This is a genomic window from Mesorhizobium sp. M1066 (genome assembly GCF_040318635.1).
In the GTDB taxonomy this organism is placed as follows: Bacteria; Pseudomonadota; Alphaproteobacteria; order Rhizobiales; family Rhizobiaceae; genus Mesorhizobium.
In genome coordinates, this window is sequence record NZ_JAMYMR010000022.1 from 55967 (window position 1) to 106728 (window position 50762).

Annotated in this window: 53 protein-coding genes (1 of these 53 cut by a window edge); 20 read left to right on the forward strand and 33 right to left on the reverse strand. The window is 63.3% G+C overall.

From position 1 onward, the window contains the following. The 8 genes from pheT to infC all read right to left on the reverse strand — a co-directional run. Positions 1-2087 carry the 5' portion of a phenylalanine--tRNA ligase subunit beta gene (gene pheT, locus NKH52_RS23565; RefSeq protein ID WP_352734309.1) on the reverse strand. Its footprint begins 322 nt before the window's first position, so 2087 of the gene's 2409 nt are visible here — the first part of the coding sequence; its start codon is at positions 2085-2087; the stop codon falls past the left edge of the window. Continuing rightward, a complete protein-coding gene (locus NKH52_RS23570) occupies positions 2084-2506 on the reverse strand; it encodes a GFA family protein (RefSeq protein WP_352734311.1) in 423 nt (140 codons plus the stop codon). The genes pheT and NKH52_RS23570 overlap by 4 nt, the downstream gene beginning before the upstream one ends. After that, positions 2503-3600 carry a phenylalanine--tRNA ligase subunit alpha gene (pheS, locus tag NKH52_RS23575; RefSeq protein ID WP_352734313.1) on the reverse strand — a complete coding sequence of 366 codons (1098 nt, stop codon included), beginning with the start codon at positions 3598-3600 and terminating at the stop codon, positions 2503-2505. Before pheS ends, NKH52_RS23570 begins: the two co-directional genes overlap by 4 nt. 141 nt (positions 3601-3741) lie before the next feature. Further along, on the reverse strand, positions 3742-4143 hold the full coding sequence (gene rplT, locus NKH52_RS23580; protein ID WP_013528310.1) for a 50S ribosomal protein L20: 402 nt from the start codon (positions 4141-4143) through the stop codon (positions 3742-3744). Positions 4144-4291: 148 nt separating this feature from the next. Further along, positions 4292-4495 (reverse strand): 50S ribosomal protein L35, encoded by a 204-nt coding sequence (gene rpmI / locus NKH52_RS23585; RefSeq protein ID WP_006201248.1) that lies wholly within the window; start codon positions 4493-4495, stop codon positions 4292-4294. A 182-nt stretch (positions 4496-4677) separates the two neighbouring features. Continuing rightward, entirely contained in the window at positions 4678-5322 is a 645-nt protein-coding gene (locus tag NKH52_RS23590; RefSeq protein WP_127289596.1) for a methyltransferase family protein, read from the reverse strand. Positions 5323-5463: 141 nt separating this feature from the next. Continuing rightward, the gene (locus NKH52_RS23595) at positions 5464-6090 is read right to left on the reverse strand and encodes a methyltransferase family protein (RefSeq protein WP_023810607.1); all 627 of its coding nucleotides are present in this window, start codon (positions 6088-6090) and stop codon (positions 5464-5466) included. Positions 6091-6208: 118 nt separating this feature from the next. Then, positions 6209-6745, reverse strand: coding sequence for a translation initiation factor IF-3 (gene infC, locus NKH52_RS23600; RefSeq protein WP_023810608.1), 537 nt, complete (start codon positions 6743-6745; stop codon positions 6209-6211). Between the two features lie 205 nt (positions 6746-6950). Between infC and NKH52_RS23605 the strand changes: the two genes are divergently transcribed. The 4 genes from NKH52_RS23605 (at position 6951) to NKH52_RS23620 (ending at position 10422) form a co-directional block, all read left to right on the forward strand. Beyond that, positions 6951-7721, forward strand: a complete 771-nt coding sequence (locus NKH52_RS23605) for an alpha/beta hydrolase (RefSeq protein WP_352734316.1) — start codon at positions 6951-6953, stop codon at positions 7719-7721. Further along, positions 7721-8863, forward strand: a complete 1143-nt coding sequence (locus NKH52_RS23610) for a benzoate/H(+) symporter BenE family transporter (protein ID WP_352734318.1) — start codon at positions 7721-7723, stop codon at positions 8861-8863. The genes NKH52_RS23605 and NKH52_RS23610 overlap by 1 nt, the downstream gene beginning before the upstream one ends. A gap of 117 nt (positions 8864-8980) precedes the next feature. Beyond that, positions 8981-9463, forward strand: a complete 483-nt coding sequence (locus NKH52_RS23615) for a DUF2852 domain-containing protein (protein WP_013528315.1) — start codon at positions 8981-8983, stop codon at positions 9461-9463. 200 nt (positions 9464-9663) lie between these two features. After that, a complete protein-coding gene (locus tag NKH52_RS23620; protein WP_352611041.1) occupies positions 9664-10422 on the forward strand; it encodes a M48 family metallopeptidase in 759 nt (252 codons plus the stop codon). 5 nt (positions 10423-10427) lie between these two features. On the opposite strand, the gene NKH52_RS23625 is transcribed toward NKH52_RS23620, so the two are convergent. After that, positions 10428-10646: a hypothetical protein gene (locus NKH52_RS23625; protein ID WP_352734320.1), complete on the reverse strand. Its 219-nt coding sequence runs from the start codon at positions 10644-10646 to the stop codon at positions 10428-10430. 114 nt (positions 10647-10760) lie between these two features. On the opposite strand from NKH52_RS23625, the gene NKH52_RS23630 reads away from it, so the two are divergent. From NKH52_RS23630 to NKH52_RS23655, 6 genes are all read left to right on the forward strand, one after another. Then, positions 10761-11420, forward strand: coding sequence for a phosphoribosylanthranilate isomerase (locus NKH52_RS23630; protein WP_352734322.1), 660 nt, complete (start codon positions 10761-10763; stop codon positions 11418-11420). Between the two features lie 92 nt (positions 11421-11512). Beyond that, on the forward strand, positions 11513-12763 hold the full coding sequence (gene trpB, locus NKH52_RS23635; protein WP_127289584.1) for a tryptophan synthase subunit beta: 1251 nt from the start codon (positions 11513-11515) through the stop codon (positions 12761-12763). Between the two features lie 2 nt (positions 12764-12765). Next, positions 12766-13605 carry a tryptophan synthase subunit alpha gene (gene trpA, locus NKH52_RS23640; protein ID WP_352734324.1) on the forward strand — a complete coding sequence of 280 codons (840 nt, stop codon included), beginning with the start codon at positions 12766-12768 and terminating at the stop codon, positions 13603-13605. A 98-nt stretch (positions 13606-13703) separates the two neighbouring features. Further along, positions 13704-14630, forward strand: a complete 927-nt coding sequence (gene accD, locus NKH52_RS23645; RefSeq protein ID WP_027039954.1) for an acetyl-CoA carboxylase, carboxyltransferase subunit beta — start codon at positions 13704-13706, stop codon at positions 14628-14630. Positions 14631-14749: 119 nt separating this feature from the next. Next, on the forward strand, positions 14750-16075 hold the full coding sequence (locus tag NKH52_RS23650; protein ID WP_352734326.1) for a bifunctional folylpolyglutamate synthase/dihydrofolate synthase: 1326 nt from the start codon (positions 14750-14752) through the stop codon (positions 16073-16075). 24 nt (positions 16076-16099) lie between these two features. Further along, on the forward strand, positions 16100-16519 hold the full coding sequence (locus tag NKH52_RS23655; protein ID WP_352734328.1) for a VOC family protein: 420 nt from the start codon (positions 16100-16102) through the stop codon (positions 16517-16519). Between the two features lie 136 nt (positions 16520-16655). On the opposite strand, the gene NKH52_RS23660 is transcribed toward NKH52_RS23655, so the two are convergent. From NKH52_RS23660 to NKH52_RS23730, 15 genes are all read right to left on the reverse strand, one after another. Further along, entirely contained in the window at positions 16656-17069 is a 414-nt protein-coding gene (locus NKH52_RS23660; protein WP_352734330.1) for a type II toxin-antitoxin system VapC family toxin, read from the reverse strand. Further along, the gene (locus NKH52_RS23665; protein WP_127289574.1) at positions 17066-17314 is read right to left on the reverse strand and encodes a plasmid stabilization protein; all 249 of its coding nucleotides are present in this window, start codon (positions 17312-17314) and stop codon (positions 17066-17068) included. Before NKH52_RS23665 ends, NKH52_RS23660 begins: the two co-directional genes overlap by 4 nt. A 72-nt stretch (positions 17315-17386) precedes the next feature. Beyond that, on the reverse strand, positions 17387-17668 hold the full coding sequence (locus NKH52_RS23670) for a cupin domain-containing protein (RefSeq protein ID WP_127289572.1): 282 nt from the start codon (positions 17666-17668) through the stop codon (positions 17387-17389). 132 nt (positions 17669-17800) lie between these two features. Continuing rightward, positions 17801-18127, reverse strand: coding sequence for a thioredoxin (gene trxA, locus NKH52_RS23675; protein WP_352734333.1), 327 nt, complete (start codon positions 18125-18127; stop codon positions 17801-17803). Between the two features lie 75 nt (positions 18128-18202). After that, on the reverse strand, positions 18203-21721 hold the full coding sequence (addA, locus tag NKH52_RS23680; protein WP_352734335.1) for a double-strand break repair helicase AddA: 3519 nt from the start codon (positions 21719-21721) through the stop codon (positions 18203-18205). After that, a complete protein-coding gene (gene addB, locus NKH52_RS23685) occupies positions 21718-24852 on the reverse strand; it encodes a double-strand break repair protein AddB (protein WP_352734337.1) in 3135 nt (1044 codons plus the stop codon). Before addB ends, addA begins: the two co-directional genes overlap by 4 nt. Next, complete coding sequence (locus NKH52_RS23690) at positions 24849-25577, reverse strand: nucleotidyltransferase family protein (RefSeq protein ID WP_352734339.1); 729 nt, start codon at positions 25575-25577, stop codon at positions 24849-24851. Before NKH52_RS23690 ends, addB begins: the two co-directional genes overlap by 4 nt. Next, positions 25574-27085, reverse strand: coding sequence for a tRNA (adenosine(37)-N6)-threonylcarbamoyltransferase complex ATPase subunit type 1 TsaE (tsaE, locus tag NKH52_RS23695; RefSeq protein WP_352734341.1), 1512 nt, complete (start codon positions 27083-27085; stop codon positions 25574-25576). Before tsaE ends, NKH52_RS23690 begins: the two co-directional genes overlap by 4 nt. Before the next feature lie 8 nt (positions 27086-27093). Then, entirely contained in the window at positions 27094-29649 is a 2556-nt protein-coding gene (locus NKH52_RS23700; RefSeq protein ID WP_352734343.1) for a sensor histidine kinase, read from the reverse strand. Between the two features lie 199 nt (positions 29650-29848). Continuing rightward, positions 29849-31249, reverse strand: a complete 1401-nt coding sequence (ahcY, locus tag NKH52_RS23705) for an adenosylhomocysteinase (RefSeq protein WP_352734345.1) — start codon at positions 31247-31249, stop codon at positions 29849-29851. A 181-nt stretch (positions 31250-31430) separates the two neighbouring features. Next, on the reverse strand, positions 31431-31727 hold the full coding sequence (locus NKH52_RS23710) for an HPr family phosphocarrier protein (RefSeq protein ID WP_352734347.1): 297 nt from the start codon (positions 31725-31727) through the stop codon (positions 31431-31433). Further along, positions 31724-32125, reverse strand: coding sequence for a PTS sugar transporter subunit IIA (locus NKH52_RS23715; protein WP_010912939.1), 402 nt, complete (start codon positions 32123-32125; stop codon positions 31724-31726). Before NKH52_RS23715 ends, NKH52_RS23710 begins: the two co-directional genes overlap by 4 nt. A gap of 164 nt (positions 32126-32289) precedes the next feature. Beyond that, on the reverse strand, positions 32290-32751 hold the full coding sequence (locus NKH52_RS23720) for an HPr kinase/phosphorylase (protein WP_352967936.1): 462 nt from the start codon (positions 32749-32751) through the stop codon (positions 32290-32292). 16 nt (positions 32752-32767) lie between these two features. Further along, positions 32768-34552 (reverse strand): sensor histidine kinase, encoded by a 1785-nt coding sequence (locus tag NKH52_RS23725; protein WP_013528336.1) that lies wholly within the window; start codon positions 34550-34552, stop codon positions 32768-32770. Positions 34553-34572: 20 nt separating this feature from the next. Continuing rightward, the gene (locus NKH52_RS23730; protein WP_013528337.1) at positions 34573-35274 is read right to left on the reverse strand and encodes a response regulator transcription factor; all 702 of its coding nucleotides are present in this window, start codon (positions 35272-35274) and stop codon (positions 34573-34575) included. A gap of 343 nt (positions 35275-35617) precedes the next feature. On the opposite strand from NKH52_RS23730, the gene NKH52_RS23735 reads away from it, so the two are divergent. The 4 genes from NKH52_RS23735 (at position 35618) to NKH52_RS23750 (ending at position 39061) form a co-directional block, all read left to right on the forward strand. Further along, a complete protein-coding gene (locus NKH52_RS23735; RefSeq protein ID WP_352734350.1) occupies positions 35618-37243 on the forward strand; it encodes a phosphoenolpyruvate carboxykinase in 1626 nt (541 codons plus the stop codon). An 84-nt stretch (positions 37244-37327) separates the two neighbouring features. Then, the gene (gene arfB / locus NKH52_RS23740; protein WP_023810634.1) at positions 37328-37765 is read left to right on the forward strand and encodes an alternative ribosome rescue aminoacyl-tRNA hydrolase ArfB; all 438 of its coding nucleotides are present in this window, start codon (positions 37328-37330) and stop codon (positions 37763-37765) included. A gap of 90 nt (positions 37766-37855) precedes the next feature. Then, on the forward strand, positions 37856-38329 hold the full coding sequence (lysM, locus tag NKH52_RS23745; RefSeq protein ID WP_013528340.1) for a peptidoglycan-binding protein LysM: 474 nt from the start codon (positions 37856-37858) through the stop codon (positions 38327-38329). Between the two features lie 102 nt (positions 38330-38431). Further along, positions 38432-39061: an alpha-ketoglutarate-dependent dioxygenase AlkB family protein gene (locus NKH52_RS23750; protein ID WP_127369979.1), complete on the forward strand. Its 630-nt coding sequence runs from the start codon at positions 38432-38434 to the stop codon at positions 39059-39061. Here the strand turns inward: NKH52_RS23750 and coaA are convergent. The 9 genes from coaA to hisB form a co-directional block, all read right to left on the reverse strand. Further along, positions 39048-40007 (reverse strand): type I pantothenate kinase, encoded by a 960-nt coding sequence (coaA, locus tag NKH52_RS23755; protein ID WP_013528342.1) that lies wholly within the window; start codon positions 40005-40007, stop codon positions 39048-39050. The two genes, NKH52_RS23750 and coaA, sit on opposite strands and share 14 nt — an antisense overlap. 24 nt (positions 40008-40031) lie before the next feature. Then, positions 40032-40355 carry a phosphoribosyl-ATP diphosphatase gene (locus NKH52_RS23760; RefSeq protein ID WP_063170995.1) on the reverse strand — a complete coding sequence of 108 codons (324 nt, stop codon included), beginning with the start codon at positions 40353-40355 and terminating at the stop codon, positions 40032-40034. A 70-nt stretch (positions 40356-40425) separates the two neighbouring features. After that, on the reverse strand, positions 40426-41220 hold the full coding sequence (gene hisF / locus NKH52_RS23765; protein ID WP_352734373.1) for an imidazole glycerol phosphate synthase subunit HisF: 795 nt from the start codon (positions 41218-41220) through the stop codon (positions 40426-40428). Then, positions 41217-42053: an arginase family protein gene (locus NKH52_RS23770; RefSeq protein WP_352734354.1), complete on the reverse strand. Its 837-nt coding sequence runs from the start codon at positions 42051-42053 to the stop codon at positions 41217-41219. The genes hisF and NKH52_RS23770 overlap by 4 nt, the downstream gene beginning before the upstream one ends. Then, positions 42050-42793 (reverse strand): 1-(5-phosphoribosyl)-5-[(5-phosphoribosylamino)methylideneamino]imidazole-4-carboxamide isomerase, encoded by a 744-nt coding sequence (hisA, locus tag NKH52_RS23775; protein WP_352734356.1) that lies wholly within the window; start codon positions 42791-42793, stop codon positions 42050-42052. Before hisA ends, NKH52_RS23770 begins: the two co-directional genes overlap by 4 nt. A gap of 4 nt (positions 42794-42797) precedes the next feature. Then, entirely contained in the window at positions 42798-43088 is a 291-nt protein-coding gene (locus NKH52_RS23780) for a DUF1330 domain-containing protein (protein WP_127289536.1), read from the reverse strand. Positions 43089-43094: 6 nt separating this feature from the next. After that, positions 43095-43745, reverse strand: a complete 651-nt coding sequence (hisH, locus tag NKH52_RS23785) for an imidazole glycerol phosphate synthase subunit HisH (protein WP_352734358.1) — start codon at positions 43743-43745, stop codon at positions 43095-43097. A 1-nt stretch (position 43746) separates the two neighbouring features. Further along, complete coding sequence (locus NKH52_RS23790; protein ID WP_027039976.1) at positions 43747-44223, reverse strand: DUF2628 domain-containing protein; 477 nt, start codon at positions 44221-44223, stop codon at positions 43747-43749. Between the two features lie 4 nt (positions 44224-44227). Next, positions 44228-44827: an imidazoleglycerol-phosphate dehydratase HisB gene (gene hisB, locus NKH52_RS23795; protein ID WP_352734360.1), complete on the reverse strand. Its 600-nt coding sequence runs from the start codon at positions 44825-44827 to the stop codon at positions 44228-44230. 242 nt (positions 44828-45069) lie between these two features. Here hisB and hslV point away from each other — a divergent pair, with 242 nt between their 5' ends. The 6 genes from hslV (at position 45070) to NKH52_RS23825 (ending at position 50523) form a co-directional block, all read left to right on the forward strand. Further along, positions 45070-45621, forward strand: coding sequence for an ATP-dependent protease subunit HslV (gene hslV, locus NKH52_RS23800; RefSeq protein ID WP_127289530.1), 552 nt, complete (start codon positions 45070-45072; stop codon positions 45619-45621). A 70-nt stretch (positions 45622-45691) separates the two neighbouring features. Further along, a complete protein-coding gene (locus tag NKH52_RS23805; RefSeq protein ID WP_352734363.1) occupies positions 45692-46204 on the forward strand; it encodes a GNAT family N-acetyltransferase in 513 nt (170 codons plus the stop codon). Continuing rightward, a complete protein-coding gene (locus NKH52_RS23810; RefSeq protein WP_352734365.1) occupies positions 46201-47361 on the forward strand; it encodes a hypothetical protein in 1161 nt (386 codons plus the stop codon). The genes NKH52_RS23805 and NKH52_RS23810 overlap by 4 nt, the downstream gene beginning before the upstream one ends. A 52-nt stretch (positions 47362-47413) precedes the next feature. Continuing rightward, positions 47414-48013: a DUF2585 domain-containing protein gene (locus NKH52_RS23815; RefSeq protein ID WP_352734367.1), complete on the forward strand. Its 600-nt coding sequence runs from the start codon at positions 47414-47416 to the stop codon at positions 48011-48013. Between the two features lie 4 nt (positions 48014-48017). Continuing rightward, positions 48018-49331, forward strand: a complete 1314-nt coding sequence (gene hslU / locus NKH52_RS23820) for an ATP-dependent protease ATPase subunit HslU (RefSeq protein ID WP_023810648.1) — start codon at positions 48018-48020, stop codon at positions 49329-49331. 232 nt (positions 49332-49563) lie between these two features. Next, positions 49564-50523: a DUF1402 family protein gene (locus NKH52_RS23825; RefSeq protein WP_352734369.1), complete on the forward strand. Its 960-nt coding sequence runs from the start codon at positions 49564-49566 to the stop codon at positions 50521-50523. Positions 50524-50762: the final 239 nt, after the last annotated feature.

A 50762-nucleotide genomic window follows, 5' to 3' on the forward strand; every position in this document is an offset into this window, starting at 1 on the left:
GCCTTCGGCTCGGGCACAGCATCGACAAACACTTCGAAGCCGCACAGCGGGCCGGAAACATCGAGGCCTTCCAGCGTCTTCGGGTGGAATTCGCCGTAGGTGCCGAGCACGGTTTTCGGACCGAGCTTGATCGTGCCGGAACGGCCGGGATGATACCAAGCCGGGCCGCCGGCCTCGATCTGCAGCCGGTCGACAGGCGCACCGCAGGCTTCCAGTGCGGCGATCGCGTCGGCCTTGGCGTCGAACACGCCGACCGCACCCGAATTGCCGGCCCAGTTGCGGCCTGAACCGTCGAGCTTGGCGGTGCCGCGGCGCACGCCGGCGGCGACGCGCCGCTGCTGGTCGGCGCCGTCGCCCTCATAGGTGCCCGACACTTCGAACAGCGCCACGTCGCCGATACCCTTGTCGGCGTTGCGCTGGGCAGCAGCGATCAGCCCGGGCAGCAGCGAGGGCCGCATGTCGGACATGTCGGCGGCGATCGGGTTGGCGAGCTTCAGCGCCGTCTGGCCACCGCCGAACAGCTCGGCATGCTTGGCCGGAATGAACGACCAGGTGACGGCTTCCATCATGCCGCGCACGGCAAGCGCGCGCTTGGCGGTGCGGGTACGGACCTGCAGCGTGGTCAGTATCCTTGCGTTGACCGCATCATGCGCACCGAGCGGCTGCGGCGCGATGTTGTCGACGCCGTGGATGCGCATGACTTCCTCGACCAGATCTGCCTTGCCATCGACGTCGGGGCGCCAGGACGGCACGGCGACATCGACGACATCGCCCGATCCCTTCGGCTTGAAGCCGAGGCGCGACAGGATGTCGAGGCTTTCCGCCCTGGGAACCTCGATGCCGGTCAGCCTCTTCACTTCCGAAAGCGGGAAGGAAACGATCTTCGGCTGATAGCCGGCATAACCGACGACTTCCATTTCGGTCGGCGTGCCGCCGCAGAAATCGAGCACCAGTTTCGTTGCCAACTCGACGCCGGGAACCATGAATTCGGGGTCCACGCCGCGCTCGAAGCGGTAGCGCGCGTCGGTGATGATGCCGAGCGTGCGGCCGGTGCGCGCCGTGGTGATCGGATCCCAAAGGGCGGATTCGATCAGCACGTCGGTCGTGTTCTCGTCGCAGCCCGAATGCTCGCCGCCCATGATGCCGGCGATGGACTCGACGCCATTGTCATCAGCGATGACACACATTTCCGGCGTGAGCGTGTATTCGCGGCCGTCGAGCGCCTGCACCTTCTCACCATCGCGCGCGCGGCGCACGACGAGATTGCCGGAAACCTTGCTGGCGTCGAACACATGCAGCGGGCGGCCGCGGTCGAAGGTGACGTAGTTGGTGATATCGACCAGCGCGCTGATCGGTCTCAGCCCAATAGCGATCAGCCGCTGCTGCAGCCATTTCGGCGACGGCCCATTCTTGACGCCCTTGACCAGGTTGAGCGCGAAGCCAGGGCAAAGCTCCGGCGCTTCGATCGTTACCTTGACCGGACACATGCCATTGCCGACATGCGGCATGATGGCGCCGCCGACGAGGCGGCCAAGCCCGCTCGCCGCCAGATCCCTGGCGATGCCGTAGACGCTGGTGGCATCCGGCCGGTTCGGCGTCAAATTGATCTCGATGACCGGATCGTCGATGTGCGCATAGGCGGCGAAGCTGGTGCCGACCGGCGCATCCTCGGGCAGGTCGATGATGCCGTTGTGTTCGTCTGACAGTTCCAACTCGCGCTCGGAACACATCATGCCGTGGCTTTCGACCCCCCTGATCTTGCCGACCGCCAGCGTCACGTCGATGCCGGGCACATAGGTGCCGGGCGCGGCAAAGGCGCCGATCAGGCCAGCGCGGGCGTTTGGCGCTCCGCAGACGACCTGCACGGGTGGCTTGCCGTCGCCCGTATCGACAGTCAGCACGCGCAGCCGGTCGGCATCGGGATGCTGGACCGCCGTCAGCACCCTGGCGATGACGAAGGGCTTCAGGCTCGACTTGTCGTTGACATGCTCGACTTCGAGGCCGATCGAGGTCAGTCGCTCGACGATCTCGTCGAGCGTGGCGTCGGTCTCTAGGTGGTCCTTGAGCCAGGAGAGGGTGAATTTCATGGGACTGTTCCGTCTGGTCTTTTGACGCTTGATTTCAGATGTCTCGGCAGGTCGTCGGACATATGCAGGTAGGGGAGCTGCTCGCCGACATAGGCATGCAGCGTCGGCTGGAAATCGGCCGGGATGTCCATGGCGCCGAGCATGAAGTAGATGTCATCCTCCAGTCGCTCATCGACATAGGCGATGGGCGAGCCGCAGGTGCCGCAGAAAGAGCGCGTCACCGGGCCGTTCTCATACATCTTCAGCGCCTTGCCGGTGAACGCAACCTGATCGACCAGGAAGCCGACAAAGGCCGACACCGGCGCGCCGCTGGCCCGCCGGCAATCGCCGCAATGGCAATAGCTGACGTGATGCGGTTCGACTGATGCCTCGAACCGCACGGCGCCGCAGCGGCAGCCGCCGGCGAAGGGCGCTGTCATGCGCTCAGGCCCCCAAACAGCGTCGGCATGTCGAGCGGCCTGAACCCGTAATGCGACAGCCAGCGCACGTCGGCATCGAAGAAGGCGCGCAGGTCCGGCATGCCGTATTTCAGCATGGCGATGCGGTCGATGCCCATGCCCCAGGCAAAGCCCTGATATTCGTCCGGATCAAGCCCGCCATGGCGCAGCACGTTGGGATGGACCATGCCGCAGCCGAGGATCTCCATCCAGTCAGAGCCTTCGCCGAAGCGCACTTCGCCGGGCCTGGAGCGGTCGCACTGGATGTCGACCTCGAGGCTCGGCTCGGTGAACGGGAAGAAGGACGGCCGGAAGCGCATCTTGACCTGCGGCACCTCGAAGAAAGCCTTGCAGAACTCCTCCAGCACCCACTTCATGTTGGCGACATTCGCCGTCTTGTCGATCACCAGCCCCTCGACCTGATGGAACATCGGCGAGTGAGTGGCGTCCGAATCCTGGCGGTAGGTCTTGCCCGGAATGACAATGCGGATCGGCGGCTTCTTCGTCTCCATGGTGCGGATCTGCACCGGCGAGGTGTGGGTGCGCAAAAGCTTGCGCTCGCCCTTCTCATCCGGCTGGAAGAAGAAGGTGTCGTGCATCTCGCGCGCCGGATGGCCTTCAGGGAAATTCAGCGCGGTGAAATTGTAGTAATCGGTCTCGATATCCGGACCTTCGGCGATGGAGAAACCGAGGTCGCCGAAGATCGCCGCAATCTCGTCGATGACCTGGCTGATCGGGTGGATACGGCCGCGCTCGGCCGGCGACTGCCGCACCGGCAGCGTCACGTCGACCCTTTCGGCGGCGAGGCGTGCGGTGATCGCCACATCTTTCAACTCGGCCTTGCGCGCAGTCAGCGCATCTGTGACGCGGTTCTTGAGCCCGTTGATTGCGGGGCCTTTGACCTGACGCTGCTCGGCAGTCATGGCGCCAAGGGTCTTCAGCATCTCGGACACGGCGCCCTTCTTGCCGAAAGCAGCGATGCGCACGGCCTCGATGGCCGGCTCATCGGCGGCCGAGGCGATTTCGGCCAGAAGTGAGTTTTCAAGCGTATCCAGGCCAGTGGCTGCGTCGTTCACGGTCAAACTCGCTACGTTGGAAATCAGCTGAAAGTGAAAGTCACTTTTAAGTTGAAAGTTCAGGCAAAAGAAAAACCCGCGCCAGCCGTGCCAGCGCGGGTTCCCCAAATCAGAATTGCGAATGCTTGGGAAGCGCTGGTCTTAGGCGACAGCGCTTTCAAAAGCGTTCGGCGTGGTGTTCTTCAGATATTCGAGCGCCACCTTGGCCTTGGCGACCAGGGCTGCGAAAGCCTGCGGCTCATGGATGGCCATGTCCGACAGGATCTTGCGGTCGATCTCGATGCCCGACTTGTTGAGGCCGTCGATGAAGCGGCCATAGGTCAGGCCATGCTCGTGCGTCGCGGCGTTGATGCGCTGGATCCACAAAGCGCGGAACGAGCGCTTGCGGTTCTTGCGGTCGCGGTAAGCGTACTGCAGCGACTTTTCCACCGCCTGCTTGGCGATGCGGATGGTGTTCTTGCGGCGGCCGTAGAAGCCTTTCGCGGCTTTCAGGACCTTCTTGTGCTTGGCGTGCGAGGTGACGCCTCTTTTTACGCGTGCCATGTCATGATCTCCTTAAAAGCAATTCCAGGAAAAGTGCCTTGCGGTTTTCCGTTCGGAATTGCGTAAAACAAATGCGTGTCCGGACCGAATGATCTTATTTTGGCGAATGATGTTTTCCAAAAAGTCTGCAACTTTTTGGCATCATTCCCTAGAGACCGTTCGGCAGAAAATTCTTGATGACCTTCTTGCCATCCGGTTCAGCCAGAACCATCGTGCCGCGGGCATTTCGAATGAACTTGTTGGAACGCTTGATCATGCCGTGACGCTTGCCGGCAGCAGCCGACAGGACTTTACCCGTACCTGTGATCTTGAACCGCTTCTTGGCGGCCGACTTGGTCTTCATCTTGGGCATTTTGCTACTCCGTATTGTTGGCGCACTATCGCGCTTCTTGTTCGCTTCGGGCCGACCAAAGCCCGAAAAGCAAATGAAACCGCCACGGCATGCCCTGCCGGGCGGTTTTCTTGAACGGCGGTGCTATACGTCAAAGACGGCCCGCGCGCAACACCTGTGGAGATGCGGCGCTGTGTCCTTGGTCAGGGCAGCGTGAACCAGACCGGCAACATGCCTGACAGCTGGGCTCCGTCTATCAGCTCGAAGGCCGGCAGGGCGACGAGGAAGACCAGGCCGTCGAGCAGCGTGGTCAGCAACAGGCGGGGCTTGAAGCTGCCCGTATCGCCCTCCTGGTAGAGCGACAGCTTCGGGAAGAAGCGCGGCACCTTCTCCAGATAGGCCTGGTACGGCGCGCCGAGCGCTTCCTTGAGGAACTTCTCTTCGCGCAGGATGACGATGTGGAAGGCACCCGCGCACAGCAGCGCAAAGAGGATGATGCCGGAGAACGAGCCGATCTGGGCGCCGACGCCGGCCGCGGCCACGGTCGAGAACACATAGAGTGGGTTGCGGGTGATCGAGTAAGGCCCGCCGGTCACCACCTCGGAAGATTTGCGCCCGCCTATGTAGAGCGTCGCCCAAAGGCGCCCGACGATGCCGAGGAAAATCAGCAGCACGCCGAACATTTCGATCGACTCATGCACCCAGGTTTCAGGCGGAAACGTCGACTGACCAAATAGCAATGCTGCGAACAGCACGACCACGAGAACGGCAAGCACTATCCGGCGCATATGCTGGTAGTTGCCCAGCCCGTGTGCCTCGACGGGCGCAGACTTGATTTCATTTACCATGGCGGATCCGATCGTCGAAAAACTTGCCGGCGATCGCAGCTTCTGGCCAAGAAAACAGGGCCCCGCCGATCGTTGGGACGGCTTGCAGGATAATTCAGGCGGATTTAATGCATGTCGCCTCTTTTGACTGCCTACCGCAGCTCAATACAGCCAGAAGAGGACGGGAATTACACCGCTTTCCTGTCCGGACTCGATGAGTTCGAAAAACGGTATGGAAACCAGAAACATCAAGCCGTCGCGCAGCGTGTGATTGAAGATGCGCGGTGTGAAGGTGACCTCGGCCTGATCGCGATAAAGCCGGGGATTGGGAAAAAAACGCGGTACCCGTGCAACGTAGTCCTTGTACGGCGCCCCAAGCACGGTCGTCAAATGCCGTTCCTCGCGCAGCGTGACGATGTGGAACGCGGCCGCGCACAAAACCGCCGACGCTACCGCGACGATCGCGCTGCCGGTCTGAGTGCCGATGCCGACGGCCGCTACGGTGGAGAAAAAATACAGCGGGTTGCGCATCACCGAATATGGGCCGGTTGCAACCACTTCGGCCGACTTGCGGCCGCCGATATAGAGGATCGACCAGAGCCGGCCGCCGATCCCGATCAGTATCAGGGCGATCCCGTGCGCCTCTATGCGTTCGTGGGTTAGTTCATCGTGCGGGGAGCCGCCGAAGATCAGCAAAGCGCAAAAAGCGCCGATTAGCAGCGCCAGCAGGACGCGCCGGCGCCGCTGATAGCGACCCATTTCACTCGTAGAACGTGCCGCAGCGGTCATGGGAGAATCCTTTCGCCGCAACCAGAATCCTTGTCGAAGCAACTTGCGGAGAAATCATGGCGGAGGCAAAACAAAACAAAAGCCGCCGAAGCGGCCTTTGCTTTTGACGGGGATCGCTCTAGCGCGGCGACAGCACCATCATCATCTGGCGGCCTTCGAGCTTCGGTTCCGCTTCGACCTTGGCAATCGTCGCCACTTCCTCGCGGACCTTGTTCAGAAGCTGCATGCCGAGTTCCATATGCGCCATCTCGCGGCCACGGAAGCGCAGCGTCAGCTTGACCTTGTCGCCTTCCTCGAAGAAGCGGCGAACCGCCTTCATCTTGGTCTCGTAGTCATGGCTGTCGATGTTCGGGCGCATCTTGATCTCCTTGATCTCGATGACCTTCTGGTTCTTGCGCGCCTCGGCCGCCTTCTTCTGGTTGGCGTATTTCAACTTGCCGAGATCGAGGATCTTGACGACGGGGGGCACCGCATTGGGCGATATCTCGACGAGATCGAGCCCAGCCTCTTCGGCGAGCAGCAACGCATCGTTGATGGAAATATCGCCGCGGTTCTGGCCATCGGCGTCGATAAGCTGGACCCGGGGAACCCGGATGTCACGGTTGGAGCGCGGGCCATCCTTGGTCGGCGCCGCTGCTTTGAAAGGTCTGCGAATGGTCGTGGTCTCCTTGGCCGTTTCGTTCAGGATCTGTCAGTGTTGATGTGTGGACGCGCCAATGTGGTGAGCGCGCGGGCGGAGTCAATAGCACAGCATTGACAGAAAATCACCCTGATCGCTGCTCTGCACCAAACAAACAACATCGTGAGCACTTTTCGCCACGCCACCGTCCGTGTCACAAGACCGGCGTTGAGGAAAAGCCATGACTGCCACGCCCCCAAGCTTTCTGGATGTAGATGGATCGCGCATCGCGGTGCGCCATACTGCTGGCTCTGCGCCAGGCATCGTCTGGCTCGGCGGCTACAAGTCGGACATGCTGGGCACGAAAGCTCAGACGCTGTCGGACTGGGCGGCAAGCGAGGGCCGCGCCTTCCTGCGCCACGACTATTCCGGCCATGGCGAATCCGGCGGCGCCTTTGCCGACGGCACGATTTCGACATGGCTTGCGCAAAGCCTTGCCGTGTTCCGGCATTTCACCCGGGGCAGCCAGATCCTGGTCGGCTCCTCGATGGGCGCATGGATCGCGCTGCGCATGGTGCAGGAATTGCGCAAGGCAGGCGATAGCAACGTCGCCGGCATGGTGTTGCTGGCGCCAGCCCCGGATTTCACCGCCGACCTGGTCGAACCGGTGCTGACCAAGGCGCAGAAGCGCGATCTCGCCCAAAAAGGTTTCTTCGAAGAGCCGTCGGACTATTCCACGGAATCCTACATCTACACCCGCGCGCTGATCGAGGACGGGCGCTACAACCGGGTTATGACAGGCCCGATCGACACCCATTGCCCGGTGCACATCCTGCAGGGCCTGGCCGATGCGGACGTGCCTGCAAGCCACGCACTGAAGCTGGTCAGCTTGCTGCCCGCCGACGACGTGACACTGTCACTGATCCCTGACGGCGACCATCGCCTGTCGCGACCCCAAGATCTCGACATGCTGGTGCGGGCCGTCGATGCGATGGCGCAGAGGGGAAACTGATGCGCCTTTCCATCCCGATATCCGCCTTCGTCGCGGCGATCGTCGGCTTCGGCGGCACGCTGGCCATCGTCATCGCCGCCGCCACCGCAGTCGGTGCGACGCAGATCGAGACGGCAAGCTGGGTGACGACGATCTGCCTGGCTATGGCGATCGAGAGCCTGTGGCTGTCATGGCGCACGAAAATGCCTGTCATCACCGCCTGGTCGACGCCGGGCCTGGCGCTGATCGCGGCATCGAGCGGCTTTTCGATGAGCGAGGCCGTCGCCGCCTTCATCGTCACCGGCGTCCTTCTGATCGCCACAGGGCTGTTTCGGCCCCTGACCAAGCTGATCTCGAGGATACCGCCCTCCGTTGCCTCGGGCATGTTGGCCGGTATCGTCGTCACCTTCGCGCTCAATGCGGTGAAGACCATTCCGATCGACCCGTGGCTGATCCTGCCGCTGATCGCCGCCTTCTTCGTTATCAGGCTGTTCAACCCGGCGCTGTCGGTGCTGGCGGTTCTGATCGGCGGTGGCCTCGCCGCTTTCCTCACCGGCCGTGTCGGTGGCCTGCCGACACCGGAACTGTCGACGCTGACGCTGATTGCGCCTGACTTCACCACCAAGGCGGTGATTGGCCTGGCACTGCCGCTCTACCTCGTCACCATGGCGTCGCAAAACCTGTCCGGCCTCGCCGTGCTGCGCGCCGCCGGCTATCACCCGGAGCCCGGCCCGCTGATCGGCGTCACGGGCCTGTTTTCGCTGCTGTCGGCGCCGTTCGGCGGGCCGACGACCAATCTGGCGGCGATCTCGGCGGCGATCTGCACCGGGCCGGACGTCCACCCCGATCCCGCCGAGCGCTGGAAGACCGGGCCGTTTTATGCGCTCGCCTATCTCATCTTTGCTATTTTCGGCGCTTCGCTGGTGGCGATCTTCGCGGTGCTGCCGCAGAGCCTGATCGTGCTGGTGGCAGGCCTGGCGCTGATGGCGTCGCTCGCCAACGCGCTGTCTATCGCGCTGAAGGAAGAGGCGGATCGCATGGCCGCCACCGTCACCTTTGTCGTCACCGCGTCGGGCCTGACGCTGTTCGGCGTTGGCGCCGCATTCTGGGGCCTGATTGCCGGGCTGGTCGTGCTTTCCCTCGATATGATCAAAAAGCGATAATCATTTCAGATGCTTGTCCGGATTTGGCGGACATTGTCTTGAATCGCCGTTTTTCTCTTCCCATTTCGATTCCACGCAGCCGGGTTTGGCTGTCTCCAACCGAAGGAATGGGAGAAAATGAACACATCCGCATTGATCCGTCCGGCCTGGACGCCGGCAACCATCGCGTTGATGGTTGTGGGTTTCATGGTGTTCTGGCCACTCGGCTTCGCCATGCTCGCCTACATCATCTGGGGCGACCGCCTCGATGGCTTCAAGCGTGACGTCAACCGCGCGACCGACGGCATCTTCGCCGGATGCCGCCGCGGTTCCGACAAGGCTGCGCGCTGGGGCAATGGCTCCGCCCGCACCGGCAACGTCGCTTTCGACGACTGGCGCGAAAAGGAACTGGAGCGCCTGAACGAAGAGCGTCGCAAGCTCGACGAGATGCTGACCCAGTTCGACGAGTATGCCCGCGAATTGCGCCGCGCCAAGGACCAGGACGAGTTCGACCGGTTCATGGCCAACCGCAACAAGTCGACGGCTCCGACGAAGACCGATCCGGGCACTGGGACAACGACCACCAAGCGTGGCAAGGGTTCGAACCTGCTTGACGACTGAGGCCCGACGCATAACCCCGAAAACCGGAACCGGTTTTCGGAAAGGGTCATGCGCCAACTTAAAGTGCTACAGCGTCCTTTGCGCGTCCCAGAGGACGCGCGGCGCTGTAGGACAGGCCAAGGTATGACGACGGCGTCGCGCGAGCGGCGCCGTTTCTTTTTTGTTCTAGTCGTTTTTCTCGAATCGCGTATCGTCCCGCCATGACTCTCGGCTTCTTTCGCAATCTGACAAAGCCCAAGCCCACGCCTGTCGTGGAACGCGAATATTGCGTCGCCGGCCGCACGCTGCCGCTCAAGATCGTCGAGAGCGCCAGGGCGCGCCGAATGACGCTGCGCATCGATTCAGGCGGCCAGGGTCTGCGCATCACCGTGCCGCCAGGCCTGCGCCGCGGCGAGGTGGACAGGTTCCTCGAGCGGCACCAGGACTGGCTGGAGCAGCGACTGGCCAAGGTGCCGACGCGGCCGCAGGTGCGGCCCGGCATCAGGATCCCGGTGCGTGGCGTGGCGCACCGCATCGTCCATGAGCCATCAAAGCGCGGGACCGTGACGGTGTCGAGCGATGAGCGCGGCCCGCTGCTGATCGTGCACGGCGATCGCATACACCTACCGCGCCGCATCGCCGACTTCCTCAAGCGCGAGGCCAAGAAGGACATCGAGAAGCTGGTGCTCAAGCACACCCAGGCGTTAGGCAAACGCGCCAAGGCCGTCCGCTTCAAGGACACGTCGAGCCGCTGGGGCTCCTGCACCTCCGAAGGTAATCTGTCCTTCTCCTGGCGCATCATGATGGCGCCGTCGCCGGTCATCAACTATCTCGTCGCGCATGAAGTGGCGCATCTCAAGGAGATGAACCACGGTCCGAAATTCTGGAAATTGTGCGAAAAGCTCTGCCCCGACACCGATCGCTGCAAGGACTGGCTGAAGCGCAATGGCGGTGCGCTGCAGGCGATCATGTTCGAGTAGATCGCTCAGTCGTCGTTTGCGGCGTTCAAGTCCTCAGGCCGCAACCCCTCATCGCCATGATGCGGCCACGGCAGGAAATTGCCGTCGAATTCATCGCCGCGGAAATAGTCGAGCGCCCGGTGCGCTTCGGCGCCGTTGAAGGCAGCCTTGTCGATCAGGTGCGCGATGACCTCGCGCGCCTGCGCTATCTTCTGCCTGAGTTCGGCAATTGTCCTGTCGGTCATGATCGTGCTCTCCCGCCTTGCATCCTGTCCATTCATAGGTAGCGCCTTTGGCGTTGGCGGCAAACAGCATGCTTTTTCTCGACTCTTTTCGCTTTTCATGCCAATTCCCGCGCCATGGCACTCGACATCAAGATCTGCGGCTTGAAGACCGACGGGGCAATGGCCGCGGCGCTGGCCGGCGGCGCCAGCCATGTCGGGTTTATCTTCTTCGCCAAAAGCCCGCGCTATGTCGAACCTGCCGAGGCTGGCCGTCTGCGCGAGACTGCGCGCGGCAAGGCGATGGCGGTTGCCGTCACCGTAGATACCAGCGACGCCTTCCTTGATGAAATCGTTGCCAATATGCAGCCTGACATGCTGCAGCTGCATGGTGCGGAAACGCCCGAGCGCGTCGCCGAGGTCAAAGCCCGCTATGGCCTGCCGGTGATGAAGGCGCTGCCGCTCAGCGAGGCCGCCGATCTCGAACGGATAAAGCCGTTCATCGGCATAGCCGACCGGTTCCTGTTCGACGCCAAGCCGCCGAAAGGCTCAGAGCTGCCGGGCGGCAATGGTGTGGCCTTCGACTGGCACATCCTCGCCGGCCTTGACGGCAGCGTCGATTACATGCTTTCCGGCGGGCTCAACGCCGCCAATATCGGCGATGCCCTTCGGCTTGCCGACCCGCCCGGAATAGACATTTCCTCAGGCGTGGAAAGCGCGCCGGGCATCAAGGATCCGGCGCTGATCGAACAGTTTTTCCGGGCCGTCAGGGCCGCGCGGAACACCCGCGCAGCCTAGTAGTGCCTTAAACCAGAGCATGTCCCGGAAAAGTGGGAACCGGTTTTCCGACAAGGACATGCTTCATAAGTCAAGATGCCAGGAGATCGGCGATGAACAAGCCGGCGACACCCAATTCCTTCCGCACCGGACCCGATGAACAGGGCATGTTCGGCATTTTCGGCGGTCGTTTCGTTGCCGAAACGCTGATGCCGCTGATCCTCGATCTGGAGCGGCACTGGAACGAGGTCAAGAACGATGCGGATTTCAGGGCCGAGCTGACTGATCTGTCGACCCACTATGCCGGACGGCCGTCGAAGCTTTATTTCGCCGAGGGGCTGACCAGGCATCTTCGTGAGGTTTCCTCGGCGAAGGGCCTCGGGGGCGGCGCAAAGGTCTATTTCAAGCGCGAAGATCTGAACCACACCGGTTCGCACAAGATCAACAATTGCCTCGGCCAGATCCTGCTGGCCAAGCGCATGGGCAAGAAGCGCATCATCGCCGAGACCGGTGCCGGCCAGCATGGCGTGGCCTCAGCCACGGTTGCGGCCCGATTCGGTTTTCCCTGCGTCGTCTATATGGGCGCCACCGACGTCGCCCGGCAAAGCCCCAACGTCTTCCGCATGAAGCTGCTAGGCGCCGAAGTGCGGCCGGTGACCGCTGGTCACGGCACGCTGAAGGACGCCATGAACGAGGCGTTGCGCGACTGGGTGACCAATGTCGAGGACACCTATTACCTGATCGGCACCGCCGCCGGCCCGCACCCCTATCCGGAGTTGGTGCGCGACTTCCAGTCGGTGATCGGCATCGAGGCGCGGGCACAGATCCTCGAGCAGGAAGGCCGGTTGCCCGACACCATCATCGCCGCTGTCGGCGGCGGTTCGAACGCCATCGGCCTGTTCCATCCCTTCCTCGACGACAAAGAGGTTCGCATCATCGGCATCGAGGCCGGCGGACGCGGCCTCGACGGCATCGAGCATTGCGCCTCGATGAATGCCGGCGCGCCGGGCGTGCTGCATGGCAACCGCACATACCTCTTGCAGAACGCCGACGGCCAGATCATGGACGGCCATTCGATCTCGGCCGGCCTCGACTACCCCGGCGTCGGGCCGGAGCATTCCTGGCTGCGCGATTCAGGCCGCGTCGAATACGTGCCGATCCTCGATGACGAGGCGCTGGAGGCCTTCAAGCTGACGACGCGCGTCGAAGGCATCATCCCGGCGCTGGAATCGGCGCATGCTATCGCGCATGCGGTGAAGATCGTGCCCGCCATGGACAAGGACCAGATCGTCATCGTCAACCTGTCCGGCCGTGGCGACAAGGACGTGCATACGGTGGCTTCGATGCTGGGCATGGAGATCTGATCATGGCCACCCGCATCGACCGCCGCATGGCGAAGCTCAGGAACGAAGGCCGCCCGGCGCTCGTCACCTATTTCATGGGCGGCGACCCCGACTACGACACCTCTTTGTCGATCATGAAGGCACTGCCCAAGGCTGGCGCCGACATCATCGAGCTCGGCATGCCGTTCTCCGATCCGATGGCCGACGGCCCGGCGATCCAGGCAGCGGGCCTGCGGGCGCTGAAGGGCGGCCAGACGCTGGTCAAGACGCTGAAGATGGCGTCCGACTTCCGTGCCGGCGACAATGAGACGCCCATCGTGCTGATGGGCTATTACAATCCGATCTACATCTATGGCGTCGACCGCTTCCTCAAGGACGCGATCGCCAGCGGCATCGACGGGCTGATCGTCGTTGACCTGCCTCCGGAGATGGACGAGGAACTGTGCATTCCGGCGCTCAAGGCCGGCATCAATTTCATCCGGCTGGCGACGCCGACCACCGACGACAAGCGCCTGCCGAAAGTGCTGCAGAACACGTCGGGCTTCGTCTATTACGTGTCGATGACCGGCATCACCGGCTCGGCGCTGGCCGACACCGGCAAGGTGGCGGCGGCGGTCAAGCGCATCAAGGGCCACACCGACCTGCCGGTCTGCGTCGGCTTCGGCGTCAAGACCGCCGAGCAGGCTCGGGTGATCGGCGCCAATGCCGACGGCGTCGTTGTCGGCACCGCGATCGTCAATGCGGTGGCCAATGTGCTGGGACCGAAGGGCGAAAAGACCGCCGATCCGGCCGAAGCCGTCGCCACGCTGGTCAGCGGCCTTGCGCAAGGCGTGCGCTCGGCCCGCCTTGCTGCTGCCGAATAGTTCTCCTACCTCAGCTTTTGCGCATGTCGTTATCCCAAAACCGGTTTCCACTTTTGGGCGACATGCACTAACTCTTCGTCAGGACAGGAGCCGAAGCGATGAACTGGATCACCAATTACGTTCGCCCGAAAATCAATTCGATGCTCGGCCGGCGCACCGACATGCCCGAGAACCTCTGGATCAAGGATCCGGAGACCGGCGAGATGGTGTTCCACAAGGACCTGGAGTCCAACCAGTTCGTCATTCCGTCCTCCGGCCATCACATGAAGATCTCGGCCAAGGAGCGGCTGAAATTCTTCTTCGATGGCGGCAAATACGAGACCCTGGACAACCCCAAGGTGATGCAGGATCCGCTGAAATTCCGCGACGAGAAGCGCTATGTCGACCGGTTGAAGGACGCCAAGGCCAAGACCGGCCTTGAGGACGCGATCATCAATGCACTGGGCACCGTCGAGGGTCTGCCGGTGGTGGTCACGGTGCAGGACTTCGCCTTCATGGGCGGCTCGCTCGGCATGGCCGCCGGCGACGCCATCGTGCATGGCTTCGAAGTGGCCCTGCAGCGCAAGCGGCCGCTGATCCTGTTCGCTGCTTCCGGCGGTGCCCGCATGCAGGAAGGTATTTTGTCCCTGATGCAATTGCCGCGGACAACGGTCGGTGTCGACCGGCTGAAGGAAGCCGGCCTGCCCTACATCGTCGTTTTGACCAACCCGACCACGGGCGGCGTGACCGCCTCCTACGCCATGCTGGGCGACGTGCACATTGCCGAGCCCGGCGCGCTGATCGGCTTTGCCGGACCGCGCGTCATCGAACAGACGATCCGCGAGAAATTGCCCGACGGCTTCCAGCGCTCCGAATATCTGATGGAGCACGGCATGGTGGACATGGTGGTGTCGCGGCTGGAGCTGCGCGAAACCATATCGCGGCTGCTCAAGATGCTGCTCAAGCTGCCGGAGGAGCAAAAGCCGCTGGAGCCGGAAATCCTGCCGCCGGCGGTGGTCGCCGCGGAAGCTCGGCCGCAAGCCTGAAGCGACACGAAGCGCCGCGGCCGCGATTGCACGACGGCTTCGGCGCGCTGTAGCTTTTGATTGCCATGGCCATCCGAGACCGATTTTGGTTTTCAGGCTCATGCGCTAGGATTCTACCCATGACGACGCTTGCCGCCGACCGCGAAATCGAAGCTCTGATGGCGCTTCATCCGAAAGGCTTCGACCTTTCGCTCGACCGCATTTCGCGGCTTCTGGAGCGGCTTGACAATCCGCAGGATCGGCTGCCGCCGGTCATCCACATCGCCGGCACCAACGGCAAAGGCTCGTGCGCCGCCTTTTCGCGCGCCCTGCTCGAGGCAGCGGACTACCGCGTCCATGTCCACACCTCGCCGCATCTGGTCAACTGGCATGAGCGTTACCGGCTGGCCGCCGATGGCGGCGGCAGGCTGGTCGAAGACAGGGTTTTCGCCGATGCTATTGCCCGTGCCGCCAGGGCCAATGAGGGCGAGAAGATCACCGTCTTCGAGATCCTCACCGCAGTCACCTTCCTCTTGTTTTCCGAACACCAGGCCGACGCCGCCATCATCGAGGTCGGGCTCGGCGGCCGCTTCGACGCGACCAATGTCGTCAAGGAGCCGGCCGTGTCGGTGATCATGCCGGTGTCGCTCGACCACGAGGCCTATCTCGGCGACCGGGTCGAACTGATCGCGGCCGAAAAGGCCGGCATCATCAAGCCCGGCTGTCCGGTGGTCATCGGCGCGCAGGAGAGCGAGACGGCGCTGCAGGTGCTGATCGAAACCGCCGAGCGGCTTGAATGCCCCACCTTCGTCTACGGCCAGGACTTCCTTGCCTTCGAGGAAAACGGCCGCATGGTCTACCAGGACGAAGACGGCTTGATGGACCTGCCGCCGCCCAGGTTGCCCGGCCGCCACCAGTTCGCCAATGCGGCGGCAGCGATCGCCGCGGTCAAAGCGGCCGGTTTCGAGATCAGCCATCGCGCCGCCGAAAAGGCGATGATCAATGTCGCCTGGCCCGGCCGCATGCAGAAGCTCGTGCAGGGCCGGCTGGCCGAACTGGCACCCAAGGGCGCCGATATCTGGCTCGACGGCGGCCACAATCCGGGAGCCGGCGTGGTGGTTGCCGAAGCGTTGGCCGAGCAGGAGGAGAAGAATCCGCGTCCGCTGTTCCTCATCTCGGGCATGATCAACACCAAGGACCAGACCGGCTATTTCCGTGCCTTCAAGGGCCTCGCCCGGCATGTCTACACGGTGCCGGTGAGCCTCAGCGAGGCCGGCGTGCCTAATGACGAACTGGCGATCCGCGCGACGGAAGCCGGGCTGACCGCCGAGCCGGTGAGTTCCGTCGCCAGCGCGCTGATGCTGCTGCGCGACACCTGGGACGGCCCGGCGCCACGCATCCTGATCAGCGGTTCGTTGTATCTGACCGGCGCGGTGCTGGCCGAGAACGGCACTCCGCCGACCTGAGGTCGGAGTTGCGAGGAACCCGTCATGATCAAGGTCAAGCAACTCGCCCACGTCTGCATCTTCGCGCATGACCTGGAGGCAACGCGAAGCTTCTATCGCGACGTGCTGGGCCTGGATACGCAGTTCAATTTCCTGCGCGACGGCAAGATTTTCGGGTTCTACCTCAATTGCGGCGGGCGCAGCCACATCGAGGTGTTCCAGAAGGACGGCACGGACTACACCGAGCAGAACCAGATCAACCATTTCTGCCTTGAGGTGGAAAACATCGATGCTGCGATCGATCACATCAAATCGAAGGGCATCGACGTCACGGCCAAGAAGCACGCCTGCGACGACACTTTCCAGGCGTGGATCCGCGATCCCAACGGCGTGAAGATCGAGCTGTTCGAATACACCGGCAAAAGCGCACAGTTCGCCGGCGGCGACCGCATCGCCGACTGGTAGAGCATTCCTCCTTTTCCGTGAAACGGTGAACGCCCTAAAGCGTGTCGCGTCTGAACGGTTCAGGTGACCCGCTTTAGGCCATTGTTTTTATGCATCTCGTCTTCCCAAAACCGAGATCACTTTTGGGCGACATGCATTAGAAATCCCAAGGTGAGATCAGCTCGAGGTTGGCCGGGCCGAAGTCATTCAGGTTACGCGTTGCCAGCCGACCGCCATTCACGCGCGCTATCGCTGCAATCATGCCATCGGGTGCCGACACGCCCCGGCCCTGGCGCGTCGCCGTTCCCATAATCTCGCCATAAGCCAGAGCCGCCTCCTCCGTCAGCCCAAAAATGCGACCGGCAAAGCGATGGCGCCATTGGGAGAGACCTTGCTCCAGGCGATCGGCACGCTCGTCAGGTCGTATCTTTTGGATACCGAAAGCGATTTCGGCAATCGCCACCGTGGGAAGCGCCAGTTCGGTATCGTTGCGGACCAGCCAAGCCATGACAGCCGCGTCAGGCGCCTTTCTAAGGCTCTCTGAAATCACATTGGTGTCGACGAAAATCAAAGCTCCGGCCCTGTATGAACCTTGCGGCTTTCCCGGATGATTTTTTCCAGATCGATGTCGACGCCAACGCTTGCCGTCAGGCGAGAGTAGAAGGCAGATGCCGGTTCTCGCCCGGCCTCGCGAATCTCATAGGATTCAAGCGCGCGTTCGACGATATCAGCTATTGAGCGGTTTTCGCGACGAGCGAGTCGATGCGCAAGATCACGTGCTTTTGCGCTGCGGACGGAAAGCTGGGGTTCGGCCATTTCAAACTCCCTTTTGAAAAAGATATAGCCTTTCCTGCCCCTGCCATCAAGATGGCAGATGATGGCACGCCATCACTTCAGCTCGATCTCGATGAAGGCGTATTCACCCTCATTGGCGCTGATCACGTCGTGCTCGACGCCTTCCTTGCGGAAATAGGGTGCGCCCTTCTTCATCTCGGCGAAGCTCTCGCCATCCTTGGTCACCAGCTTCACCTTGCCGTCCATCAGCGGCACCACGACATAGTCATGGCCATGGCGATGCCAGCCGGTATTGTCGCCGGGCTGGAAGCGGTATTCGGTGACGATGACGCGCTCATTGTCGATGAAGACGGTGGCCTTGGCGGATCCGGTCATATCATTTCTCCCTGCTTGCGCTGCCAACAGAAAACATGGATTGCCCGGATGTGAGGGCCAGAGCCTGTTACCAATGACGCCAACAAAAAGCCCGGCGCGAGGCCGGGCTTGATATCAGGAATTTCAGATAGGTCAGGCGAGGTTGCCATTGATCCAGTGCGACAGCGCGGTCTTCGGCGCCGCACCCACCTTCATGTCGGCCATTTCGCCGCCCTTGAAGATCATCAGCGTCGGGATCGAGCGCACGCCGAACTGGGCGGCAAGCTCTGGATTCTCGTCGATGTTGAGCTTGGCGATCTTGACCTTGGCGCCGAGTTCGGTGGCGATGTCTTCGAGCGCCGGCGCGATCATCTTGCACGGACCGCACCATTCCGCCCAGAAATCGACGACGACCGGTACGCTGGCGTCAAGCACGTCGGCCTGGAAATTGCTCTTGTCGACCTTAACGGTGGCACCCATGCGGAAAATCCTTTCGAAAGTTTTTGTCTCACCAAATGTGGTGGTGGTCGCGCCCTTCTTCAAGCAGGTGTTGTGTCACGCTCGCGTGAGTCGAGCAAGAGCGTCGTCCATGGCGCTCGCCGGCAGTTCGATCAGCCGCGGCGCCTCGGTGAACAGCAAAGCCGCCTTGACCGTGCGGCCGGGATAAAGCGGTTGCAACAAGGCGCGATAGAGAGCGAGCTGCAGGACATAGGCCGGCGGCACCTCGGCCAGAGTGGCGGGCGCCGGCCGATTGGTCTTGTAGTCAACGATCGACACACTGTCCGATGTCACCGCCAACCGGTCGATCTTGCCGGAAATCGAGCGCTTCTTGCCCTTGACCTCCAAGCTGCCCATGATCGCGACCTCGGCACGCGAGGATGGCGCAAACAGCTGACCGAAGCGGGGATCGGCAAGGATGGTCGTGACCGACGCCAGGGCCCTTTCCCGCTCTGATTGGGGCCAGTCCGCACCCGTTCGTGCGAGATAGCGCTCCGCCGCGCCCTGACGTTCGGGCTCGGCAATGCCGGGCAACATCTGCAGCAGTTTGTGCAGGGCAAGCCCCCGCAGCACGGCAAAGCCCGGCTCGGCATCGGCATCGAGCACCGGCGACGCCTTGTCGACCACGGCTTCCTTGCCTTCGTCGATCAGTGCCGAGGCGCCGGATGGCGACAGCGGGCGCGGCAGATCCTCGAAGGGCGGCAAGGGCCGGAACAAAGTCGCCGGCAAAGGTCCGAAAGCATCCGTCGGCCGCGCCTGCTCGCTGGAAGCCTGTGCGACCGGCGGCAGCTTGGTGACATGGAAACGATGCACCGGCTCGCCGCCGGCGGGATGCGCACGCTGTTCGCTTTCCGGCGCGCCGATCAGCGCGCGGCTGACGATCGAGTGCCAGGTGCCGGCGTTCGGCGCCCGCTTGCCGTGATAGCCGCAGACGATCAGCCGGTCCTCGGCGCGGGTCATGCCGACATAGAGCAGCCGGCGGTATTCGTCGTCGGCGAGTTCCCGTGCCCGCGCTGCCGCTGCTTTCGAAAAGCCATTGGCGACGTCGCTGGCCGAGCGCCAGAGATAGCCCTTGCCGTCCCAGTTTGCGCCGGAGCCGTCGAAGGGCATCAGGCGTGGCAGATGCTGGTCGCTGAACGGGGCGGAACCGCCATCGACCAGGAACACGACCGGCGCTTCCAGCCCCTTGGCAGCGTGCCCGGTCATGACCCGGACCTCGTCGCGGGTCTGGTCCATCTCCCGCTTGATCTCGGGACCGGCGTTTTCCAGCGTCGACAGGAAGGCTTCCAGCCCCGGCAGGCCGGTTCGCTCCTCGGCAAGGCAGAAGCTCAGGAACTCGTCGAGAATGTCGCCGGCTTCGGGCCCGAGCCGCGCGATCATCTTGCGGCGCACGCCATCGCGCGCCAGCAGGCCAGCGTAAAACTCGAACACCGGTTTGAAGGCGGCCTCGTTCGTCCAGATGTCGACCTGAGCGACGATCTTCGCCAGTCTCTCGCTCTCGCCGGCGTGCTGGCGCAGCGATGCGATCAACGACAGGCCAGCCGGCCTCTGCGCGGCGAGCGTGAAAAGCGTCTCTTCCGGCAGATCGAAGATCGGGCTGCGCAGCACGGCGGCGAGCGACAGGTCGTCCTGCGGCTGGATGAGGAGGTGACCGAGCGCAATCAGGTCCTTGACCGCGATGTGCCCGGGCAGGCTCAGCCGGTCGGCGCCGGCGACCGGAATGTCGCGGCGTTTGAGTGCGCGGGTCAGCGCATGGACAAAGCGATCGCGTTTGCGCACCAGCACCAGCACATCGCCCGGTCGCAGCCGCTTGCCGCGACCCTCGATGATCTCACCGGTGCCGATCCAGCCGGCTATGGTGGCGGCGACGTTCTCGGCCACGCGCACCGCCGGCGCGTGCGCATGGTCGATGGCTTGCGTCCAGTCGTCGGGCTCATCGACGACATCGGCGCCGACTGACGGCCACACCTCGACATAGCCCGGTGCGTCGGTGCGGATCGCCTGGTGGCGCAGCGGATCGGGATCATGGCTGATGCCGCGCCGCACGCTCGCGTCGGCAAAGACGCGGTCGACCGCGGTCAGAACATCGTCGGTCGAGCGGAATGACCAGGTCAGCTTGAGGTCGGCAAAGGACGCCTTTGCGTCACGCACTCGTCCCGCGAACAACAGCCGGCTGTCGGCGAAGGAGTCCGGGGCGGCACCCTGGAACGAATAGATCGACTGCTTCTCGTCGCCGACGGCGAAGACCGTGCGATGGACCCTGTCGCGCGCGCCCAAGCCGGCAAAGAATTCTTCCGCCAGCCGTTTCACCACTTCCCATTGGTCCGGACTGGTGTCCTGCGCTTCATCGAGCAGGATATGGTCGATGCCCTGGTCGAGCTTGTACTGCACCCAGGGGCCGGCGTCTGGTCGCGCCAGCAGGTTGACGGTGCGGGTGATCAGGTCGTTGAAATCGAGAAAGCCGCGGCTGCGCTTCAGCATTTCGTAGCGGGCGATCAGCCAGTCGGCGATGGTCAGCGCCGCTCTTGTACCCTCCAGCATCCGGAACAGGGCCAGCCGGTCGGTGGTTTCGACGATGGCGTTGGCGGCCGAGAAATAGCGCTCCGCCAGATCCGGCAGCCGGTCGACCAGGGCCTTCTTGAAGGCCTTTGCCGGGTCGTAGGCGTCGCCATCGGTCTTGAGGAAGGCTCGCGCGAGCAGTTGCAGGCGCCGAATGGGATCGCCCTCGGCGAAAGCCTGCCGCGCATAGGGCAGGATGTTGTTCAGCACCGATCTGGCGTCGGTGGCCTCGGCTGCGTGGGCGAAGCCGGCAAAATAGTCGGGCAGGAAACCCGGCAACGGCCATACCGAAGCGGCTATGCCCTCGGCCGTCTGGCCTGGATGGAAATGGAATTCGTCGAACAGGGCCTGGAAGCGCGTGCCGTCACGCCCGAGGGCGTCGATGAAATTGCGCAAGCCGTCGCGCTTGCGCACGATCTCACCCAGCAAGGCGTCTAGCCCGGCTTCGCCGCCCCGATCGAGAATGGCGGCAAAAGCCTCAGCCAGATCCTTGTCACCGGCGGATGTGCCCGAAATCATCTCGCGGCGAGCCGCGGCAAACAGCGAGGCCTCCATCTGGCCGTCGAGCATCTCGAAATGGGCCGGGATATTGGCTTCCAGCGGGAACTGGTGCAGCACCGATTCGCAGAAGGCATGGATGGTCTGGATCTTCAGTCCACCGGGTGTTTCCAGCGCCTCGGCGAACAGGCGCCGCGCCCGGCGCATGGTCTCGAGATCGGGCCGGCGGCCCTCCAGCGCCTCGACCTTTGCCGCAAGGTCCGCGTCACCAAGCGTCGTCCACTCCGACAGCGTCGAGAACACCCGGTTCGACATGTTGGCGGCGGCGGCACGCGTATAGGTCAGGCACAGGATCTTCGACGGATCGGTGCCGCGTAGCAGCAGCCGGATGACGCGCTGGGCCAGCACATGGGTCTTGCCGGATCCGGCATTCGCCGACACCCAGGCGGAATTGCCGGGATCGGCGGCGCGGGCCTGGCTGGTCGCGGTGTCGCTGGGGATCGGATAGGCCTTTTTCATGCCTCCCCTCCCTCGTCACCGGCATCGCCGCCTGCCGACCATTCGAGCACGCGGGCAAGATGGTCGTAGTCGCCATCAGTCTCGCCTTCGCGGAACGGCAGCGCGCGCGACAGATAACCCGTCGCAGGATCGGCATAGTGGATCAAGAGCTTTTCCAGCCGCGCCCAGGCCTCTTCGGCAAGATCGGTCGCGGTCCGCGGCTGGCGATTGTGTTCGAGGATGGATTCCTCGAACACCTCGCCATTCGGCTTCAGCCTGATGAAGGCCAGTTGAGAGGGCTCGCGCGGGCCCAGATCCTTGAAGGCGCCGCGCCTGAGCAGCGCGCCCTCCAACGGCAGTTGCGGCGCAAGCAGTGTGTGCGCCTGCGCCTTGGACGGCGAGGAGCCGGTCTTGTAATCAAGTATGTCGGCCATGCCGCCGGCCAGCAGATCGACCCGGTCGGCGTAGCCAGACAGAGTCACGCCGGATTGGCCCACGACAGTCTTGCCGGCGCGCTCCTCGGCATGGCGCCTTGTCACCGCATCGGCGCGCGTGCGCTCCCACTCGATGATGTTGGCGGCAAGTTTTTCGAAGCGCGGCCACCACACCGCCTCGACATCGGCCGGAAGGGCTGCTTCGGCGAAACAGGCGCGGCCTGCAGTGATAAGGCCGGCAAGCGCATCGGGCGCGCGCGGATCGGCGACGCTGCCTGAGAACAGGTGCAGGATGGCGTGAAACAGCGTGCCGCGCTCGGCGGCTCCGGGGTCGCGAATGACCGGATCGAGCGGCATCAGGCCGAGGATCCGTCTTGCATAGACGGCGTAGGGGTCACGGCGCAGGGTCTCGATCTCGGTGACCGAGAAATGCGTCGGGCGCACCGACAGCGGCGGCTTCGGCTGCGGCCGTGGCGCGAAATCCTGTCTTGGCCCGGTATCCAGCGCGCGCGCCCACGCGAGCAGTTCGTCGCCACGCCGGCGCAATTCCGCTGCCTGGTCGCTGCCGATGAAGGTCAGCAGTCGCTGCAGCCAGCGCGACGGCACGGCGGGTGCGTCGCCGGCCCGTGCCGAGCGGGACAGCACCACTTTCCCAGCGCCCATGGCCATCTGGAAATCATGCGCGGCAAGGCCGATGCGCCGCTCGGGCGGTTCGAGGTCGATGCCGGTCTTCATCAGCCGCGACATGAAGCGGTCGCTCTCGGGCTTGCGCGGCCATACGCCCTCATTGAGCCCGCCGATGACCAGCGTGTCGACGGTCTGCAAGCGCGCTTCCAGCGCGCCCCAGATGGCGATGTTCCGGTCGGTGCCTTGTGCCGGCTTGACCGTTTCAGGTGCGATCAGCGCCGCCATGATATCGGGCCACTCGGCCGCTGCGAAGGACAGCGAAGCCGAAGCCGCGACCAGCCCGCGCAGCAGTTCGGCAAGCTTTTCACCGGCGTCACCGGCATAGAGTTCGCCAAGGCCGCCGTCGGCGGTGCGGCCGAGATTTTCGAGTATGACGACACTGGCCCTGACAAGCGCGGCAAGGTCGGCATCATCCCGGCCGCGGAAGACTGCGAGCGGCGCCAGCGCCTGCTTGAGACGTTCGAGCAAACTCCGGGCGGTTTCGATGGCACGCACAGTCAACCGGGAAAACCAGAAGGGGGGCCGGCTGCCGCCACCCAGGCCGGTGAGGCGGGCCTCGAACAGTTCCGGTAGCGAAACGATGTCGGGGCGGCCGGTGCCACCGCGCAGCGCCACCAGTTCGATCAGCTCCGCCGCGTGGCGCACATCGGCCCGTTCAAGGCCAAGGCCAAGCAGCGGATGCTTGAGCAGCGACAACAGGCCAACCGGATCGCCTGGCCGGAACAGCGCCTCGAGCGCCAGCCTGAGCAGGCTGGCCGCCGGGGTGTTGGCGAGCGGCGTGCCACCGGAATCGTCGGCGACGACGCCGAAGCGTTGGAGCTCGATCGAGACGCGCCGCGCCAATGCGCGGTCGCCGGTGACGAGAGCCGCCCTTTGGCCGGGCTGTTCGACCGCGCGCTTGAGTGCGACGGCGATGGCAACGGCTTCATCGCGTTCGCTGGCAGCTTCGAGCAAGGTCACCTCGGCGAAGGCGCCGGCAATGTCGGACGCCGGGAAACCGGCACGTGTCTCGGCCCAGAGTTCGGTGGTTTCAGCCGGCCGCAGCGCTTCGCCGACAAGGGCGGCGCGAAGCGCAAGTCGCGGTTCGGCCACGCCAATCTCCTCGACGTCGCCGCGCAGCACGCCGATCTTGGCGATCAGCCTGGCCAGGCCATATTGCGGGTGGCCGAGCACCGCCGGACGTGCCCCGGGCGCGGCAATCGCCTGGAACGACGCCTCGTCCAGCGTCCGGTCGAGGCCAGGCAGCACGATGGCGCCGCCGGGCAAGCGCGCGATCGCGGCAAGCAGTTCGGCCGTGGCGGGGATCGAGCCGGTCGAGCCCGCGGCGATGACCGGGCCAGCGGGCGGATTGCGCAGCAGCCGCGCCGCCTCGGCGCGGATCAGCGCACTGCGGTGCGCGGCCGGATTGGAGCGATCGCTCTCTTCAAGGAATTTCGGCCAGGCTTCGGTGACGATGCCGAGGAATTCCAGCGTCACCTGCCACCATCCGGCAAGATTGCCGGTCACCAGATCGGTGAGCTTGGCCCAGTCGGTGCCTTCCGTCTCGATCTCGTCCATCAGCCGGGCGAGATCGCGCGCCAGCCAGATCGCGTCGGCGGTGGAAGCCGGGATGACGATCTCCTCGGCGAAAAGGGCGGCGACATGCGCCGGTAGCCGGCGTTTCCAGGCGCGCACCAGCGGCGTCAGCAGCAACAGGCGTTCGGTTGCCGAAATCGGCGGCGCGAGATCGATGGCTGCCGATGCCTCGGTCTCGAACGCGGCCTCATCCTCGTCGAACTCGCCGAGTGGCCGGATGACCGGCAGGATTGCCGAGCCGCCGCCGCCGCGTGCCGCCAGGCTGTCGACGAAGACACCCCGCAAGGCACGCGCGGCACGGCGTGTCGGCACATAGATGGTGACATCGGCCAAAGCGAGCGGGTCGCCGTCGAATCGAAACCCCGGAACAAGACGACCGGCAAGCAGCGCCTCGGCAAGCGTCGGCAGAAACGGCGCTCCGGGCGGGATCGAGAAAACGCGGCTTGAGCCGCTCATTGCGACTCGGTCAGTGCGCCGGCGACCGCCGCTTCCGCAGGCGCAATGGCATCGGGCGTGCCTACGGTGATCCAGTGGCCATGCATGGGCATGCCGAACAGGCGCCCCGCGGCGATGGCGGAATCGAAATAGGCGTTGAGCGAGTGTGGCCCGGCCGGTGCGCCCTTGAACAGGCGCGGATGGACGATCGCCGCGCCGGCATAGATCAGCCCCGCCGGGTCACCTTTCGAACGCCGCAAGCCGCCATCCGGCGCCACCAGGAAATCGGTGGAGCCGCTGTGTCCGGTCGCCTGTTGGAGATCCGCCAGCATCAGCAGAATATCCATTTTCGCCGCGTCCCATGCAAGGGCGAGGCGATCGAGATTGAGAGGACCTTGGTCAATCCAGAAGGTGTCGGCGTTGAGGATGTAGAAGGACTGATCGCCCAATTCCGGCAGCGCCTTGACGATGCCGCCGGCGGAATCGAGCAGTTGTTCGCTCTCATCGGAAATGACGATTTTTGGCGCGCGGCGGGCAGTGACATGAGCGACGATCTGTTCGGGAAAGTAGTGGACGTTGACGACCGCCTTGCCGACGCCGGCGGCTGCCAGGCTGTCGAGGCTCCAGTCCAGCAACGTCTTACCGGCAATCCTGACCAGCGGCTTGGGAGTGGTGTCGGTGATCGGCCGCATGCGCTTGCCGAGCCCGGCGGCGAGTACGATTGCGGTGTCCAGTCCTGCTGTCACAGCGCTCGCTCCTCCAGCAAACCATGGGCGTCGTAGAAGGCGCGCAGGCTTGCCAGCGCCGGATGAGACAAGGCCCGGCGCAGATAATCGCGAATGCGCGGCAGGTGCTTCAGATAATAGGGCTTGCCGTCGCGTTTTTCGAGGCGGACGAAGATGCCGAGGATCTTGGAATTTCGCTGCGCCGCCATGATGGCGTAGGATTCCAGGAAGCTTGCCTCGTCGAAAGCGCCGGCTGCGTGGCGCGCCGCGACATAGGTATCCAGCGTCTTTCTCTCGATCTCGGGCGACATCGTAACACGCGCGTCCATGGCGAGCGAGGCGACGTCATAGGCGGAAGGGCCGATCAGCGCATCCTGGAAATCGACGATGCCCAGCCGATCATGCCCTGAACGGTCGCCGCGCCAGATGATGTTTGGCGAATGGAAGTCGCGCAGCATCAGCGTGACCTCGCGGCCGTGCAGCCGGTCGAGCAGCGCATTCCATTGCTTGTGGTAACCGGCGCGCAAGGCATCGCTTGCCGGGGCGCCAGAGATTGCCGGCACGTACCAGTCGACCAGCAGATCGGCTTCGATCATCATGGCATCGCGGTCGAAAGGCGGCACCTCGTGGAAGCCGTCGTGTCCTGTTTCCAGGCGCCGGGGCCAGGTCCTGCCATGCATCATGGCCAGCAACTCGGCCGCCGCCGCGCAGCGCGCGGGCAGCGGCTGGCCATCACTGCCGAGGAAGCCTTCGGAACCAAGATGTTCGAGCAGCAGGAATCCCTGCTCCTGGTCCTCGGCATGGATTTCCGGAACGCTGACGCCGCCTGCCTTCAAGGCGCGGTCGATGGCGACGAAAGCGGAGACCGACTGGGCGGTGTGCGCGATCTCGGCATAGGGCCTGCCGTCGCGAACCGGCGGACCGAGCACCAGCCGTGGCGAGTTCATCAACACTTGCGGCTTCTGGTCCGGCAGCGAAACGATCTCGTAGGAGCGGGCCGAAGCATCGCCAATGAAATGGCGGCGCTGCGCTTGCGCCCAGCCGGCGCTCACGAGAAAGTCGCGCATGGCCAACGACCGTGCCGCCCGATCGAAGGCCGTTCCCTGCCCCGACAATCGCGCCAGCCGGCCGTCGCCATGCTGGACGAGCTCTATCAGGATCGTGGTTTTCGGCAGATGGGCTTCCGCCCGTTCCGGCCATTCGACCAAAGCAGCACCCTGCGCCAGGGCTTCGTCGAACCCAAGCTCATCGATCTCGGCCGCCGAGGACAGGCGGTAGAGATCGAAATGATGGACCGGAATGCGGGTGTCGTAGCTCTGCACCAATGTGAAGGTCGGGCTCGGAACGTCGAGACCGGTATCGTCGGCCAGGGTCCTGATCAAGGCCCGCGCCAGTGTCGACTTGCCGGCGCCGAGATCGCCCTTGAGGGCAAGCACGTCGCCCGGGCGCAGCGACAGCGCCAGATCCTCGCCCAGCCGCGCTGTGTGGGTCTCGTCGGCGAGTAATCGCTCCAGCACCAGTCCGGTCATCGAACGCGCTACTCGGCCGCGGCGCGGATGCCCGGCATGTCTGGAAAGGTGCAGATGACGGTCGTGCCCTTGTCCTTGCCGGTTTCGATGCGAACGCTGCCGCCATGCAGTTCGACAAAGCTCTTGACGATCGACAGGCCGAGGCCGGCGCCGCGCCGGCGGCCGCCATTGGCGCGCGGCTCGAAACGGCGGAACACCGAATCCAGCACATCCGGCGGCATGCCGGGACCATCGTCATGAACCGAGAATTCCACCCCATCCGCCAGATGGCGGCAGGTGAGCCGGATGATGCTGGCTTCCGGCGCGTAATTGGCGGCGTTGCTGAGCAGATTGTAGAGGATCTGGCGGACGCGGACCTCATCGCCGTGAAACGTCTTCGGCGCCGCGATGGCGTCGACCTGGAGACTGATCGAATGCTCTTCCAGCCGGTCGGCCACCAGCTCAGCCGCAGCGGCGATGGTGCGATCGACCTGCACCTCGGAAATGTCGAGCTGCATGATGCCGGCGTCGACCGTCGCCAGGTCCAGGATATCGTTGACGATGGTGAGCAGGACCGAGGAGGACGAGCTGACATGCTCGACATATTCGCGCTGTTTCTGCGTCAGCGGACCGGTCGTGGGTAGCGACAGCAATTCGGTGAAGCCGATGATATTGGTCAGCGGCGAGCGCAGTTCGTAGGAGACGTGCTGGACGAATTCGTTCTTGAGCTGGTCGGATTTCTGCAGCGCCTCGTTCTTGTCCTTCAGCGCCCGTTCGACATGGACGCTGTCGGTGACGTCGACGAAGGTCATCATCACTTGCCCGTTGGGCAGCGGGATCATGGCGTAACTCAGCACATTGCCGTTGTTGAGCTCGGTCTGTCCGTGGCGGTCGCGGCGCTCGTCGTCGAAGCCGGTGATGGCGGCAACGAAGCTGGGCCAGGGGCTGTCCGCGGCCTGCCGGTCGCAGAGGTCGCGTATCGTCGACACGTGGACACTGGGCTTGGCCGCTTCGCCGCTCAAACCCCAGAGTGTGGCAAAGGCAGGATTCGACAGCCGGAGCCTGCCGTCGGGTCCGAACACCGCCACGCCTTCGGCAAGATTGTCGAGCGTCTCGCCCTGGACCCGCACCGCTGTCTGGTAGCGGCTCTCGAGGTCCATCTTCTCGGTCAGGTTCTCGAACACCCAGGTCACGCCGCCCTTGGGTTGCGGATTGGCGACGACGCGGATGGTCTTGCCATCAGGCAGATGCCACCAATGTTCCTGGGATTCGACGGCGCGATAGGCGCCGAGCAGGCCTTCCTTCCAGCGGCGCCATTCAGGCTGTTCGGCGATCTTGCCTTCGCTGCGCAGCCGGTCGAGCAGCAAGGCATTGTCGGGTGCGCTGTGCAGGAAGCCTGCATCCAGACCCCAAAGCTTCTGGAAGGCCTGGTTGAAGAACCGCAGCTTCTCGTCGGTATCGAAGATCGCTACCGCCGTGTTGAGCTGGTCGAGCGTGTCGGCGTGGCTCCTGACGGTTCGTTCGTATTCGCCGCGAACGGTCTCGATGGCACTGGTGTCACAGGCAAGGCCGGCCGAGCCATCGCTGCCGGCGAAATCGGTGACCGCGAACACACGGCGGTCACCTTCGATCACGGTGGACAGCGACTGCTCGAAAACCGGATGCGTCTTGTGCTGGGCGGCAATCGCATCGCGCGCCTGGCCGCCGAGGAACTCTTTCTTCTCCCGAACCGCGGCTTCGGCATTTTCGGCTTCGACGGCATCGGCATAGGCGCGGTTGACCCACTTCAGCCCGCCATCCTCGCCGCGGAGCCATGCCGGCATGTTCAGCGCGTCGAGCAGGCCGATCATCGTGTCGTGGTCGGCGGCCAGCCGCTGGTTCTCGATCTTCAGCCTGGCCTGGCTGCGCTGCGTCTCCGAAAGCGAGACAAAACGCACAAGCACATGCGCGGCACTCTTGCGGCCATGCACTTCGAGCGGCGCGCCGGCCTGCGATTCGATGACGAGGTCGAAGGGTTTGGCCTTCTCGCGCAATCCCGCGACGGCATGTTCGAGTGCCGCCGCCGAACGCGGCATCAGCCAGCGGCCGAAAGCGAGAAAAGCGGCCCTATCCTCGGGAGCGCCGCTTTCGACGGGCAATGTGCCGATGAGCTCTGGCTTCTTGTTTTCCGCGGCCCAGACGACGACGCGCTGGTCGCGCAGATTGAGCAGCGCCTCGGAGCGGCGGAGCGCCGCGTTGATGTCGGCGAGGCGGCTCCTGAGTTCGACATTCTCCGCCGAGGTGCGGGCTCTTTCGCGGATGAGAACGATGGCCGATATCAGTGCGGCACCCGTCACGCCGACGAACACGGCAAGCTGCATGACCTCGATGGCGCTCAGCGACAGTCCAGCGACGCTGGCAGCAGCGGTTTCGGCATGCGCGACGGCGCCAGCCAAGGGGACCGCGAGCGCGGAGGTGGCAAGGAGTGTCGACGCACGGGCGCGCCAGGACAGGCTCCCGCCTTCCTGGGCGGAACCAGCAATCCCCGAATCGTCATGGCCGCCGGAAACGGCCCGTCCCGCTCTGTGCGGGTGTTGCCCCGGCATGTCTTGGTCCTCTCCGCCGCCTGAATGCAAGACCGCCCTGATGCGTGCCTCTCTTGACCCTCTCGGGCTGGAAGCATCGCCGAATCACCTGACAATAACCCCTCGCCGAATCGCCGTGAAGGCTGATGGCGCGCAAAAATAAAGCCGGGCGAAAAGTCAATCGCCCGGCCTCAATATCTGGTAGCAATTTTAGCTTTGGTTAATAGCGGTAGTGTTCCGGCTTGAACGGACCCTGCGGCGTGACGCCGATATAAGCGGCTTGTTCACCCGACAGTTCGGTCAGGCGGGCGCCGAGCTTGTCGAGATGCAGGCGCGCGACCTTTTCGTCGAGATGCTTGGGCAGGACATAGACCTGGTTCTCGTACTGGCCGGGCTTGGTGTAGAGCTCGATCTGGGCCAGCACCTGGTTGGTGAAGGATGCCGACATGACGAAGCTCGGGTGGCCGGTGGCGTTGCCGAGATTGAGCAGCCGCCCTTCCGACAAAAGGATCATACGCTTGCCGTCCGCGAAGGTGATCATATCGACCTGCGGCTTGACGTTGGTCCATTTCAGATTGCGCAGTGCGGCGACTTGGATCTCATTGTCGAAGTGGCCGATGTTGCCGACGATGACCATGTCCTTCATCGAGCGCATATGGTCGAGGGTGACGACATCCTTGTTGCCGGTGGTGGTGATGACGATGTCGGCGGTGGGGGCCGCATCTTCCAGCGTAACGACTTCAAAACCGTCCATCGCCGCCTGCAGGGCGCAGATCGGATCGACCTCGGTGACCTTGACGCGGGCGCCGGCGCCCTTGAGCGAGGCCGACGAGCCCTTGCCGACGTCGCCATAGCCGCACACGACAGCGACCTTGCCGGCCATCATCGTGTCGGTGCCGCGGCGGATGCCGTCGACCAGCGATTCCTTGCAGCCATATTTGTTGTCGAACTTCGACTTGGTGACCGAGTCGTTGACGTTGATGGCGGGGAAGGGCAGCAGGCCCTTCTTCTGCAGCTGATAGAGCCGGTTGACGCCGGTGGTCGTCTCTTCGGTGACGCCGCGGATCGCCGCCTTCTGCTTGGTGAAGAAGCCGGGCGAAGCCTTCAGGCGCTTCTTGACCTGGGCGTAGAAGTATTCCTCTTCCTCGCTCTGCGGGTTGGACAGCACGTCCTCGCCGGCCTCTGCGCGGGCGCCGATCAGGATGTACATGGTGGCGTCGCCGCCATCATCGAGGATCATGTTGGAGAGGCCGCCATCGGCCCACTGGAAGATCTTGTCGGTGTAGTCCCAGTATTCCTCGAGCGACTCGCCCTTGACGGCGAACACCGGGATGCCGGCTTCGGCGATGGCTGCGGCCGCATGGTCCTGGGTCGAGAAGATGTTGCAGGAGGCCCAGCGGATATCGGCGCCCAGCACCTTCAGCGTCTCGATCAGCACCGCCGTCTGGATCGTCATGTGCAGCGAGCCGGTGATGCGCGCACCCTTGAGCGGCTGCTTGGGACCGAATTCCTCACGGCAGGCCATCAGGCCCGGCATTTCGGTTTCGGCGATATCGAGTTCCTTGCGGCCCCAGCCGGCAAGCGAGATGTCGGCGACCACATAGTCCTTGCTACCCGTCATGGCAGTACTCCGATGCGAATGATGTGCTTGCGAATTGGTTGCGGATGCGCCCGCGCCGGTCGGCGCGTCGAAGGGCGCGAATAGGCGGCCTGACTAGCAGATCGGAGCAAGGACGACAATGGGATATAAAGAAATCTTTATCCCTGCATGTCTTTCGGACATGCATCGGCGCTCCACCAGATCAGCATTCCTCGCCGAAGCGGGACGCCACCAGCTGTTCCAGGGCGTCGATGACCTGCCGGGCTTGCGGCCCGCTGGCGGTGACACGAATCGAATAGCCGGGGCTTGCCGCCAGCATCATCAGGCCCATGATCGAGGTGCCGCCGACCTTGACGCCGTCCTTCTCGACATGCACCGAGGCATCGAAGCCGCTGGCCAGCTGGACGAACTTCGCCGAAGCGCGTGCGTGCAGGCCACGCTGGTTGATGATGGGAAAATCCCGGACTATCTGATCTTTTTCCGGGGACAGCGCGGTCATTTGCTGCTCAGGAGCTGGCTGGCGACATTGATGTATTTGCGGCCGGCAGCCTGCGCCTCGTCGAGGGCGGCGGCCATATTGTCGCCCTTGCGGATCGAGGAGAGCTTGATCAGCATCGGCAGGTTCATGCCGGCGATCACCTCGGTGCGGCCGGATTCCATCACCGAGATGGCAAGATTGGAGGGCGTGCCGCCGAACATGTCGGTCAGCACGATGACGCCCGCCCCGGTGTCGACACGGGCGACAGCGTCGACGATGTCGCGGCGACGCTGCTCCATATCGTCGTCGGCACCGATCGCCACGGTTTCGAAATTGTCTTGTGGCCCGACGACATGTTCGACGGCATGTCGGAACTCGGTGGCCAGTTGACCGTGCGTTACAAGCACGAGTCCGATCATTCTTTGGTGGCTCCCGTCATCGCCGCTTCACAGGCGCATTTTATGCTCGCCAGCCAATCCAGGCGGCGGGAGCGCTATCTTGTCGACGCACGGCCCGTTGACAAGCCCAAAATTGCTCAGGCGCATGCCATTTTGACGCATTGCAGCAAAAAACCCGGGACGGATCATAGAAAAGGCGCGATCGACAGCCGCGCCATCACGACCGGCAAGGCGGCAGCGACGTTGCGTTCGACCGTATCGATGCGCGGCACCCGACAGCCGGCGATGCTGGTGTCGGCATCCTCCTGAAAGCGTGCCGTTTCACCGGCCGGCGTCAGGCGGACATGCAAATCGACGATGGCGGCGGGCTCGAACGGCACCGCTCGCGGCCCGAGCCCAGGCACCTCGACGAGGCCTTCTATGGTGGCGGGAGCGCGGCACAGCAGCCGCCCGGCATGCGCCTCGACAAAGAGCTGATCGTCACCGACGAGCCGCGAGAACAGGCCGCGTTGGCGACAATGATCGATGAGCGCCAGCGCCAGCGTCGTCTTGCCCGAACCGGAGGCTCCGGTGACGAGAATGCCGCGCTCGCCGATCAAAACCATTGTCGCGTGAATGTTTTCATGCTGCACGGCTGGACCAGGCATGGTGGGATTCATGCCCTCAGCCTTCGGCCGGCAACGTCACCACGAAACGCGCGCCCTTGATCTCGCCGGGTTTGGTGCCGGGGATGTTCTCGGCGGTGAGCGTGCCGCCATGGGCCTCGACGATTTGCCTGGATATCGACAGGCCAAGGCCCGAATTCTGGCCGAATGCCTCGCCGGCCGGCCGATCCGTGTAGAAGCGTTCGAAGATGCGGTCGATGTTGTCGGCCCGGATGCCCGGGCCATTGTCATCGACGGTGACGATGTTGAACTTGCCGGCACGCGCCAGCGACAAGCTGATGTGGCCATGATCCTCGGGAACGAAGGAACGGGCGTTCTCGATCAAATTGGTGATGACCTGGCCGATGCGCAGATCATGCCCGACGACGACATAGCCTTTGACGCCCTGCGGCAGTTTGGCGGCCTTGAACTCGATCTCGACCGCCTTCTTGTTGCGCGTCGCTTCGCGCGAAACGGCGACCAGATCGGTGATGAATTTCTTCAGGTCAACCGTCCCCGCATCTTCACGCGCGAGTTCCGCGTCCAGGCGCGATGCGTCGGAAATATCGGTGATGAGCCGGTCCAGCCGCCTGACATCGTGCTGGATGATATCCATCAGCCGGCCGCGCGAATCGTCGTTCTTGGCCAGCGGCAAGGTTTCCACCGCGCTGCGCAGCGACGTCAGCGGGTTCTTCAGCTCGTGCGAGACATCGGCCGCGAAGCTTTCGATCGCCTCGATGCGGGCGTAGAGCGCGTTGGTCATGTCGCGTATGGCGATCGACAGATTGCCGATCTCGTCCTGACGGTCGGAAAAGTCGGGGATCTCCTCACGGCTCTTGACGCCGCGCCGCACCCGCACCGCCGCCGCCGACAGCCGGCGCAGCGGATTGGCGATGGTCGAAGCGAGCAGCATCGACAGGATGGCCGTGACAAGGGCCGCGATGCCGAAGACGCGCAGGATCGCCTTGCGCTCGGCGGCGACGATCTTGTCGATGTCGCCGCCTTCGGTCGACAGCATCAGCACGCCCAGGACGGCACGAAAGCGCTGGATCGGCACCGCCACCGAAACGATCTGCTCGCCCTGCTCGCTGACGCGCACGATGGTCGACGGGCTGCCGGTGAGTGCCTTGACCACTTCCGGGAAAGCGGCGCCATTGCCGCCCGGCTGCTCGTGGTAGACCGGCAGCTCGGTGTTGCGGAAGAAGTCGAAGACGAATTTCTGGATGCGCTCGACCAGATCGGGCTCTTCCTCCTCGACCGGCGGCAGGTCGTAGCGCAGGATCTGGCCACGCGAATAGAGGTGGCGTGAATCGAGCAGCAGGTTGGCGTCGCGGTCATAGATGCGGGCGCGGGTCCTGGTCGGCGAGATCAGCCTTCGCAGCACCGGGGCGACGCGCTCCGGGTTGATCGGGAAGTCGAGATTGTCGAGTTGGTCGGAGCCCGGCCCCAGGCTTTCGCCGGCCTGCAGTTCAAGCAGCTTTTCCGGGTCGATGCTGATCGAATCCGTCTCGACCGTCGCCGACGCGGCGATCGCACCGGCGATGATCTCGCCCTGGGTCATCAGGCTTTCGACGCGGGCGTCGATCAGCCCGTCTCGGAAGGTGTTGAGATAGAGGATGCCGGTCACCAGGACGGCGAGGCCGGCAAGGTTGAGGAACAGGATACGCCGCGTCAGGCTGGAAAAGATGTGATGGCCAAGGAAGCGGCGCATCGGCACCGTGATCTTCGAGACGAAGGACGGCATGATCCGCGACGGCCGCCTGGAGGCGCCCGCCGGTCTTGTTCGCTGTGCTTCCACTGCCATCGAATAGCAGGCCCTGCTACTTATGCTTCGCGGAACCGGTATCCGACTCCGTAAAGGGTTTCGATCATCTCGAAGTCGTCGTCGACGGCCTTGAACTTCTTGCGCAGCCGCTTGATGTGGCTGTCGATGGTGCGATCGTCGACATAGACCTGTTCATCATAAGCCGAATCCATCAGCGCATCACGGCTTTTTACGACGCCTGGACGCTGCGCCAGCGAATGCAGGATCAGGAACTCGGTGACGGTGAGCGTCACCGGCTCGCCTTTCCAGGTGCAGGTGTGGCGCTCCTGGTCCATGACGAGCTGGCCGCGCTCGAGCGAGCGGGCCTGCTGGCTTGGCGTCTTGGCGGCAGCCTCGCGGGCACTGGCGCGGCGCAGCACGGCGCGCACCCGCTCGACCAGCAGGCGCTGCGAGAAGGGCTTGCGGATGAAATCGTCGGCGCCCATCTTGAGGCCGAACAATTCGTCGATCTCGTCGTCCTTGGAGGTCAGGAAGATCACCGGAAGGTCGGACTTCTGGCGCATGCGGCGCAGCAGTTCCATGCCGTCCATGCGCGGCATCTTGATGTCGAGGATGGCAAGGTTCGGCGGGCGGGCCGCCAGGCCTTCCAGCGCTGACGCACCATCCGTGTAGGTCTCGACGCGATACCCCTCGGATTCCAGGGCGATCGACACCGATGTCAGAATGTTGCGGTCGTCATCGACAAGCGCGATTGTTGCCATTTCAAGCGGCTCCCTCATGAGCTGTCCCTTCTGTCGTAGAGAAGGGGCTTTTGCAGGACAAATTAGGTACAAAATGTGGCATAGGCCTTGTCCGCTGTCACGCGCGGCATGCCGGCGGCCACAATCCTACCTCGACATGGGTTGGACGAACGAACATCGCCAATCCTTTGGGCAACCGCGAAACTTTTTGCACATATAAACGATTTAAACAACTTTCAAAATATTTAAATCGATTAATGATTTGATATCATTTGGCTTTTCTGGTTCTGACCATCTCAGCCCGTGTAGTGGGCGTGCCGGAAACGTGCCGGCAAAGATGCGGCAAATCCAAGAGGGACACTCGATGTCGGAAGTCGGCAAACGCAATTCCGCCTGCGCGATCGATCATATCGGCCTGAAAACCACCGGCGTGGTGCGCTATAATTTCGGTGCGGCAGCCCTTTATGAGGAATCGATACGGCGCGGCGAAGCCCGCTTGACCGCACATGGCGCGCTGGTCGCCGAAACCGGACAGCACACCGGCCGCTCGCCCAAGGACAAGTTCGTCGTCCGCGACAGCGACACCGAACCACATGTCTGGTGGGACAACAACAAGGCGATCTCGCCGACCCAATTCGACACGCTGCTCGCCGATTTCCAGGCGCATGCCGCGGACAAGGATCTATACGTCCAGGATCTGGTCGGCGGCGCCGATGCGGGACTGAAACTGCCGACCAGGGTGATCACCGAATTTGCCTGGCACTCGCTGTTCATCCGCAATCTGCTCATTCGTCCCGGTGCCGCCGAACTCGAACAGTTCGTGCCCGAGATGACGATCATCGACCTGCCGTCCTTCCGCGCCGATCCCCTCCGCCACGGCAGCCGCACCGAAACGGTGATCGCCGTGGATCTCACCCGCAGGATCGTGCTGATCGGCGGCACCTCCTATGCCGGTGAGATGAAGAAGTCGGTGTTCACCATGCTCAACTATCTGCTGCCAACGAAAGGCGTGATGCCGATGCATTGCTCGGCCAACGAGGGTTCGGCCGGCGACGCGGCGATCTTCTTCGGCCTGTCGGGCACCGGCAAGACGACACTCTCGGCCGATCCCTCGCGCACGTTGATCGGCGACGACGAGCATGGCTGGGGACCGCACGGCATCTTCAATTTCGAAGGCGGCTGCTACGCCAAGACGATCAAGCTGTCGGCGGAAGCCGAGCCGGAAATCTTCGCCACCACGCAGCGCTTCGGCACGGTGCTGGAAAATGTCGTGCTTGACGCTGATGGCGTGCCGGATTTCAACGACGGAAGGCTGACCGAAAACACGCGCTGCGCCTACCCGCTGGATTTCATCCCCAACGCCAGCAAGACGGGACGCGCCAGCCACCCGAAGAATATCATCATGCTGACCGCCGATGCGTTCGGCGTGATGCCGCCGATCGCGCGGCTGACCCCGGCGCAGGCGATGTATCATTTCCTGTCCGGCTACACCGCCAAGGTGGCTGGAACCGAAAAGGGCGTGACCGAGCCGGAAGCGACGTTTTCGACCTGTTTCGGTGCCCCATTCATGCCGCGCCACCCTTCTGAATACGGCAATCTGCTGCGCGAGCTGATTGCACGCCACGGCGCCGATTGCTGGCTGGTCAACACCGGCTGGACCGGCGGCGCCTACGGCACCGGCAAGCGCATGCCGATCAAGGCGACGCGCGCCTTGCTTGCCGCCGCGCTCGACGGCTCGCTGAAGACGGCCGAGTTCCGCACCGATGCCCATTTCGGTTTCGAGGTGCCGGTGGCTGTCCCTGGCGTCGACAGCGCCGTTCTCGACCCGATGATTCTGGACCCCCGGGCGACCTGGGCCGACAAGGCCGGCTATGACCGGCAGGCGGCAAGGCTGGTCGGCATGTTCGCCGTCAATTTCGAGAAATTCGAAAGCCATGTCGACGCCGTGGTGCTGGGCGCCGCGCCGCGCATGCAGGAAGCGGCGGAGTAATCGCGCCACAGGGTTCAGCTTTCGTTGAAAGGCCCGGTTCGATCGGGCCTTTTCTTTTTCGATCCGCCGCGCCATGACTGCGGCATGGCGAGCGACGACAACATCATCATATCAGGCGATGCGGTGATCCATCCGGGCGACCTGCACGAGGACTTCATCCGCTCGTCGGGTCCCGGCGGCCAGAACGTCAACAAGGTGGCGACGGCGGTGCAGCTGCGCTTCGACGCGGCCAACGCAACGGGTCTGTCGGAGCGCGTGCGCGAGCGGACGATCAAGCTTGCCGGCCAGCGTGCCACCAAGGACGGCGTCATCGTCATCGAAGCGGGCCGCTTCCGCACCCAGGAACAGAACCGGGCGGATGCGCGGGCACGGCTGACGGCATTGGTCGCCAAGGCCGCCGAGCCGCCGCCGCCGCCGCGCAAGAAGACGCGGCCGTCGAAAGGTGCCGTGGAACGGCGGCTGAAGAGCAAGGCCGGGCGCGGCACGATCAAGAAGCTGCGCGGCCGGGTGGAGAACGATTAAGCACCGCGAAGCTGCAACGCGCGGGTGGCTTCCAATTCTGGGTTGCAGATGGCAAGCTGCGATCACCCACCACAGCAATGGAGACCAACGATGGGCATGTTCGATTTCGTCAAGAGTGTCGGCAAGAAACTGGGCATCGGCGGTGACGACGAAGCCGCACCCACGGCCGACACACTCAAGAAGGAGCTCGATTCGCACAAGCTCGGCACCGATGGCGTCGAGGTCGTCGTCAACGGCGATACGGCGGTGCTGAAGGGTGTGGTCAAGGACCAGTCGATTTTCGAGAAGGCGGTCATCGCCGTCGGCAACACGCTCGGCGTCTCCAAGGTGCAGGCGGACGAATTACAGGTCGCGCCAGCACCTGGCACGGCCGCCGCCCCCGCCAAGGAGCCCACCTTTTACACCGTGAAGAAGGGCGACAATCTCTGGAAGATCGCCGAGAAAAGCTACGGCAAGGGCCAAGGCGTCAAGAACACGGTCATATTCGAGGCCAACAAGCCGATGCTGACCCATCCCGACAAGATCTATCCGGGCCAGGTGCTGCGCATCCCCGACCTCGCCTGATCGGCGACTGCCAATTCGACAAGAGCGGCGGCTTTCGGGTCGCCGTTTTCATTTGATCGTGACATTTTACGGTTCCGAACCATCCAAGAGGCGATCGAATCCGTGCTTGTTCTGCCCAAAGGCGTCCGCCACATGCCGGCCTACCTGTCACGCACCGTGCAGGAAGAACTGGTCGACGAGGTGAGACGGATCGTGCAGCAGGCGCCGCTGTTCGTGCCGGCCATGCCGCGCACCGGCAAGGAGATGAGCGTGCGCATGACCAATTGCGGGCCGCTGGGCTGGGTTACCGACAAGGAGCACGGCTATCGTTACCAGCCGGCGCATCCGCTAACCGGGGAACCTTGGCCGCCAATTCCGGATGCGCTGCTCGACCTGTGGCGCGAGGTCTCGGGCTATCCACATCCGCCGGAAGCGTGCCTGATCAATTTCTACACGGCGGATGCGAAGATGGGCCTGCATCAGGACCGCGACGAGACCGATTTTTCGGCGCCGGTCGTCTCCGTCTCGCTCGGCGACGACTGCCTGTTCCGGGTTGGCCAGACCACGCGTGATGGCGCCACCAAGTCGTTCAGGCTGCAAAGCGGTGATGTCGTGGTGCTCGGCGGCGAGGGGCGGCTGTGCTTTCACGGCGTCGATCGGATCTATCCCTCGACCTCGGCGCTGCTGAAAAACGGTGGGCGGATCAATCTGACATTGCGACGGGTGACGAAGCCGGCCGTCACAGCTTCCTGAGCGCCACTTCCTCGATCAGGTGGTCGGCGCCCTTGCGCAGGATCAAGTCGGCGCGGGCCCGCGTCGGCAGGATGTTCTCGCGCAGATTCTTCAAATTGATGTTGGTCCACAGGCCTTCGGCGATGGCGCGCGCCGAACCCTCCGACAGCTGCGAGTAGCGGTGAAAGAAGGAGTCCGGATTGCGGAAGGCGGTCTCACGCAGCCGCATGAAGCGGGAAATGTACCAGTTGTGGATCAGCTTCTCGTCGGCATCGATGTAGATGGCGAAGTCGAAGAAGTCCGACAGGAAAGGCACGATCTTGCCGTCCTGCGGCAGCTTGCCGGGCTGCAGGACATTGATGCCTTCGAAGATCAATATGTCGGGCCGGTCGATGGTGACGAACTCGCCGGGAATGACGTCATAGGTCAGGTGCGAATAGACCGGCGCGCGGACATCGGGCAGCGCCGACTTGATGCCCGACAGGAAGCGCAGCAGCGCGCCGACATCGTAACTGTCTGGAAAACCCTTGCGCTCCATCAGGTTCTCGCGGCGCAGGACCTCGTTGGGCAGCAGGAAGCCGTCGGTGGTGATGAGATCGACCTTGGGGCTCGACGGCCAGCGCGCCAAAAGCTCCTTCAGCACGCGTGCGGTGGTCGATTTGCCGACCGCGACGGAACCGGCGATGCCGATGATGAAGGGCGTCTTGACCACGTCGACCGCGTTGAAGAAGGCCTGGCGTTGCCGGAACAGCAGCTGGCTCGCTTCGACATGAGCCGACAACAGCCGCGACAGCGACAGATAGATGCGCGTGACCTCTTCGAGATCGACCGGATCGTTGAGCGAGCGCAGGCGGCGGAATTCGTCCGCACTCAGCGTCAGCGGCGTGTCGGCGCGGAATTGCGACCATTGCTCGGCGGAGAAGAAGCGAAACGGGGAATACTTCTCGGTCGGCGCGAGCTGATCCATCGAGATACCTGCCCTTCCTCGCGGTCAGCCCTTGGGCCGTGACGCCTTCTCGGCGATGCCCGAACGCCGGGTGCGGCCTTCGAGCTCCTTGAGCACGTCGCTCAGCGAAACCCCCGAGAGGCCGAGAACGACGAGCCAATGATATATAAGATCGGCACTTTCCGAAACGAGGGCCTGTTTGTCGCCCTTGACGGCGGCAATCACCGTCTCGACTGCTTCCTCGCCGAGTTTCTGCGCCGCCTTGTCGATGCCGCGCGCGAACAGTTTTGCCGTCCACGAGTCCGGGTCGCCGGAATGGGCGCGTTCCCTGATGGTTTCTTCAAGATCTGACAGCGAAAACTCAGCCATGGCGCCATCTATCTGCTTGTTTAGGCATGATCTTTTCCGAAAACCGGTTCCCACTTTTCGGGATCATGCTTTAGGGCCGATTATTCACAGAGTCCAGCCGCATCGGCAGCCCTGCGGCGGCCATATGCGCCTTGGCCTGCGCTATCGTGTAGGTACCGAAATGGAAGATGGACGCGGCCAGCACCGCACCGGCATGGCCGTCGCGAATGCCTTCGACCATGTGGTCGAGCGTGCCGACGCCGCCGGAAGCGATGACCGGCGCGCGCACGGCGTCTGATATCGCGCGGGTCAGCGCGATGTCGTAGCCGGCCTTGGTGCCGTCGCGATCCATCGAGGTCAGCAGGATCTCGCCGGCGCCGCGATCGACCATTTTCCGCGCGAACTCGACCGCGTCGATGCCGGTCTTTTCGCGCCCGCCATGGGTGAAGATCTCCCAGCGGTCGGCCTCACCGGTGGCGGACACTTTCTTGGCGTCGATGGCGACGACGATGCACTGGTTGCCGAACTTGCCGGCGGCCTCGGCAACGAAATCCGGGTTCTTCACCGCCGCCGTGTTGATCGACACCTTGTCCGCGCCGGCCAGCAGCAGCTTCCTGATGTCGGCGACCTGGCGCACGCCGCCGCCGACGGTCAGCGGCATGAAGCATTGTTCGGCGGTGCGTGCGATGACGTCGAAGATGGTTTCGCGATTGTCCGACGAAGCAGTGATGTCGAGGAAGCAAAGCTCGTCGGCGCCGGCCGCGTCATAGGCCTTGGCCGCCTCGACCGGATCGCCGGCGTCGACGAGATCGACGAAGTTGACGCCCTTGACGACACGGCCGTTCTTGACGTCGAGACAGGGGATGACACGGGCTTTCAGCATCAGCGGCCCTCTATCGTGGCGATGAGATCGTTCAGCAGTTGACCGACCAGCGGCGGCACATCGGCCTGCGCGTCGAAAGCCGGGTCGTAGGCGGAGACGGTGATGCCGACGACCGGCACCGCAAGCGCCATGGCGCAAGTGGCGTCGCGCAACTGCTCCGGGCTCGGGCCGCCCGAAGTGATATAGCGGTTGGCCTGCAACTCCCGGGGATCATGCACGTCCATGTCGAGGTGCATGTGCACGCGTTTGGCGCCGGCGATCTTCAGTCTTTCGGTCGCCTGGGCCACCCCGGAGCATTCCGTCCGCACGATCGGCAGCGTCTCCAGCAGCCGCTTCTCGTCCGGATCGAGATCGCGCGCGTTGACGAGCACGCAACGCGACGGATCGATCGGCTTGAAGCCGGGAATGGCCGACGCCATCGGCCTCCAGCACAGGCCAAGCACCGTCGCCAGCGCCATGCCGTCGAGAAAGCCGTATGCCGATGTCTCGGGCGTGTTGAGGTCGCCATGCTGGTCGGCCCAGATGATCGCATCGGCGTCCTCGCCGGCGACCGCACCGGCTGATGTCAGGCAATTTCCCGCAAGGACGATGGGAAACCGACCGGTGTCACGGGCAAGGCGAACCTCGGCTGAAACCGCGTTGCAGACGGCAAAGCCGGTGGCGATCTCGCGCTCCTGGATGTCTCCGACCTTGCCGATGTCTTCCACCGTAACGTCATGGCCGGCCATGGTCAGGGCGTCGACGAGACCGCCTGATATCAGTGCGTCCGGGCCCTGGCCCATGCCGCCATGGTAGTGGCCGCTGTCATAGGACGCGAGGATAATGGAGATTTTCACGGCCGCGTCTCCGCCCTGCCCTGCAGGATCGCCAGGGCGCCCGCCGGATCGATACGGCCATCATAGAGCGCGCGCCCGGAGATCGCGCCTTCGAGCTTTTGCGCATCGGGCATGGTCATGCGCACGATGTCGGCGATCGAGGCGAGACCGCCCGACGCGATGACCGGGATCGACACGGCATCGGCGAGGTCGATGGTGGCGTCCCAATTGATGCCGGTCAAAACGCCGTCGCGGTCGATGTCGGTGTAGATGATGGCGGCGACGCCGGCGCCCTCGAATTTCCTCGCCAGTTCGACGACGCCAAGGCTCGACGCCTCGGCCCAGCCCTCGACGGCGACCTTGCCGCCCTTGGCATCGATGCCGACGGCCACCTTGCCCGGAAACGTCTTGCAGGCTTGCTTGACAAGGTCGGGATCGCGGACCGCCACCGTGCCGAGGATGACGCGGGCCAGCCCGCGATCGAGCCAGTCCTCGATCTGCGCCAGCGTGCGGATGCCGCCGCCGAGCTGCACCGGGTTCTTCGTCGCCTCGAGGATGGCGCCGACCGCTGCGCTGTTGACGCTCTGGCCCTGGAAGGCGCCGTTGAGGTCGACGACATGCAGCCATTCGAAGCCCTGTTGCTCGAAGGCTCGCGCCTGAGCGGCAGGATCGTCGTTGTAGATGGTCGCGGTCGCCATGTCGCCGTGCCTGAGGCGCACGCACTGGCCGTCCTTGAGGTCGATGGCGGGGAAAAGGATCATCCGTTCAGGCGCCTTCCACAATGGCGAAATGCGACGTCGAATAGAGGCGTCGGAATTTCAGCGCCGCCTGGTATTCGGGCGAATGGAAGCAGGCGAGTGCGACCGCGTAGCTCTCGAACTCGATGATGACATGGCGATTGCCCGACGGCCCTTCCGGGCTCGACGACTGACCGCCGCGGGTCAGGAATTTTGCGCCATATTTGTCGAAAGCCGCTTTGTTGGCGGCAATGTATAGCGGATAGTTTTCCGGATCGGTCACCTCGACCATCGCCATCCAGTAGCCCTTCTTGCTCATCGGTTTTCAGGGCCTCCAGCGCATGAAATTGGTGATCAGCGCCAGGCCGAGCGCCTGGCTCTTTTCCGGGTGGAACTGCGTGCCGACGAGATTGTCGCGGGCGACAGCCGCCGTCACCGGGCCGCCATAGTCGGCAACCGCCAGAACCTCGTCCGCCTTGCGCGCATCGAGATGATAGGAATGCACGAAATAGGCATGCAGCCCGCTTGCGCCAGTCGGTATGCCGGCAAACAGCGGATGCTGGCGCTTGAGCTCGATCGTGTTCCAGCCGATCTGCGGGATCTTCAGCGCCGGATCGGAAGGCATGATCTCCTTGACGTCCCCCGATATCCAGCCGAAGCCCTCGGTAATCGTCTTTTCGAGGCCGCGCTGCGACATCAGCTGCATGCCGACGCAGATGCCGAGGAAAGGCCGGCCCTTGACGATCGCGACCTCTTCGACGGCTTCCCACATGCCTTCGACGGCCTGCAGGCCGGCCGCGCAGTCGGCATAGGCGCCGACGCCGGGCAGGACAATGCGATCGGCCGTGCGCACCCGCTCGGCATCTGCGGTCAGGTCGATATCGGCCGATATGCCGGCTTCGCGCGCGGCGCGCTCGAAAGCCTTGGTGGCCGAGCGCAAATTGCCCGACCCGTAGTCGATGATCGCAACCCGCATGTCAGCTTCTTCCCGGAATGTGGGTCAGCCCCAGCGCCATGCCCGGCTGCGCTGGCCGCGCCAGGGCAGCATCGGGGACCATGCGCGGCGCCGGCACAACCTCATCGGCAAGCGCTTCCGCTTCCAGCGCATAGCGTGTGTCGGCGTCGTCGAGCCAACCGGCTTCGACCGCGCCCCATTCGTGCCAACCGCGCCGGCGAAGTGCCGCGATGCGCAGGCCTTGCCCTTCCAGTCCGACATAGAGCGAAACCAACAGTGACAGCAGCGAGCCGGCCAGACCAAGGCCGAGCTTCTGGCCCAGCATCGAAAGCAGGCCCATGACGACGAAGGCAAGCGCTGCCTCGATCCACAACCGATGCCAGGCGAACCATAGCGGCGGCACCAGCAGGCCCAGCCAGGTGAAGCCATCGCGGACAAAGGCCGTTGCATCGGCCTTCTCGCTGCGGCCTGGCGGTTCCATCACGACATAGGTGGCCATGGCCTTATCCCTTCAACGATCCCTTGGTGGAGGGAACCGCATCCGGCTGGCGCGGATCGCGTTCGAGAGCAGCGCGCAGCGCGCGCGCCACCGCCTTGAAGCAGGTCTCGGCGATGTGATGGTTGTTGGCGCCATAGTGATTGGTGACATGCAGCGTGATGCCGAAATTCTGCGCCAGCGCCTGGAAGAATTCGCGCACCAGCTCGGTGTCGAAAGTACCGATCTTCGGCGATGAGAAGGAAACGTTCCAGACCAGGAAGGGACGGCCGGACACGTCGATCGCGGCGCGCGTCAGCGTCTCGTCCATGGCAAGGTCGATCGAGGCATAACGCATAATGCCGCGCCGCTCGCCCAGTGCCTTGGCCAGCGCCTGGCCGAGCGCGATGCCGGTATCCTCGACCGTGTGATGATCGTCGATATGCAGGTCGCCCTTGGCTCTGACCGTCATGTCGATCAGGGAATGGCGCGAGAGCTGGTCCAGCATATGGTCGAAGAAGCCGACCCCCGTGGCGATATCCGACTTGCCGGAGCCGTCGACATGGACCGACACAGAGATGTCGGTTTCCTTGGTCTTGCGGCTTGCTTCGGCGGAACGGGGCGGCATCACTCTATCCTTGTCCCAGAGGTTCACATCGTGACCGGCTCAGAGGCTTCAAGCGCTCGCAGGCTTGAAAACGAAAGCCTTCTAGCAGCATGATCCGGCGATTGCCAGTTGCCTCTGACAGCGGTATCGGCCTTGCCAGAGAGCGATTTGCAATCACCGGCCCCATGCATACATATGGCCGATCAAAGTTACTCGTACCGCGCCAATCGCCTTATCGGGATGGCGCTGCTCGGAGCCAGGAAATGTCCAATGAACTGACCATGCACGCCACGACCATCGTGACGGTGCGCAAGGGCAACAAGGTGGTGATCGCCGGCGACGGCCAGGTCAGCCTTGGCCAGACCATCATGAAGGGCAACGCCAAGAAGGTGCGCCGCATCGGCAAGGGCGGCAATGTGATCGCCGGGTTCGCCGGCGCCACCGCCGACGCCTTCACGCTGCTGGAACGGCTCGAGGCCAAGCTCGAACAATATCCCGACCAACTGACGCGCGCCTGCGTCGAACTCGCCAAGGACTGGCGCACCGACCGCTATCTGCGCCGGCTCGAGGCGATGATGCTGGTGGCCGACAAGTCGGTCTCGCTGGCGCTGACCGGCACCGGCGACGTGCTCGAACCCGAATTCGGCGTCATGGCCATCGGTTCGGGGGGCAATTACGCGCTGGCGGCGGCCCGCGCGCTGATGGACAGCGACAAGGATGCCGAGGAGATCGCCCGCAAGGCGATGCAGATCGCGTCCGATATCTGCGTCTACACCAACAACAATTTCGTCGTCGAAACGCTCGATGTCGGCTGAAAAGCCGGCCATGACCCCGAAAAGTGGAAACCGGTTTTCTCAGACGAACGGTTCCGTTCGTCCAGAGATCATGGCCGAACAAGAAGATAGCTACGATTTTCGGCCGGTGACGGAAAAAGACCTGCCGATGATCGCCGGCTGGCTCGCTGAGCCGCATGTTGCAGAGTGGTGGGACGATCCGGAGACGGAAATCGCCGGCATTCGCGAGCACATCGATAGCATTTCCGTCGAGCCGCTGATCGTCGAGCTCGACGGCAAGCCGATCGCCTATCTGCAAAGCTACGATCCGCACCTGGAAGACGACCACCCCTATGCCGACCAGCCGTTCGGCACGCTCGGCATCGACGTGTCGATCGGCGTGCCGGAGCTGGTCGGGCGCGGCCATGGCTCGGCAATCGTGCGCCAGTTCGTCGAACAGCTTTTCGAGGAAGGTGTTCCGCGCGTCATCATCGATCCGGATCCCGCCAATGTCAGGGCGATCCGTGCCTATGAAAAGGCTGGCTTTGTTGCTTTTGACACCAGAACATCGGAGTACGGGCCGGCCTTGATGATGGCGCGCGACGCGACGCAGGAGCCCAATTGATCAGCGCCGAAACCCTCGACAAGGCAGTCGCGAAAGGTTTGATCTCGCAGACCCTTCGCGATCAGTTGGAGGCCATGGAACGCACGGTCGCTCTCGCCCCCGAGGCGAGGAGCGTCGATGACGAGGGTGACGAGGAAAACCTGCGGCTGGTGGGCGGCGGCAACGATCTGTTTGTCACCGTGGGAACCGTTCTGCTCAGCGCCGGCTTCTTCTTTGTCCTGACCACCTTGCTTCCAGGCCAGACATTCTGGATCGCCGGCATCCTCGCGGTTTTCGCCTGGGGGCTCGCCGAAATTGTCACGCGTCAGCACCGGATGAAATTATCGTCGTCCGTGCTTGCCCTGATTTTCATGGCCGCCATTCTGGCCGCTCTGGCGCTACAGGTGGAGTCCAGCTTCGGCATACGCAAGCCGGAGACTATCTGGCAGCTATTGGCGTTGCGCCAGACGGCGTCCCAGGCCGGATATCTGTTCCTGGGCGGAGGAATAATCGCGGCGGCGATCTATTTCTGGCGTTTTCGCGTCCCCATCATTGCCGGGGCTATCGCCATCGCCTTTACACTGCTTGCCTTCCTGCAAACGGCGATAATCCTGTATGACAGCGTGACAACGGGTGCGATTGCGCCGCCGCGCCTCGAGGATGTTCCAGAACTGCTTCGCGCGGCACTTTACATGCCGCTGATCTGCGGCCTGATCGTGTTCGCAACGGGTGTAGCTTTTGACATTTACGATAGGGATCGACGCAAGATCTGGTCCGATTGCGCTTTCTGGCTGCATGTCGTCTCGGCGCCCATGCTGGTGCATCCGCTCTTTATCATGGCAACCGGCCAGAACGTCGTATTCGGACATATCGCGCCGGATGCCAATGCAACCATCATGCTGACGATTCTGATCCTTGGCTTCCTCTATGTCGCGCTGGCCATCGACCGCCGTTCGCTTCTGGTTCCTACATTGGCTTACTTCGGTTCGCTGGGCATCTATTATCTGGTGAATTCCGCCTCCGATTCGACGGGCATCCCGCCTTTTGCCTTGATCCTGGTCGTTGTTGGCGCGCTGATCATTCTGTTCGGGGCTGGCTGGCAGCGTATCCGGCGGATTGTGGTCAAACCCACCTTGCCGGCTGCCGTGATCCGCCGGCTACCGCCGCTGAAGGCGTGACAAAGCTTTGTGATGATCGACACGACGACGCGAAACGAGGGGGAATGAACCGATGACGACACCGGCCACGGAGAGCAGCTATTCGGCCTATGAAGACAGCTGGCGGATGGGGCTTCTGCTGGTGCTTGCCCTGGTCATCTTCCAGGCCGGGGCGCTCTATGGCATGGGGCGAACGCCGATCTGCACCTGCGGCTACGTCAAGCTCTGGCATGGTGTCGTGAACAGTTCGGAGAATTCCCAGCACATTTCGGACTGGTATACGTTCTCGCACATCATCCACGGCTTCCTGTTCTATGCGCTGGCAAGATTCCTGTTCCCGCGTTCGCCGATCGGACTGAGGCTGGCGTTCGCCGTCTTCATCGAAGGCGGCTGGGAGCTGCTCGAAAACAGCCCGTTCATCATCGAGCGCTACCGCGCCGGCACCATCTCGCTCGACTATTACGGCGACAGCATCATCAATTCGGTGTCCGACACACTGGCCATGGTGCTGGGATTTGTGATGGCGCGAAGGCTACCTATATGGGTGATCGTCAGCCTGGCCATCATCTTCGAACTCGGTACCGGCTATCTCATCCGGGACAATCTGACACTCAACGTGATCATGCTGCTGCATCCGTTCGAGGCCATCAAGCAGTGGCAAAGTGGAATTTAGTGATATGAGCACATTTTCTCCCCGCGAAATCGTTTCGGAACTCGACCGTTTCATCATCGGCCAGAAGGACGCCAAGCGCGCCGTGGCCATCGCCTTGCGCAACCGCTGGCGCCGCCAGCAGCTGGAAGGCCAGATGCGCGAAGAGGTGATGCCGAAGAACATCCTGATGATCGGGCCGACCGGCGTCGGCAAGACCGAGATTTCGCGCCGCCTGGCGCGGCTCGCCGGTGCGCCTTTCGTCAAGGTCGAGGCGACCAAGTTCACCGAGGTCGGCTATGTCGGCCGCGATGTCGAACAGATCATCCGAGACCTGGTCGAGATCGCCATCGGCCTGGTGCGCGAGAAGATGCGCGAGGACGTCAAGGCGCGCGCCCACGTCAACGCCGAGGAACGGGTGCTGGAAGCGCTGGTCGGCAAGACGGCGAGCCCGGCCACCCGCGATAGTTTCCGCAAGAAGCTGCGCGACGGCGAGCTCGACGACAAGGAGATCGAGGTCGAGGTCGCCGACACCGGCGCTGGCGGCATGCCCGGCTTCGAAATCCCCGGTATGCCGGGCGCCAATATCGGCGTGCTGAACATCAACGACATGCTGTCGAAGGCGATGGGCGGCAAGAAGACCAAGATGCGCAAGACGACGGTGAAGGAATCCTACGACCTGCTGGTCAATGACGAGTCTGACAAGCTGCTCGACCAGGACGAGGTGGTACGCCGGGCGCTCGATGCGACGGAGAATGACGGCATCGTCTTCCTCGACGAGATCGACAAGATCGCGTCGCGTGAAGGCGGCATGGGCGCCGGCGTTTCCCGCGAAGGCGTGCAGCGCGACCTGCTGCCGCTGATCGAAGGCACCACGGTGGCGACCAAATACGGACCGCTGAAGACCGACCACATCCTGTTCATCGCCTCGGGTGCGTTCCACGTGTCCAAGCCGTCAGACCTGTTGCCGGAATTGCAGGGCCGCCTGCCGATCCGCGTCGAATTGCGGGCGCTGGAGAAGGACGATTTCGTCCGCATCCTGACCGAGACCGAAGCCAGCCTGATCAAGCAGTATATCGCGCTGATGAAGACCGAGGGCGTCGACCTGACCTTCACCGACGACGCGATCGATTCGCTGGCCGGCATTGCCGTCGACCTCAACGCCAGCGTCGAGAACATCGGCGCAAGGCGGCTGCAGACGGTGATGGAGCGGGTGCTGGACGAAATCTCCTACGACGCTCCCGACCGCAACGGAACCAGCGTCACCATCGACGCCGCCTATGTGGAAAAGCATGTCGGCGACCTGTCCAGAAATACCGACCTGTCGCGGTTCATCCTTTGAACGACGGCGCCGGAACGTTCCGGCGCCGGTCCAGGCAACATTTTCCGGCCAGCAAAATCATGTGTGGCCAGATGGTATCATCTGGCCAGCTTTCGTAGTGCCGGGTGAAGGGGCGCTCTCGACTCGACCAAGAGCTTTACCTAGTTTGCGCGGCAATTCTCGATCTCTTGGTTTGACGCAATTCCGGAAAACCGTTTCACACTTTTCCTGGAATTGCTTGGGCGGCGGGTGCATGAAAAAACTGATCCTGGTCATTCTCGGCTTGACGCTGGCGGCGACGCTGTTCGCCGCCGAGGCAGCGACATTGGTGCCGCCGGGAAATCGCAATGCCGTGCAGCCCGATATTCCCGGCGCCTCCAGCCGGCGCACGCAAGCGACCAACACCAGCTTCCAGGCGAAGTACCGCAAGGTCTACGCCCTGCTGCAGAACGACGCCGAATTGCGCGGCAAGATCAAGAAGGCAGCAGCCACCTACGGCATCGATCCCCTGCACATCGTCGGCGCCATCGTCGGAGAGCACACCTACAATGTCGATGCCTATGACCGGCTGCAGACCTACTATGTCAAGGCGATCTCCTATCTCTCCAGCAAGCTTTCCTTCGCCTATGACGGCGAGGACATCACCGATTTCGTGCAGCGGCCGGAATTCAAGAAATGCGCAGGGATGTCCGACAGCTACGATCTGTGGGAATGCCGCGAACAGGTGTGGAACCGTTCGTTTCGCGGCAAGAGCGTCGGCGGGACGAGCTTTCCCGACGATCGTTTCGGCGCCACCTTCTTCCAGCCCTATTATGCCGGCCAGACCTTCGGCCTTGGCCAGCTCAATCCGCTGACCGCCTTGCAGATGAGCGATCTCGTGCACAAGGTTTCGGGCCTGCCGAAGCTCGACGTCGGCGATCCCAATTCGGTCTACAAGACCATCATGGATCCCGACCTGACGCTGCCCTACGTCGCGGCGACGATCCGGAAATCGATCGATGCCTACAAAAGCATTGCCGGCTTCGACATTTCGGGCAATCCCGGGCTGACCGCCACGCTCTACAATGTCGGCAATCCGGAGCAGCGCGCCGACGCGCTGAAGGCGGAGAACGACAGGCGCCGCGCCGCCGGCGAGCCGGAAAAGCTGCCGGAAGAGAATTACTATGGCTGGCTGGTGAATGACAAATTGGCGGAGCTGAAGGCGCTGTTTTAGCGGGTTTGAGCTCAGGCCTCTACCTCCCGCTTGTGGGGAGGGTATCGCATATGGATTCTTGCGAAGAAGGACCCCCACCCTAACCCTCCCCACAAGGGGGAGGGAACGCTGTCGCGTGCCTTTTATTCTTCTTTGGCGCCGAAAAGTCAGGCGACTAGAGCGGGATGAATTTAGGTTGGGCATAGCCTGCCTCTGTGAAGTAATTTCGGCATTCGGTTGACGTGACGGTGCCGAGGATT

Coding starts and splice junctions, on each gene's coding strand:
- NKH52_RS23570 (WP_352734311.1), bottom strand. CDS start 2,506: ATGACAGCGCCCTTCGCCGGCGGCTGCCGCTGCGGCGCCGTGCGGTTC.
- rplT (WP_013528310.1), bottom strand. CDS start 4,143: ATGGCACGCGTAAAAAGAGGCGTCACCTCGCACGCCAAGCACAAGAAG.
- rpmI (WP_006201248.1), bottom strand. CDS start 4,495: ATGCCCAAGATGAAGACCAAGTCGGCCGCCAAGAAGCGGTTCAAGATC.
- NKH52_RS23590 (WP_127289596.1), bottom strand. CDS start 5,322: ATGGTAAATGAAATCAAGTCTGCGCCCGTCGAGGCACACGGGCTGGGC.
- NKH52_RS23595 (WP_023810607.1), bottom strand. CDS start 6,090: ATGACCGCTGCGGCACGTTCTACGAGTGAAATGGGTCGCTATCAGCGG.
- NKH52_RS23605 (WP_352734316.1), top strand. CDS start 6,951: ATGACTGCCACGCCCCCAAGCTTTCTGGATGTAGATGGATCGCGCATC.
- NKH52_RS23610 (WP_352734318.1), top strand. CDS start 7,721: ATGCGCCTTTCCATCCCGATATCCGCCTTCGTCGCGGCGATCGTCGGC.
- NKH52_RS23615 (WP_013528315.1), top strand. CDS start 8,981: ATGAACACATCCGCATTGATCCGTCCGGCCTGGACGCCGGCAACCATC.
- NKH52_RS23620 (WP_352611041.1), top strand. CDS start 9,664: ATGACTCTCGGCTTCTTTCGCAATCTGACAAAGCCCAAGCCCACGCCT.
- NKH52_RS23625 (WP_352734320.1), bottom strand. CDS start 10,646: ATGACCGACAGGACAATTGCCGAACTCAGGCAGAAGATAGCGCAGGCG.
- NKH52_RS23630 (WP_352734322.1), top strand. CDS start 10,761: ATGGCACTCGACATCAAGATCTGCGGCTTGAAGACCGACGGGGCAATG.
- trpB (WP_127289584.1), top strand. CDS start 11,513: ATGAACAAGCCGGCGACACCCAATTCCTTCCGCACCGGACCCGATGAA.
- trpA (WP_352734324.1), top strand. CDS start 12,766: ATGGCCACCCGCATCGACCGCCGCATGGCGAAGCTCAGGAACGAAGGC.
- accD (WP_027039954.1), top strand. CDS start 13,704: ATGAACTGGATCACCAATTACGTTCGCCCGAAAATCAATTCGATGCTC.
- NKH52_RS23650 (WP_352734326.1), top strand. CDS start 14,750: ATGACGACGCTTGCCGCCGACCGCGAAATCGAAGCTCTGATGGCGCTT.
- NKH52_RS23655 (WP_352734328.1), top strand. CDS start 16,100: ATGATCAAGGTCAAGCAACTCGCCCACGTCTGCATCTTCGCGCATGAC.
- NKH52_RS23665 (WP_127289574.1), bottom strand. CDS start 17,314: ATGGCCGAACCCCAGCTTTCCGTCCGCAGCGCAAAAGCACGTGATCTT.
- NKH52_RS23670 (WP_127289572.1), bottom strand. CDS start 17,668: ATGACCGGATCCGCCAAGGCCACCGTCTTCATCGACAATGAGCGCGTC.
- trxA (WP_352734333.1), bottom strand. CDS start 18,127: ATGGGTGCCACCGTTAAGGTCGACAAGAGCAATTTCCAGGCCGACGTG.
- addA (WP_352734335.1), bottom strand. CDS start 21,721: ATGAAAAAGGCCTATCCGATCCCCAGCGACACCGCGACCAGCCAGGCC.
- addB (WP_352734337.1), bottom strand. CDS start 24,852: ATGAGCGGCTCAAGCCGCGTTTTCTCGATCCCGCCCGGAGCGCCGTTT.
- tsaE (WP_352734341.1), bottom strand. CDS start 27,085: ATGACCGGACTGGTGCTGGAGCGATTACTCGCCGACGAGACCCACACA.
- NKH52_RS23700 (WP_352734343.1), bottom strand. CDS start 29,649: ATGCCGGGGCAACACCCGCACAGAGCGGGACGGGCCGTTTCCGGCGGC.
- ahcY (WP_352734345.1), bottom strand. CDS start 31,249: ATGACGGGTAGCAAGGACTATGTGGTCGCCGACATCTCGCTTGCCGGC.
- NKH52_RS23710 (WP_352734347.1), bottom strand. CDS start 31,727: ATGACCGCGCTGTCCCCGGAAAAAGATCAGATAGTCCGGGATTTTCCC.
- NKH52_RS23715 (WP_010912939.1), bottom strand. CDS start 32,125: ATGATCGGACTCGTGCTTGTAACGCACGGTCAACTGGCCACCGAGTTC.
- NKH52_RS23720 (WP_352967936.1), bottom strand. CDS start 32,751: ATGCCTGGTCCAGCCGTGCAGCATGAAAACATTCACGCGACAATGGTT.
- NKH52_RS23725 (WP_013528336.1), bottom strand. CDS start 34,552: ATGGCAGTGGAAGCACAGCGAACAAGACCGGCGGGCGCCTCCAGGCGG.
- NKH52_RS23730 (WP_013528337.1), bottom strand. CDS start 35,274: ATGGCAACAATCGCGCTTGTCGATGACGACCGCAACATTCTGACATCG.
- NKH52_RS23735 (WP_352734350.1), top strand. CDS start 35,618: ATGTCGGAAGTCGGCAAACGCAATTCCGCCTGCGCGATCGATCATATC.
- arfB (WP_023810634.1), top strand. CDS start 37,328: ATGGCGAGCGACGACAACATCATCATATCAGGCGATGCGGTGATCCAT.
- lysM (WP_013528340.1), top strand. CDS start 37,856: ATGGGCATGTTCGATTTCGTCAAGAGTGTCGGCAAGAAACTGGGCATC.
- coaA (WP_013528342.1), bottom strand. CDS start 40,007: ATGGATCAGCTCGCGCCGACCGAGAAGTATTCCCCGTTTCGCTTCTTC.
- NKH52_RS23760 (WP_063170995.1), bottom strand. CDS start 40,355: ATGGCTGAGTTTTCGCTGTCAGATCTTGAAGAAACCATCAGGGAACGC.
- hisA (WP_352734356.1), bottom strand. CDS start 42,793: ATGATCCTTTTCCCCGCCATCGACCTCAAGGACGGCCAGTGCGTGCGC.
- NKH52_RS23780 (WP_127289536.1), bottom strand. CDS start 43,088: ATGAGCAAGAAGGGCTACTGGATGGCGATGGTCGAGGTGACCGATCCG.
- hisH (WP_352734358.1), bottom strand. CDS start 43,745: ATGCGGGTTGCGATCATCGACTACGGGTCGGGCAATTTGCGCTCGGCC.
- NKH52_RS23790 (WP_027039976.1), bottom strand. CDS start 44,223: ATGGCCACCTATGTCGTGATGGAACCGCCAGGCCGCAGCGAGAAGGCC.
- hisB (WP_352734360.1), bottom strand. CDS start 44,827: ATGCCGCCCCGTTCCGCCGAAGCAAGCCGCAAGACCAAGGAAACCGAC.
- hslV (WP_127289530.1), top strand. CDS start 45,070: ATGTCCAATGAACTGACCATGCACGCCACGACCATCGTGACGGTGCGC.
- NKH52_RS23805 (WP_352734363.1), top strand. CDS start 45,692: ATGGCCGAACAAGAAGATAGCTACGATTTTCGGCCGGTGACGGAAAAA.
- NKH52_RS23815 (WP_352734367.1), top strand. CDS start 47,414: ATGACGACACCGGCCACGGAGAGCAGCTATTCGGCCTATGAAGACAGC.
- hslU (WP_023810648.1), top strand. CDS start 48,018: ATGAGCACATTTTCTCCCCGCGAAATCGTTTCGGAACTCGACCGTTTC.
- NKH52_RS23825 (WP_352734369.1), top strand. CDS start 49,564: ATGAAAAAACTGATCCTGGTCATTCTCGGCTTGACGCTGGCGGCGACG.